The organism is Thalassobaculum fulvum (assembly GCF_014652915.1).
Taxonomy (GTDB): domain Bacteria; phylum Pseudomonadota; class Alphaproteobacteria; order Thalassobaculales; family Thalassobaculaceae; genus Thalassobaculum_A; species Thalassobaculum_A fulvum.
Genome location: NZ_BMZS01000018.1, coordinates 1 through 56,096 on the forward strand (window position 1 = coordinate 1; position 56,096 = coordinate 56,096).

Here is a 56,096-nt window from a genome sequence, read left to right on the forward strand (position 1 = left end):
ACTCTGCCTCCAAATCCAGATCGCGAACAACTCCTCGCCATCTCGAAACGGTGGCCCGCGCATACAGGAATGACGACGAGGGGAGAGTGTCCCGAACGCCAGACCGCACCGCCGATCTTCCTTCGTCATTCCGGCCGAAGCGACACCGTCGCGCAGAGCCGGAACCCACGACGCGACGGACGCCGGCAGCTATACCAGCTCCACCCGATACCGGTAGGCGTCGGTGCGGCAACGGCTGAGCCGCCACTCCACCGGCATGCCGTCGAGATTGCTGGCAAGCCGATCGATCTCCAGCAGCGGCGTGCCGGTCGCGACCTCGAGCAGCTGCGCGTCGCGGGCGTCGGCCGTCACGGCGCGGAGCTGCTCGGCGGCCCGGTAGACGGTGACGCCGAAGCGCTCCTCGTAGAGCGTGTACAGGGTGTTCGGCAGTTCCGCCGGCGCCACCGCCGCCAGCGGCCCGAACAGCCTCCCGGGCAGCACCAGGCGCTCGACCAGCAGCGGCCGGCCGGCAGCCGAGCGGGTCCGGTCGATCACCACCACCGGCGCCCCGGCCGGCAGGCCGAGGCGGGCCGCCTCGGCCCGGTCGGCGCGGCGGCGGCCACAGGCCAGCACCCGACTGCTCGGGGTCGGCCGGTCACCGGCGGCGTCGACCATCCGGAAGAAGTGGAACAGCGACCGCTCCGGGTCGTGCCGGCACACGATGGTGCCCTTGCCCTGGTGGCGGACCAGCAGGTTCTCGGCCACCAGTTCGTCCAACGCCCGGCGCACGGTGCCGGGGCTCACGCCGAAGCTCTCGGCCAGCCGCGGCTCGCTCGGCAGCATGTCGCCGGGTTTCCAGGTCTCGTCGATCAGGTGCCGGATGATCCGCTGCTTCACTTGGCGGTACAGCGGGCCGTGGCCGGGCCGCATCGGCTCGTCGATTAAGTCGGCGGCGGTCAACGCGCGGCGCTCCGTCTGCTGCCAGTGATCACTCGGCCTTGCGAAGATCGGGCTCACCCGATCGAGTCTTGTATAAGACCTACAGGTCCTGTACTCAACGACGACGGTCGCAACGCCGCCCGCCAAGAGCGGCCGACGGCCCCAGGAAACGCTCCCAGAGACCTTTCGACGAGAGCCCCGATGACCAATCACTTCAACGTCCACCACAAGGCCGACACGGTCGGCGTGATCACGGTGGAAGGCGTCGAGGCCGGCCAGGAACTGACCGGCTGGATCATGGAAACCGACGAGACCGTGAAGCTGAAGGCGCTGGATCCGATCCCGATCGGCCACAAAATCGCGCTCGGCGACATCAAGTCCGGCGACACCGTCGTGAAGTACGGCCACGACGTGGGCAAGGCGGTCGCCGACGTCGGCAAGGGCCACCACGTCCACGTCCACAACATGAAGACCAAGCGCTGGTAAGCGGGGAGAGAGTGTCATGGTGGACAAGAGCAAGCTGAGCTTCCAGGGCTACCGCCGCGAGAACGGCCGCGTCGGCATCCGCAACCACGTCGTCATCCTGCCGCTGGACGACCTCTCGAACGCCGCCTGCGAGGCGGTCGCCAACAACATCAAGGGGTGCCTGGCGATCCCGCACGCCTATGGCCGGCTGCAGTTCGGCGCCGATCTGGACCTGCACTTCCGGACCCTGATCGGAACGGGGTGCAACCCGAACGTGGCGGCGGTCATCGTGATCGGGATCGAGCCGGGCTGGACCCAGCGGGTGGTCGACGGCATCGCCGCCACCGGCAAGCCGGTCGAGGGCTTCGCCATCGAGCAGCACGGCGACATCAACACCATCGCCCGTGCCTCGTACCGGGCGAAGCAGTTCCTGCAGGACGCCACCGAGAAGCTGCGCGAGGAGTGCTCGATCGACGAGCTGTGGGTCTCGACCAAGTGCGGCGAGAGCGACACCACCTCGGGCCTCGGCTCCTGCCCGACGGTCGGCAACCTGTACGACAAGCTGGATCCGCTCGGGATCACCTCGTGCTTCGGCGAGACCTCGGAGATCACCGGCGCCGAGATGGTGTGCGCCAGCCGCGCCATCAACGAGGAGGTCGGGAAGAAGTTCCTGGCGACCTGGCAGGCCTACATGGACGAGGTTATCGAGCCGCACAAGACCTCGGACCTGTCGGAAAGCCAGCCGACCAAGGGCAACATCGAGGGCGGGCTGACCACCATCGAGGAGAAGGCGTTCGGCAACCTCGAGAAGATCGGCAAGACCGTGAAGTACATCGACGTGCTGGAGCCGGCCGAGGCGCCGTCCAAGGGCCCGGGTATGTACTTCATGGACACGTCCTCGGCGGCCGCCGAGTGCGTCACCCTGCAGGCCGCGGCCGGCTTCGTGGTGCACCTGTTCCCGACCGGCCAGGGCAACGTCATCGGCAACCCGATCGAGCCGGTCATCAAGCTCAGCGCCAACCCACGCACGGTACGCACCATGGGCGAGCACATCGACCTGGACGTCTCCGGCATCCTGCGCCGCGAGATGACCCTGGACGAGGCCGGCGACGCGCTGATCGACGTGATGATGCGGACCTGCAACGGCCGGTTGACGGCGGCGGAGGCCCTCGGCCATCGTGAGTTCGTGCTCACGAAACTCTACCGGAGCGCCTGAGGCCGCTCCGACAGGACGGCGGAATGACGTATCGGGGGAACGTGGACGGCCTCTTCGAAGGGGTCGTCCACGGTTGGGCGTACGATTCGGACCGGCCCGGCGACCGGGTCGAGGTGACCATCTGGACGGATGGGAAGCAGGTCGCGCGGGCGATCGCCGACCGTCACCGGGACGACCTGCAGGGCCACGGCATCGGCGACGGCCGGCACGGCTTCCGGATCCCGGCGCCGCCCGGCATCCCGAAGTTCCGCCTGTCGGTGCGTTTCGGCGAGTCCGACGAACTGGTGCCCGGCAGCTTCGCCGACAACATCAGCATCGCCCGACGCCTGCAGCTACCGCTGGCCGAGAACCCGCTGATGGAGGACCTGATTGCCGAAGACGGCCTGACGGACCAGCAGGCCGGGCTGGTGCGCGCCTTCGCCCGCGACGGCTTCCTGAAGTTCCGGATCACCGACCCGGCGTTCGATGCGCTGGCCGACGCGGCGATCAGGGACGTCGACTGGAAGCGCTCCAACGGCATCCGCCTGCAGGACGCCTGGACCGACGTCGAGGCGGTGCGCCGGCTGGCCGCCCTGCCCGAGGTCATGGACCTGCTGCAGCTGCTGTACGGCCGCCCGGCGGTACCTTTCCAGACCCTCAGCTTCCGGGTCGGCACCCAGCAGGAGACCCACTCCGACTCGCTCCACTTCTCCAGCCGGCCGAGCCGCTTCATGTGCGGGGTGTGGATCGCGCTGGAGCCGATCGACGAGAACAACGGCGCCCTGCACTACTTCCCCGGCTCGCACAGGCTGCCGATCTTCGAGCTAAACGACCTCGGTCTGCTCGGCGACGAGGCCGAACTGACCCCGAACTACGCGATCTACTGCGACATGCTGCAGGCGATGATCCGGGCGCACGGCCTGACCAAGCAGGTGGCGCTGATGGATCGCGGCGAGGCCATCGTGTGGGCCGCCAACCTGTATCACGGCGGCGACCCGATCCGGGACCCGTCGCGGACCCGCTACAGCCAGGTGACCCACTACTATTTCGAGGGCTGCGGCTACTACGCGCCGCTGAGCTCGGACCCGTACCTGAACCGCTACGTCCGGCCGGACCGCCGCGACGTCCGCACCGGCGAGCCGATCGGCCACTGGTTCGGAACCCGGCCGGTCGACGCCGCCGCCGGCAAGGCAGCCCCACCGGCACCGGCCGGCAGGTCCTGGCTCGGCCGGCTGCTGGGCGGGTGAAGGCGGTCAGACGATCCCGAGGCTGCGCACCAGCATGTAGGTCGCGACCACGAAGATCAGCCCGGCGAACACCGTGCTGAGCGCGCCGCGGTGGGCGGACAGGCCGCGCGCCGAACGGGCACCGATCAGGCCGCCGACGATGCCGCCGGCGATGAACACCGCCGCCAGGCCCCAGTCGAGCAGGCCCGACACGGCGTAGTTGGCCGCCGTGGTCAGGCCGAAGGCGGTGACCGCGACCAGCGACGAGCCGACCGCGTTCAGGATCGGCATGCCGGTGGCCAGCATCAGCCCGGGCACGATCAGGAAGCCGCCGCCGATCCCGAAGAACCCGGAGAGCGCCCCGGCCCCCAGGCCGACGCCGAGCAGCTTCGGCAGGTTGCCGCGGTTCAGCCGGACACCCAGGTCGCCCTCGCCGGCCCGCTTGCGGAGCATCAGCACGCCGACCACCATCATCAGCACCGCGAACAGCGCCAGCAGCTGCTGGCCGTCGACGATCTTGCCGACCGTCGAGCCGGCCAGCGCCCCGGTCGCGCCGGCAGCCGCGAACACGCTGGCGCATGGCCACTTGACGGTACCCTGGCGGGCGTGGGTCGCGAGGTTGGCGGCGGCGTTCGCCGCCACCGCGACCGCGCTGGTCCCGATCGCCAGGTGGGCGTCGCCGATGCCGACCAGATAGACCATCAGCGGCACCGCCAGGATCGAGCCGCCGCCGCCCACCAGGCCGAGCGAGAACCCGACCAGCGAGCCGGAGGCCAGCCCCAGGCCGCCCTGGAGCAAAGTGAGTGTGGTCATGGGGGAAGCCTCCGGGAACCGGCCTGCCGGCGATCGCGATCCGAGGCTCAGGCGTGCCTGGCGGTGGTCGTCACGGCGTAGGTCGAGCGGTTCCAGGGCATGTGCACCAGCACCCGGGCGAGGCCGCAGAACCCGGTGACGCCGGCCGTCAGCAGCCCGGCCCCGACGAACAGCGGGATGGCCAGGAACCAGGGCGACACCAGGATGCCCAACAGGGTGCCGAGGAACGCCATGCCACCGGCGCCGATCTGCACCTGACGCTGCAGCTCGAGCGGCTGGCGGCGGTCGGCGACCACCGGCAGCCCGGCCTTCTTCCAGGCGTCCAGGCCGCCTTCGAGCACGAAGGCCTGGCAGCCGTCGCCGACCCGGGCAGCCAGGCGCTGGCCGTTGCCGAGGGTGCGGGCGCCGCTGCGGCAGTGGAAGATCACCGGCTTGCCCTGCTGCACCGCCAGCTCGGCCTCGTCCAGGCGCGACAGCGGCAGGTTGCGCGCGCCCGGAACCTTCTCGCGGGCATGCTCGTCGGGCTCGCGGATGTCCACGAGGATCGCGCCCTCGTCCATCATGCGGCGGGCGTCGGCGGCGGAAACGGTCGGAAGCGCCATCGGGTCTACTCCTTTGAGGCGGTCGCGTCGGGCTGGCAGAATTCGTCGTGCAGGATGGCGAACAGGCGTTCGAGCCGCGGATCGGCGATCCGGTAGCGCAGGGTCTGGCCCTCGCGCCGGTAGGTGACCAGGCCCTCGGCCCGCATCTTCGCCAGATGCTGCGAGAGCGCCGGCTGCGACAGCGCGACGTCGGCCGCCAGCATGGTCGGCGTGGCCTCGCCCTGCTCGACCAGCCGGCACAGGATCACCAGCCGCCGGGGATTGGCGATCGCCCGCAGCATGCTGGCGACCTCCTCGGCCTTGCGTTCCAGCGTTTCAGGGTCGAACGTCAGCTGCACGGTTGCCATCCAACATTTAAGACATCACTTAATTGTGGTTCGCTGATGTAACTGTCAAGGGTGTCCACGGCGATGCCCGTCCGGAGGTGAAGGAATGACCGGCAAGCCCGTCATACAGGCGTTCTTCGACGAGCCGACCAACACGATAAGCTACCTGGTCGGCGATCCGGCAACCGGCAAGGCCGCGGTGATCGACCCGGTGCTGGACTACGACCACAACTCGGGCGAGGTCGACACCCGGTCGGTCCGGGCGATCCTGGAGTCCGCCGCCAGGGACGGCTGGACCATCGTGTGGGCGCTCGAGACCCACGCCCATGCCGACCACCTGTCGGGCTCCCCCTACATCAAGGCCAAGACCGGCGCCCGGATTGGCATCGGCGAACATATAAAGGATGTGCAGCGGATCTTCCGCCCGGTCTTCAACGCAACCGACCTGAAAACCGACGGGAGCGACTTCGACCACCTGTTCGTCGACGGCGAGCGCTTCCGGATCGGCGAGCTGGAGGCCGAGGTGCTGTACACGCCGGGCCACACCCCGGCCTGCGTGACCTATCTGATCGACGACGCGGCGTTCGTCGGCGACACCCTGTTCATGCCGGACTTCGGCACCGCCCGCGCCGATTTCCCCGGCGGCGACGCCCGCGCCCTGTACCGCTCGATCAAGCGGGTGCTGTCGCTGCCGGCCGAGACCCGGCTGTTCATGTGCCACGACTACAAGGCGCCGGGCCGCACCGAGTACGCCTGGGAGACCACGGTCGCCGCCGAGCGCGCCGCCAACGTGCACGTGCGCGAGGGCGTCAGCGAGGACGAGTTCGTCGAGATGCGCACCAAGCGCGACGCCACCCTGGCGGCGCCGCGCCTGCTGCTGCCGTCGATCCAGGTCAACATCCGGGCCGGCCGGTTCCCGCCGGCCGACGCCAACGGCGTGCACTACCTCACCATCCCGGTGAAGCTGAAGGGCGGGGCCGAGGCCGGCGCATGAGGGACCGGCCGGCACCGGCTCAGCCGGCGCTGGTCCCCTGCTCGACGATCTCGATGGCCCGCGACAGGTCCTGCTGGCCCCGCCCCGCGAACACGCCGTGCTTCAGCACCAGGCGGGCCGCCTGGCAGACCCACATCGGCACCCCCAGCGCCTCGCCCTGCTCGATCGCCAGGTCGACGTCCTTCATCAGGATCTCGAAGGTCGCCCCGAAGTCGAAGCTGCGCGGCACGATCGCCTTCGGGAACACCGACATGGTGGCGAAGTTCCGGCCGGTGCCGTTGTTGAGGACCTGCAGCATGGCGTCGGCCGGGATGCCGCCCCTGTCGGCCATCACCATGGCCTCGGAGGTGGCGACCAGCGACACCGCGAACAGGATGTTGTTGGTCAGCTTCATGACCTGGGCGGCCCCGGGCGCGTCGCCGGCGATCACCACGGTCGGTCCCCAGCACTCGAATACCGGGCGCAGTTCCGCAGCCCGAACCGGGTCGCCGGAGACCATCACCGCCAAGGTGCCGGCGGCCGCCCCGGCCGGGCCGCCGCTGATCGGGGCGTCGATCATGACCACCCCCTTCTCGGCGCAGACCGCGGCCATCTCCCGTACGAACGGCGACCCGACGGTGCAGGTGTTGACGATGGTCTTCAGCCCCCCGCCGGCGAGCAGCCCGTCCGGCCCGGTGACGGCGCGCCGGAACACCGCCAGGGTCGGCAGCGACACCACCACCGTCTCGCACGCCTCGGCCAGCGCCTTCGGCGAGTCGGCGCTCCGGGCCTGGCGCTCCAGCAGCGGCCGCATCGCGTCTTCGCGGACGTCGTGGATCCACACCTCGTGACCGGCGTCGAGCAGCCTGCCCGCCATCGGCCGGCCCATGTTGCCGACGCCCAGATAGCCGAGCCGCATCGGTCTCCTCCCTCGTTTTCGATCGTTGCGCCGCGGCGGACCCGCGGTGCCGACGGTCTTGCGTCCCGGCTACCGGACCGTCACGCCGCTGTCGACCGGGAACACCTGGCCGGTGGTGATCGCCGACTCGTCGGAGGCCAGGTAGACCGCCATCTCGGCGATGTGGATCGGCTGGCCGAGGCCGAGCAGGTGGGTGGCCGCGAGTTCGTCGAGCGCCCGGCCGTCGCCGCCCAGCATCCTCTTGACCCGGTCCGACAGGGTGACGGACGGCGCGATCGCGTTCACCCGGATCCTCTGCGCCGCATACTCGACCGCCATCGACCGGGTCAGGGCACTGACCCCGCCCTTGGCCGCCGTGTAGCAATCGCGCCCCGGCAGGGCCATCAGGGCGACGATCGACGACATGTTGATGACCGATCCGCCGCCGGCCTCGGCGATCCGGGGTATCGCCACCTTCGAGCACAGGAAGGTGCCGAACAGGTCGAGGGTGATCGCGCGCCAGAACTCCTCCTCCGGCGCCTCGGTGACCGGGCCGTCGTTCGGGGTCGAGCCGCCGGCGTTGTTGTGCAGGACGTCGAGCTTGCCGAAGCGCCCGACACAGGCCTCGACCGCGGCCGTCACGCTCGCCTTGTCGGTGACGTCGCAGCGGACGAACGCCGCGTCGCCGCCGTCCCGGGCCCGGCCGCGCGCGGACTCCGCCGCCGCCTCGCCGAGGGCGGCGTCGATCTCGGCGACCACCACCTTCGCGCCCTCCTCGGCGAACCGCTCGGCCGTTGCGCGGCCGATCCCGCCGCCGCCGCCGGTGATGAAGGCGACCTTGCCCGCCAGCCTGCCCATGGTGCGTTTCCTCCCGGATGGTGGCCGTCGTGCACGACCGTGCGGCAACTCTAGCGGACCGCCCGCAACCCGCCACCACGCGGCGCGGCGTCCTTGGGCCTGTCCACGCGATCCAGGGAGACGACGATGGGAATCGAGGTGAGCGGCCTGTCCGGCCTGCTCCTACTGGCGCTCGACGTCTGGGCGACCGTCAGCGTCGTGGAAGCGCCGCGTCGACCGGCGGCAAGGTGCTGTGAATCCGGCTGATTCTAATGCTGCCCGCGCTCGGGCCGATCGTCCGGCTGGCTACCGGGCTGCGGCCGGTCCGGGGCTGACCGGACCGGCCGGGCCGTGGCGCTCAGGCGCCGGTCACTTCGGCTGCGGGACGTAGCGCAGATACGGCTTCTCGGTCCGCCAGCCGCCCGGGAACTTCTCCTTGGCGGCCTCGTCGTTCAGCGACGGCACGATGATGCACTCGCCGCCCTGCTGCCAGTTCACCGGCGTCGCCACCATGTGCTTGGCGGTGAGTTGCAGCGAGTCGACGACCCGCAGCACCTCGTCGAAGTTGCGGCCGGTGCTGGCCGGGTAGGTCAGGGTCAGCTTGATCTTCTTGTCCGGGCCGATCACGAACACCGTGCGGACCGTCAGGCTGTCGAGCGCGTTCGGATGGATCATGCCGTACAGGGTCGAGACCTTGCGGTCCTGGTCGCCGACGATCGGGTAGTTCGGCAGCGTGCCCTGGGTGTCCTGGATGTCCTTGACCCAGACGTGGTGGTCGGACACCGGGTCGACGCTGACCGCCAGGATCTTGACGTTGCGCTTGTCGAACTCCGGCTTCAGCTTCGCCATGTAGCCGAGCTCGGTGGTGCAGACTGGCGTGAAGTCCTTGGGGTGCGAGAACAGAATGCACCAGCTGTCGCCGATCCACTCGTGGAAGTTGATGGTGCCTTCCGTCGTGTCGGCGGTGAAGTCGGGCGCGGTGTCGCCGAGTTGCAGTGCCATGGTTGGTCCTTCCATGCCAGTGGTAGAGCCGCGGGCTCCGTCGGAAATCGCGCGGCAGCCTAGCGCCGATCGCCGCTCGGGGCACCCCCTTCGACCGCCACCGTCTTGTCAGCACCCGACAGCCCCGCTATCGACGGGGTTGCATCCCGTCCGTCGCGATCGGAACCGACCGTGCCCAAATTCGCCCCCGCCCACCTCACCGACCTGATCACCCGCGTGTTCGAGAACAGCCGGGTGGCCCCGGCGACCGCCCGCATCGTCGCCGAGGCGCTGGTCCGGGCCGAGGCCGACGGCATCTCCAGCCACGGCGTCGCCCGCGTGCCGCCCTATGCCGAGCAGGCGATGAACGGCAAGGTCGACGGGTTCGCCGAGCCGAGCATCGCCCGCACCGCCGCCGCCGTGCTCGACGTCGACTCGCGGATCGGCTTCGCGTTCCCGGCGATCCGGCTCGGCCTGGAGGCCGCCGCCGACATCGTCGGCGACACCGGCATCGTCGCCATCGGCATCAAGCACAGCCACCATTTCGGGGTCGCCGGCCACCACGTCGAGGACGCCGCCAACCGGGGGCTGATGGCGCTGGCGTTCTCCAACACCCCGGCGGCGATCGCGCCCTGGGGCGGCGCCCGGGCGCTGTACGGCACCAACCCGATCGCCTTCGCCTGCCCGCGCGCCGACGGCCCGGACGGCGAGAAGCGGCCGCCGCTGGTGATCGACCTGTCGGTGTCGACGGTTGCCCGCGGCAAGGTGGTGCTGGCCGCCAAGGCCGGCGAGACCATCCCCGACGACTGGGCGCTGGACGCCGACGGCCGGCCGACCACCGACCCGAAGGTCGGCCTCGAGGGCTCGATGGCGCCGCTCGGCGGCCGCTCGGCGGGTGCCAAGGGCGCCGCCCTCGGCCTGATGGTCGAGCTGCTGTGCGGCGCGCTGACCGGCTCCAACTTCGGCTACCAGGGCTCGTCGTTCTTCGAGCCGACCGGGGCACCGCCGTCGATCGGCCACCTGATCCTGGTGATGGACCCCAAGGCGTTCGGCGGTGGCGCCGGGACGGTGGCCCGGGCCGAGGAGATGTTCGCGGAGATCCTGAAGGAGCCCGGAACCCGCCTGCCCGGCGACAGCCGGCTGGCGAAGCGAGCGGCGGCCCCGGACGGCATCACCGTTCCCGACGCGCTGGCCGCCGAGCTGGAGGCGCGGGCGGCGGCCGGCTGATCCCCGCCAGCCCGCCGATCCCGCCTGCCCGCCGATCCCGCTTGCCCGCCGATCCCGCTTGCCGACCGTCGTCAGTAGGTGCGTTCGAGGCGCAGCCAGCCGCGCCGGTCGCGCGACGTCAGCACGACGTCGCGCACCGCCCCGCCGGACAGCAGCTTGAGGCGGACCTCGACCCCGGCCGGACCGAGCGCGCGCACCCGGCGCCACAGGGCCTCCAGCCGGCGGACCGGCTCGTCGCCGACCCCGAGGATCACGTCGCCGGGACGGATGCCGGCAGCGTCGGCCGGCCCGCCGGGCGAGACCCGGGCCACCACCAGCGCGCCGTTCGCCGGTTCGGGGTACAGGCCGAGCCAGGGGCTGGCCGGCGCCGTCGACCTCCCGAACGCCAGCAGGTCCGGCAGGATCGGCGGCAACAGGTCGATCGGCACGAACATGTTGCCCGGCGGGCCGACCCCGTCGCCGGCGGCGTCGCCGACGATCAGCGAGCCGATGCCGGCCAGCCGGCCGTCGGCGTCGAACAGGCCGGCACCGCCGAAGTTCGGGATCGGCGGCGTGGTGAACAGCGCGTCCTCGAGCAGGTATTCCCAGCCGCCGGCGAAACTGCGACGCCCGACCACGACCGCCTGGCCGCTGACGCCCGGCGCCGCCACCGTCACGCGCTGACCGGCGGCGAGGCCGTCGGCCGATCCCAGCCTGGCCGGCGCCCCGGCCAGCTTGCCGAGCGCGCGCAGCAGGCCGAAGCCGGTCTCGTGGTCGTAGGCGACGATATCGGCCGGGACGCGGCTTCCGCGACCGTCGACCACCGACACCTGCTCGGCCTCCATGATCAGGTAGCCGATGGTCACCACCAGGCCACCCTGGTCGATGACGACGCCGGCGCCGCGCCGTTCGGTGCCCAGCGACTCCGCGGTCCGCGAGTCGGCCGGCACCCGGGCCTCGACCGTCACCACCGCCTCGACCGGCGAGGCGGCAGGGGCCGGCCCCGCCACCGTCAGGACGACGAGCAGGAACAGGGTGGACAGGAACCGGGACGACGCGGCCATGGCGGTCCTCGAACGGTCTGGTCATCACCAGACATGGTGCCGGGCGGCGTACCGGACCAGTCCCGGCGTGGCGGCAGTTCGCCGACTCTGGTACCTTAGCCCCGGGGAACGACGACAGGAACGGACCATGTCGCGCGGACAGGACTACGTTCGGGCCAAGGCCCAGGAGGCGCTTGACGCAACCGGCGGGAACCGGCACGAGGCGAGCCTCTTGCTAAGGGTGTGGGCCGAGGCGGACGCCAAGCTCTACAAGGCCCTGACCGCGCCGCTGCTGGGCAACCTGGCGGCCCTCGCGATCCAGCGGGTGGCGGCACCGCAGACCCCGGTCGGGCGCCAGCGCGCGCCGATCCGCGAGGCCGAGCTGCTGGCGGCGATCGGCTCGCGCAACAGCCAGTCGATGTCGAGCACCCGCTCGGCCGGCGCGCCGCCGCAGGGCAGCGTCCGGCACAAGCAGGCGGTCACGCTGCTCGCTTCCGCCTATCGCCGGAAACCGGTCGCCTGACCGTTCGCGTCCGACCTCCGCGCAACCAACCCCGAGCCGGTCACTTAGGCCGCGCCACCAGCATGTTCTCGTACAGCTTGGCGATATAGGACGGGTCCGCGCCGATCTGCTGGTTGGTGCGCGACCGGTGCTCGGCGGTCTCGGCCACGCCGGCCGACACCATCACCGGCGCCGCCTCGTCCGGGACGACCGCCAGCCCGGTCTTCTCGAGCCCGGCCAGGATGTCCTGGCTCTGCTTGCGGAACCGCTGGAACGACGCGTCGAACATCGAGGAGTCGCGGCGCGAGCTCGGGTTCGAGGCGCGCGACAGCGCCATCGAGAAGATGTCCAGGATCAGGTTGGCGTTCCGGCTCTCCAGCCAGGCCCCGATCATGGCGGACCAGACGGCGGTGACGTAGGCCCGCGAGCCGGAGCCCATCAGGCCCTTCGACAGGGTCTGGTCGGCCGCCGCCACCATGGCGTCGGTCGGCGTCTGCGGCACGATCATGAATCCGGCCAGCTCGAGCGACTCGATGACGTCCTTGGCGTCCTTCTGGTACTTCTCCCACTCGTTCTCGATCAGGAACGAGCCGAGGATGTCCACCTCGTTGTTCTGGACGTTGTTGAGGAACCTCGCGAACTCCTTCGCGAAGTGCTCGATGATCGAGGGCTGTGGGCGTGGAGCCTGTGTCCTGCCGCGCATGCCGTGTTTCCTCTTCGAGAGCGATCCGCCGGACACCCGTGCGACCCGGCCGCCGCTCCCTCTTCGCTGAGATTGCCTGCGCGCCCAAGCCGGCGGTGGCGGGCGCGCTGTCTGTCCAAGGCACTATAGCCGAAACGCCTTGTTCTTGAAATGCCAAGCCCGGCCAGTGAAGGCAGTGCGTCAGCGCTGCGGTTTCGGGCGCAGGAACCGCGGCGGTGACGGAATCGTGATCCGTTCCTCGCCGCCCGGCAGGTCGCGCCAGTCGCGCGCCGTGCCCTGCAGCAGCCGGGACTTCAGACGCTTGGCCCGCCGGGCCGCGTCGCCGCCGATCCGGCTGCGCTGCCAGCCCGGCAAGGCGTCGAACGCCGCGCTCGCCGTGCGCAGGTCGGCCTGCCGGCCCGAGCGATAGGCCCGGTTGACCTCGCGGGCGACCACGCTCGCCGGGCCGAGCTCGGCCGTGACCGTCTCCGACAGCAACCCCAAGGCCTGCCGGTCCCGCGCATCGATCTCCGTCATGCTCGCCCCGTCCGACGCCTGTCCGACCTCGAATAGATAGTGCAGCCGCCGACCGCTGTCATGCCTCTCGGTCATCGTCGCCCGCTCGCCCGTCCTCGTCCGCTTCCGGCCGGAGCTTGCGGCGGGCCTCGCCGAACGCCTCGACGATGGCGTTCTCGATGATGCCGCCGCGGCCGGTGATGCGGTTCGCCAGTACAGCATACAACGCATCGACGTGCAGACCGACCGCCCGCTGCTGGCGGGCGTCCAGCGCCGTCAGCCCGGTGACGAAGTCGTTCAGCGACTTGCCGATCTGGCTCAGCAGGTCGTAGCCGATGGTGCCCCCGGCCCCCTTGATCTCCAGGGAGGCGTCGTAGATCTGCGCGACCAGGTCGCGCTGGCGCTCCGGTTCCGGCCGGCTCTCGGTCAGCAGCCGGCGCATGGTCACCAGCTTCTCGGCGATGTCCGCGGTGAAGGTGTCGCGCGACTTGTGCACCACCTCCTCGAGCTTGCGAACGACCTCCGGGGTCAGGCGCATGTCGAACCCCTTGCTGAGGTTCACCGCCTTCTTCTTCAGGTCCGCCCGCGGCGGGATGATCTGAGCCCGTTTTGCCACGTCGCCGCCTCAGCCGCCCCCTCAGTCGTCCGACCGTCGCCGGTCGGGACCGGTATACGGCACCTGGCGCCGCCGGCGGTCCGGACCGAAATAGCCATCGGCGTTCACGAACGCCCGCGGCCGGGCGATCACCGCCACCAGCCGGCGGTACAGGCCCTCGACGTTGAACGGCTTGGCGAGGAACTCCGTCACCCCGATGTCGCGGGCCCTGACCACGTAGTCCTCCTCGGAATTGGCGGTCAGCATGATGATCGGTGTCATCCGGTCCAGCGAGTCCGGCGCGGTGCGCACCCATTCGATCAGGGCGAGGCCGCTCTCCTCGCCCAGGTGATGCTCGGTGATGATCACGTCGACCGGGTCGCGCCGCAGCATCTTGCGGGCGCGTTCCACCGTGTCGGCGATGCGGATCGCGGTCACGCCCAGCACGTGCAGGATGTCGCGGATGAGCCGGGCGGTCGGCGGACTCTTGTCGACGATGAGGAAGCTCACCTTGGAGAAGTCGATCTTCTCGGGCATTCCCCCCGGTCCCCCGCCGCGGCTCCGCACGCTGGCCGTGCCGCCTGATAGAAACCGCACCCGACCGTCGGAATCAAGCGGCGCGCGAGCGATGCCGGCTCACGACCGCCGGCGGACCCGCTCGCGCAGCGAGATGTAGATGCCGCTGGCGACCAGGATGGCGATCCCCAGCCAGGTCGGTCCGTCGGGGAAATCGCCGAACCAGTAGTAGCCGACGATCGTCGCCGTCACGATCTCGCCGTAGCCGAACGGCGCGAGCAGCGCCGCCGGGGCCTGCTCGAAGGCACGGATCATCAGGTAGTGGCCGCCGGCCCCGATCGTGCCCATCGCCGCCATCGCCGCCAGCTGGGGCAGGGTCGGCGTGACCCAGACCGCCGGCAGCAGGACGCTGGACACCCCGAGGCAGACCAGCGAGGTGATCGCCAGCGTGACCAGCGGCGGAGCGGCGGCGCTCAGCCGCCGGGTCAGCAGGACGTAGCCGGCGAAGCTGCAGCCGGCCCCGAGCGCCAGCAGCGCCCCCGGCTGCAGCACCGTCAGCCCCGGCCGAAGCACCACCAGCGCGCCGGCGAACCCGACCAGCACCGCCGCCCATCGCCGGACCCCGACCGCCTCGCCCAGGACCAGGGGCGACAGGGCGGTGACGATCAGCGGCGCGATGAACAGCAGGGCCAGCGCATCGGCGATCGGCATGGTCCGGATCGCCCCGAAGAACAGGAAGGTCCCGATCAGGATTCCGAAACCGCGGGCGACCTGCAGCGACAGCCGCGCCGGCCGCAGCAGCGCGTAGGGACTGGTCGCCAGCGCCAGCGGCACGATCAGCAGCGACTGGAACAGAAACCGAGCCCAGACCAGCTGCGCGATCGCGAAGGTGCCGGACATCGACTTGGCGAAGCCGTCCATGATCGGCAGCAGCGCCACCGACGCCAGCATCAACCCGATCCCCAGCAGCGGCCGATCGGGGGGCGGGGCGGCTGGCGGCGGTGAAGCTGGGGCGTTGGACAGCGCGGCGGCGGGTCGGGTCATCGGACCGGGCGATCGTGGTTGCGGTTTGCGACGCCGCCTCCGGCCGGCCTAGCATGGCCGCGTGCTGCGAGGGAGGGTGCGGGTGTCCGGTCTCGAACGCGTGCGGCTGCACGTCAAGAACAATCGTGCCGGCGAGGAAGTGTTCCGGATCACCGAGGACCGGCTGGCCGAGGCCGCGGCCCGGCGGCCGGAGGTGGCGGCCCGGGTCGACGCGCTGGTCGACTTCGACCTCGACCGGTTCGCGGAATCGATGGCCACCGCCCACGCCCTGGTCACCTGGGACCTGCCGACCGTCGACCTGGCACGGCGCGCGCCGGAGCTGCGCTGGATCCACATCATCGGCGCCGGGGTCGAGCACCTCAGGCCGCTCGACTGGCTGCCGCCCGGCGTGACGATGACCAACAACCGCGGCGTGCACGCCGAGAAGACGGCGGAGTCCGCGCTGATGGCGGTGCTGATGCTGAACAACCGGGTCCCGGCCTATGTCAGCGACCAGCGGGCGCGGCGCTGGAACCCGGTGTTCGCCACGCCGGTCGCCGGCAAGACCGTCGCGGTGGTCGGGGTCGGCGAGATGGGGCACGCGGCGGCCCGCGCCTTCGGGCGTGCCGGGCTGCGGGTGCTGGGGGTGCGGCGCGGCGGCCGCCCGCGCCGCCACGTCGACCGGATGGTCGGCCCGGACCGCCTGCACGAGGTGCTGGCCGAGGCCGACTTCGTGCACGTCGCCGCGCCGCTGACCGACGAGACCCGGCACCTGATCGACGGCGCCGCGATGGACGCCATGAAGCCCGGCGCCGGCCTGGTCAACTTCGGGCGCGGCCCGGTGGTCGACGTGGCGGCCCTGGCGGAGCGGCTGCGCGCCGGCCGGCTCGGCGGCGCCGTCCTCGACGTGCACGACCCCGAGCCGCTGCCGCCGGACTCGCCGCTCTGGGACGTGCCGAACCTGATCCTGACGCCGCACGTCTCGTCGGACGACGACGTCAGCTACATCCCGAAGACCCTGGACCTGGTGTTCGACAACCTCGGCCGGCTGCTGGCCGGGCGGCCGCTTCGCAATCGCGTGAGGCCGGCGCTCGGCTACTGACAGGCTGCGACGGCCGCCCGGGCCTCTGCTAGACTCCCCTGGTCGGTGCCAGGGGAAGCCGCTCGGGCTTCGTCGGAGGTGACGGATGCGACCGCTCGGATGGCTCTTGGCCGTGCTGGCCATCGCCGTCTCTTCCAGCTTTCCAGGGGCGCCGGCTCGGGGCCAGTCCGGCCCCGCCCAGTCCGGCCCGATCGCCGTCGACCTCGAGCTGGTCCTGGCCGTCGACGTCTCGCGTTCGATGGACCACGGCGAGCAGGTCCTGCAGCGCGCCGGCTACGTCGCCGCGTTCCGCGACCCGGAGGTGATCCGTGCCATCGGCTCCGGTCCGATCGGGCGGATCGCCGTCACCTATGTCGAATGGGCGGGCGCCGGGCTGCAGCACGTGGTCCTGCCCTGGACCCTGGTCGACGGCCCGGCCGCCGGGCAGCGGATCTCCGAGATCCTGGAGTTCGCGCCCTACGAGGCCCGGCGCCGCACCTCGATCTCCGACGCCCTGCTGTTCTCGGCGGCGCTGTTCCGGAACAGCGGCTATGCCGGGGCGCGCCGGGTCATCGACATCTCCGGCGACGGCCCGAACAACCAGGGCGTCGGCGTCGTACCGGCCCGCGACCGGGTGCTGGAGCAGGGCATCGTGATCAACGGCCTGCCGATCATGCTGAACCGACGCCAGCCCTCCGGCTTCTTCGACGTCGCCGACCTGGACCTGTACTACGAGGACTGCGTCATCGGCGGCTTCGGCGCGTTCACCGTCACCGTCACCGACCCCGGCGAGTTCGTCGCCGCGATCCGCCGCAAGCTGATCCTGGAGATCGCCGGGGCGCAGCCGCGCCTGGTGCCGGCCCAGGCGTCGACGCCGCTGGCGCCGACCGACTGCCTGGTCGGCGAGAAGCTGTGGGACATGTGGATGCAGGGCATGGAATGACGTGATGCCCGAACGTCATCAATGCGTTTCCCGGGCGCCGGCTCGCGCGACGCGGCCGATCGCCTATATTGCAGTGCATCATGCCCAACGATCCTTCGGCCCCGAAACCCGACCACGTCATCCCGCTGACCCGCGAGAACATCCTCTCCGGCCGCATCCGGGAGTGGGTCGCCAAGCACGACGACAGCTTCCGGCCGCTCACCGATTCCGAGCTGCGCCGGACCCGCGAGGCGATGTTCCCGCCGGACGGACGGCCGGACGGGCCGGTCTGGCTGTTCGGCTACGGCTCGCTGATCTGGAACCCGGCCTTCGAATTCGCCGAGAAGCGCCCGGCGACGGTGCACGGCCTGCACCGGCGGTTCTGCCTGCGCACCTTTCTCGGCCGCGGCTCGAAGGACCGGCCCGGGCTGGTGCTGGCGCTCGACCGCGGCGGCTGCTGCCGCGGCGTGGCGTTCCGGATCGCGGCGGAGCGGGTCGAGAGCGAGCTCGACATCGTCTGGCGGCGCGAGATGATCAGCGACGCCTACCGCCCGCGCTGGCTGACCGCGGTCACCCCCGAGGGACCGGTCCGGGCGATCGGGTTCGTCATCAACCGCGGGCACGAGCGCTATACCGGGGCGCTGTCCGAGCAGGCGGTCGCCGAGACCATCGCCCATGCCGCCGGCTTCCTCGGACCGTGCTGCGACTACCTGTTCAACACCGTCGAGCACCTGGACGAGCTCGGCATGCCGGATGCCGGGCTGTCGCGGCTGGCGGACCGGGTCAAGGCGATCCGGGCGGCCGGCTGACGGCGCTCTCGACGGGCGCCACGGTCCGGTCCAATCTGTCCCGGCGATGCCGATACTCACCGCCGATAGCTCGTTTCTGCTGGTCGTCGACTTCCAGGCCCGGCTGATGCCGGCGATCGACCACGGGGCGGATGCGGTCGCCAACGCCCGCCGGCTGCTCGACGCCGCCGCCCTGTTCGCGGTCCCGGTGCTGTTCACCGAGCAGAACCCGGACGGCCTCGGCGCCACCGTTCCGGAGCTGGCCGGCGGCCACCCGGTGTTCCACAAGATGACCTTCGACGCGGTGCGCACGCCCGGCTTCCTCGACCGCATCCCGGCGGACCGCGAGATCGTCGTCGCCGGCTGCGAGACCCATGTCTGCGTGCTGCAGACCGTCCTCGGCCTGCTCGACGCCGGCCGGCGGGTCCAGGTGGTGAGCGACGCCGTCGGCTCGCGCCGGCCGGACAACAAGGCGGCCGGCCTGCACCGCATGGAGCGCCACGGCGCCGGGACCGTCACCACCGAGATGGCGGTGTTCGAATGGCTCGGCAGCGCCGAGCACCCGCGCTTCCGCGAGGCGATCCGGCTGATCAAGTAGCTTCGGGCCGGGGGAGGCCACCGGTGGGTTCCGGCTCGACCGCGCCGAGGGCGGCGCGGCCGTCCGGAATGACGAGGAGAGAGAAGCGTCCTGCCCCCCTTCCCTGCCGTCATTCCGGACCGGATCCCGGACTTGATCCGGGAGCCGGAGCCGGAACCCACGAACCGGCAGGCTACTCGTCGGAATACCGCTCGACCGCGTCGGGATCGAAGCGGAAGCCGAGGCCGGGGCGGTCGGGGATCAGCAGGTCGCCGTCGACCATCTCGAGCTTCTCCTGGAAGATCGGCGCGAACCACGGCATGTGCTCGGCCCACGGCACGTTCGACAGGGCGCCGCACAGCTGCAGGCAGTGCTCGGTGAACAAGTGCGGGCTGACCGGCACGTCGTAGGCCGCCGCCATGTGGGCGACCCGCACCCACTCGGTGACGCCGCCGACCCGCTCCAGGTCGGGCATCAGGATGTCGGCCGACTTGCGCTCCAGCATGTCGCGGAAGCCGTAGCGGCCGTATTCGGTCTCGCCGCTGGCGATCGGGGTGTCGATCTCCGCCGCCACCCGGGCCGACCCCTCCAGGTCGTAGGCCTGCACCGGCTCCTCGAACCAGGTCAGGTCGAACGCCTCCAGGTCGCGGCCGAGCCGGATCGCGTGGGCGACCGACAGGCCCTGGTTGGCGTCGGCCATCAGCTTGACTCGGCCGCCGATCGCCGAACGCACCGCCGCCACCCGCTCGACGTCCTCGCCGATGTCGGGCTTGCCGATCCGCATCTTCACCGCCTTGAAGCCCTGGGCGACGAACTCCCGGGCCTGGGCCTCCAGCTCCGGGATCGTCATCGAGGCCCACAGCCCGCCCGAGGCGTAGGCCGGCACCCGGTCGCGCCGCCGGCCCAGCAGCCGCGACACCGAGGCGCCGAGCGACTGGCCGAGGATGTCCCAGCACGCCCAGTCGATCGCCGCCATGCCGAACAGCGAGACGCCCTTGTGGCCGAGGAAGTTGATCTCGTCCCACATCTCGTCGAACCGGGCGGTGGTGTCGCGCGGGTCCTTGCCGATCGCGCGCTCGCCCAGCAGCCTGACCATCGCCTCCAGCACCGGCACCCGGTGCCGGCCGATCGCCCAGAGGTAGCTTTCGCCGGTGATCCCCTCGTCGGTGTCGAGCCAGACCAGCAGGCCCGACACGCCCTCGATCCGGTGGATCGAGGTCCCGATCGGCTTGTCGAACGGGATATGGATGCGCCGGGTGCGCAGGCCGGTGATCTTCATGGGGTCTCCTCCGGGTCATGCTCTTCCCGGCAGGCTAGACCAGCTGCCCGGGCGGCAGAACCACGACTCTCGGCACGAGTCCGTGCGCCGGCCGCTTGCGGACCGACACCGCGCGGACGGTGTCGACGGGCCCGATGTGCGGGCCCGACATGCGGGCCCCTTGCGACAGACCTATCTGCCCCGCGACTTCGGCCTGCCGATGGATTCCATTATCCGGGTCCCCCGATCGCGACCGACCGCGGCAAGCCGGGGTTGGGCCGCCGCGGCCGCGTCGAACTCGTTTTCGATCCGGAGCTGGCCGGTCCCGTGCGGCGGGAACACCACGGTGCCCACATAGACCACCTCGCCGGGATTCACCGTGAAGCCGTAGCCGCCGATCTCATCGGCAGCGATCGCGCGGTTTCCGCCGTCGCTGAACCGCACGTTGTAGATGACACGGGCCCCGGTGAAGAAATACGCTTGGATGCTGGCGTACCGACCGGCGATCAGGTCGATCGCCTCGTAGGCGGTGCCCTCGTCGCCGGTCTTGAGCTGGGCCATCTTGCCGCTGTAGCCGGGCAGGATCGGCAGGTCGATGTTGCCGGTATCCGGCTCGACGAGGCCGAAGGTGATCTCGACGGACGGCCCGCGCACCTTCGGCTTGAAGACCGACAGGATCGAGTCGTCCGGGGGCGGCCGCCTGGGCTTGCCGTCGCCGATCCGCAGGCCGATGACCGCGGTGCCCCGCGACGGGTCGCTCCCGTTGGCGCCGGACGCCGCGCCACCGCCGGCGCAGCCGCTCAGCAGCAGTCCCCCGGCACCGACCAGAACCGCGCGACGTTCGACCGTGCCACGGAATGCCTGCTTCATGTCCGATCCAAGCCCCGGATGGTTGAGATTCCCTGACGGCCAGAATCCCACGAACCGTGGCGCAACGAAACCCGAACTCGCCCAAGCCGTGCAGCCGATGGCGAGCGGCCCTTGCCCGCACTCGCCCCTAGACCGGCTGTCCGGCCGGCAGGACCATCACTCTCGGCACCAGGACGTGCGCCGGCTGCTCGACCGCGAACACCACGGCGCGGGCCACGTCGTCCGGCAGCAGCGGCTCCGGCACGTTCTGGACCACCTCCGGGCGGACCTCGTGGTCGCGGTGCAGGTCGGTGCGCACCAGGCCGGGCTCGACCACCGAGACCTTCACGCCGTGGCCGGCAAGCTCCATGCGCAGGCCCTCGCACAGCGCCTCGACGGCGTACTTGGTGGCGCAGTAGCCGCCGGCGTTCGGCCGCACCTTGGTGCCGAGCACCGAGCCGGTCATCAGCAGGTGGCCGGAGCCCTGGGCCTTGAACCGCTTGGCCGCGGTGTAGGCGAACCGGAAGGCGGCGTCGACATTGACCCGGATCATCTCCGACAGCGCATCCAGGTCGATCGCCTCGATCGGGCCGGTGTGGATCAGCCCGGCGTTGGCGAACGCGATGTCGACCCGGCCGAACCGCTCGATCGCCAGCGCGAACAGCGCCTCCGGGGTCGCCGGATCGGCGATGTCGCCGGCCAGCACCGCGCAGTCCGGCAGCCGGGCGGCGTGCTGCTCCAGCACCTCGCGGCGGCGCCCGTGCAGCACCAGCTTCACGCCCCTCGCCGACAGCGCCTCGGCCGACGCCAGGCCGATGCCGCTGGTGCCGCCGGTGACGATTGCGACCTTGCCTTCGAGTGTCATCGCTTCACCCCTTCCGCTTCACGATCTCGGCCATCCGGGCCAGCACCGCGGCGTTCGAGCGGATGCCGTTGTGGAAGCACACCAGCTCGAACTTCTCGTTCGGCGAGTGCACCCGGTCGTCCTCCAGCCCGAAGCCGAGCAGGATCGAGTCGATGCCGAGGTACTTCCGGATCGAGCCGACCGCCGGGATCGAGCCGCCGGTGCCGATCAGGTAAGCCTCCTTGCCGAACACCTCGGCCAGGCCCTGGCGGGCAGCGTTCAGGTACGGTGAGTCGGTCGGCACCCGGATCGCCGGCGAGCCGCCGCTGTCGAGATCCACGAAGGTCGCGGTATAGCCGTCCGGCAGCCGGTCGGTGATGAACTTCTTCAGGTTCGCGGACACCGCATGCGGGTCCTGGTCGGGCACCAGCCGGCAGGAGATCTTGGCCATCGCCTCGCGGGCGATCACGGTCTTGGCGCCGTCGCCGACATAGCCGCCGAGGATGCCGTTGACGTCGCAGGTCGGCCGCGCCCACTGGCGCTCGATCGCGGAGTAGCCCTTCTCGCCGCCGTCCGCCGAGACCAGGCCGATGTCCTCCATCGCCTCCCGCTCGTCGTAGCCGAGGGCCTCCCACTGCGCCTTCTCGTTGGCGCCGACCGGCACCACGTCGTCGTAGAACTGCGGGATCTGCACCCGACCGTCTGCGTCGTGCAGCTCGCCGAGGATGCGGGCCAGCAGGTTCAGCGGGTTCACCACCACGCCGCCATACATGCCGGAGTGCAGGTCGCGGCTCGGCCCGCGCACCGTCACCTCCTGGTAGACCAGGCCGCGCAGGCTGTAGGTGATCGCCGGCTGGTCGACGTCCCACATGCCGGTGTCGCAGACGATGCAGGCGTCGGCCTTCAGCTCGGCCGCGTTGGCCTCGACGAACGGGTCGAGCGACGGGCTGCCGCACTCCTCCTCGCCCTCCAGCAGCACGGTGACCCTGCACGGCAGGGTGCCGTGGACGTCGCGCCAGGCCCGGAACGCCTCGACCCAGGTCATGACCTGGCCCTTGTCGTCGACCGCGCCGCGCGCCACGATCCGCTTGCCGCGCTCGGCGTCGACCAGCACCGGCTCGAACGGCCCGCTGTCCCACAGCTCCAGCGGGTCGGCCGGCTGCACGTCGTAGTGGCCGTAGTACAGCAGGTGCGGAACCTCGGGGCCGCCGGGCCCCGGGTGATGCGCCACCACCATCGGGTGGCCGGTCGTCGGCCGCACCGCCGCCTCGAAGCCGAGGCCGGCCAGCTCGTCGGCCATCCACCGGGCGGCGCGCTGGACGTCGTCGGCAAAGGCCGGGTCGGTGGACACGCTGGGAATGCGCAGCAGGTCGAACAGCCGCTCGACGGAACCGTCGAGGTTGGCGTCGACACGCTCCAGCACCTGGGCGACGGGAAGATCGGACATGGGGGACTCCGGGTTGGACCGGAGCCGAGACTAACCAGGAGAAGGCGGGCCCGTCACCCCGCCGCGTCGTACAACGGACGGCTGAGGAGATGCAGGGCCTCGACCGACGTGTCGATCAGCCCGGTCGGCGCCGGCGCAGAGATCGTAGCGACGACCCTCTCGGCAAGGCGGTCCATTCCCGCGACCTTCACCCCGGCATCGCGCAGCGCCCGGGCGACGGCCCCGCTGCAAGGCTCCCGGTAGCCGGTCAGCGCCGACAGCGCCTCGCCGTCCATCTCCGGCACCCGGACGCAGTGCACCCGCCCGGCGATCGGCCGCGCATCGGCGTCGTGATAGGCGCTGCCGGTCATCACGCCCGTCAGCACCAGCGCCGGGGCGACCGGCTGGCGGAACGACATGAAGATGAACAGGTCGTCGTCGGCGTGCCGCAGCATCGTGCCGAGGCCACGCCCCATCCGCATCAGCGGCCCCTCGAGCACCAGGTCCCCGCCCGGCAGGCGTTCCGCATAGACTGCGTACAGGCCTCCGTCCGCCGCCGGCTCGAGGGTCAGTGCCGCGAAGATCATCCGGCCGGCGTGCAGCGAGGACCACGCCATGGAGAACGCCAGGTACTGGCCGGCGAGATAGCCGGGCAGCGCAGCCGCCTCGGGCGGCTGAACCGGCCGCGGTTCGGACCGGCCGCCGGGCGCCGGGCGCGACACGATGGCCGGTGCCGGGCCGTGGCGGGCCTCCACCAGCCGACGGAACTCCTCGAACGAGCAGCTCCGGACGGTCTCGCCGGTCACCGGCAGGTCGAGCACCCGGGCCAGATCCTGAAAGACCGACGGGTCCCTGGGGGTGGCCCTGTCCTGCACCCACTTGTAGGCCCGTTCGGGCTCATAACCGGTTTGCGGGTTCACCTGCTTGAACCGCGCGTGCAGGGCCTTCTGGGTCACGCAACCGGTGACCAGTTGGGTAAGGCGAAGCTTCAGGCCCAGGTCCCGGGTCATCGGAAGTCGTCTTTCGGCATCGGCTCGGAAATTCCGATCGGAAAAGCTGGAAAGCGAGCATCCCCAGCCGCCCGCAATTTGCAAGCCTCTGAGCAACCGGGGGCTCGGCCGCGCCCGGGTCAGGCCCCACAAAGCGGCCGCAAGACGCCGTTTCCGCCCCCGCCCCGATCCATGAAGGCCGCGCCGGGAGCGTCGCTGCGACCGGCGCTTCCCGGAATCTTCGTCTTCTTTGGAAACCGGATTTACGGCCATCCGTCGGTTCGGCAAGCACAATCAGGCAAGAACTGTGAGTTCGAGAGGTCGGTTTCTATGCACCTCCCGTATTTCGACGAAGCATCGAGGGCATGACTTTCCGAATGGAAGGAATTCTCAAGCCGGAAACCGCTGGCTCCCGGAGCAATCGGCCGGCCCTTCGGAGCGTGCCCCCGGGGACACCCCCCGCATGCGCGCATGAGCCCCGGATGCCCGCGGAGACCACGATGACCGCAGCCTTCGTCCCGTCCCGCGCCGCCGCCCTGGTCGCCATCGACGCACGGGTGCCGGCGGCCGACGCGATCGTCGCCGCCCTGGCCGCACCGGCCCGCATCGTGCGGATCGACCCGGAAAGCGACGGCCTGACGCAGCTCGTGGCGGCGGCGCGGGCGGCACCCGGCCGGCAGTTGGCGGTGATCTGCCACGGCGAGCCGGGGGCGCTCAATCTCGGTGCCCGACCGGTGACGGCGGCGACCCTGGCCGACCGGCGGGACGAAGTGGCGGTGCTGGGCGCCGCACTCGCCGGCGCGCCGATCGAGCTGTACGCCTGCCGGGCCGGGGCCGGCCCCGCCGGGCGGGCGCTGGTGGCGCTGCTGGCGGCGGCGACCGGCAGTGCGGTGGCGGCGGCGACCGGCGATGTTGGCGGCACGGCGCTCGGCGGGTCGTGGGTGCTCGACGCCGGCCGTCCGGTGCCTCGGCCCGCCCTCGACGCCGCCGCGCTGGCCGGTCTGCCGGTGTTGCTGATCAACTGGAGCAATGCCGGCACCGGCGACTGGAACACCGGTGCCAACTGGGTCGGCGGCGTGGTGCCGTCCGGCATTCCCAACACCGGCGTGATCGACAATGGCGGCACCGCGCAGATCACCAGCGCCGCCCCCACCTGCAACGACATCACCGTCGGGAGCAGCAACGGCAATTCGGGCACGTTGCAGATCCTCAGCGGCGGCAGCCTGACGACCAACAACAGCAGCGCCACCATTGGCAACTTCGCCGGCAGCACCGGAACCTTGCTGGTCGACGGCACCGGCACCTTCAACTCCGGCTCGTATGCAATCAGCGTCGGCAGCGCAGGGACGGGGACGCTTACGGTCTCGGCGGGCGGCACGGTCACCACGACTTCCGCCAACGGCGTGTTGGTCGGCAGCGTCAGTGGGTCCAGCGGCACCCTCAACATCGGCAGCGGCGGTGCCGCCGGTATCGTCAACGCCACCCGAGTGAACGGAGGGTCCGGCACCGCCACCCTCAACTTCAACCACACCGACGCCGGGTACGTCTTAAGCAAGGACGGCACCGGCACCGGCACCGGCGTTGTCATCACCGGGACGGCGGCGGTCAAACAGATCGGCACCGGCACCACCATCCTGATCGCCAACAACACCTACACCGGCGGCACCACGATCTCGGCCGGCACCCTGCAGGTCGGCAACGGCGGCACCGCCGGCTCGATCACCGGCAATGTCACCAACAACGCCACGCTCGCCTTCAACCGCTCCGACGCGCTGACCTTCTCCGGCGTGGTCTCCGGCACCGGCGCCCTGACCAAGTCCGGGGCCGGCACCCTGACGCTGTCCGGCGCCAACACCTACAGCGGCGGCACCACGGTGTCGGCCGGTACCCTCAAGCTGTCGGGCGGCAGCGCGCTGGCCGACGGCGGCAGCGTGTCGGTATCCGCCGGTGCGACCCTGGACCTCAACGGCACCACCGAGACGGTCGGGACGCTGTCCGGCGCCGGCGGCGTGGCGATCGGGTCCGGGGCCCTGACGGTCGCCCAGGGCGCTGATGCGACCTTCTCCGGCGTCATCTCCGGCACCGGCAGCCTGACGAAGACCGGCACCGGCGTGCTGACCCTGTCGGGCACCAACACGTACACCGGCACCACCACGATCAGCGCGGGGACCGTCCGGCTCGCCGGCGGCAACGCCATCGCCGACAACGCCACCGTCGACGTGGCGACCGGCGCCACGCTCGACCTCAACGGCACGACAGAGACCATCGGTTCGCTGACCGGCTCCGGCACCGTGACCATCGGCGCCGGTGCCGTCACCCTGACCAACGCCGGCGCCAGCTCGTTCACCGGCACGCTGTCCGGCACCGGCACGTTCAGCGTCGCCTCCGGCGTCACCCTCAAGGGCACCGGCACCTACTCCACCCCCGTCGAGATCCTGTCCGGCGGCACCATCGCCCCCGGCAACAGCCCCGGCACCATCTCCACCGGCAATCTGACGCTGGCCAGCGGCTCGACCGCTGCCATGGAGATCAACGGCGCGACCGCCGGCACCGGCCATGACCAGATCAATGTCACCGGCACGGTGACCATCAACAACGCCACCCTGACCACCAGCTTCGGCTACACCTCGTCGCTCGGCGACCGCTACGTCCTGATCAGCAACGACGGCGCCGACGCCGTCACCGGCAGCTTCAACGGCCTCTCGGAGGGCGCCACCTTCAGCGCGGGCGGCCGCTCCTACCGGATCAGCTATGCCGGCAACGACGGCAACGACGTCACCCTGACCGACATCGGCGAGGCCCCGGTTGCCGGCTTCGACGGCGCCGCCGCCGGCGCCGGCCCGGCCTCCGCCCTGCACCTGGTCGGCGGCACCGGCAACGAGACCTTCTTCGGCAGCGCCGGCGCCGACACCGTCTCGGCGCTCGCCGGCGACGACCAGGTCTATGCCGGCGGCGGCGCCGACCTCGCCTACGGCAACCAGGGCAACGACAGCCTGTGGGGCAATGCCGACGCCGACAGCCTGTTCGGCGGCCAGGACGGCGACCTGCTGTACGGCAACCAGGGATCCGACATCCTGTACGGCAACCTCGGTACCGACACGGTCTACGGCGGCCAGGACGCCGACACCGCCTATGGCGGCCAGGGCGACGACATCCTGTACGGCAATCTCGGCGACGACCGGCTGTTCGGCAATCTCGGCGACGACGTGCTGTATGGCGGCCAGGGCGCCGACACGCTGTCGGGCGGCGCCGGCAACGACCTGCTGGTCGGCGGCCTCGGCGCCGACCGCATCGCCGTCGGCTCGGGCGACGGGGTCGACACCGTCAGCGGCTTCTCGACGACCGACGGCGACGTGATCGCGGTGGCGGCAAACGTCAACGGCACCGGCATCGCCTCCGCCGCCGACCTGCTGGGCCGCCTGAGCTCCGACACCGACGGCAATGCCGTCCTCGACCTCGGCTCCGGCAACACCCTCACCCTCATGGGGGTGCGGACCACGGAACTCTCCGCCACCGACTTCCTGGTGGTGTGAAGGCGGCCGGTGCGGCCGCCCACCGTTCCCTCCAGCTCTACGCCCGCGCCTCGCGCACGCCGTGGGTCAGCGGCTGCGGCAGCCGGCTGATCATCTCCTTCGGGACGATCTGCCAGAACTTGCCGACCTCGCGCTGCCAGTCCATCAGCATGCGTTCGGCATAGCGCGACTGGGTCTCCCGGACGTGTTCCGAGACCAGGCGCTTCAGCACGTCCTCCCAGTACTCGGTCTCGATCCGCTGGTAGACCACGCTCTCCGGGTTCACCCGGTGGCCGAAGCTGCCGTCGGCGTCGTACACGAAGGCCATGCCGCCGGTCATGCCGGCCGCGAAGTTGTCGCCGACCGAGCCCAGGATCACCGCGGTGCCGCCGGTCATGTACTCGCAGCCGTTCGAGCCGCAGCCCTCGACCACCGCCTCGGCGCCGGAGTTGCGCACGCAGAACCGTTCGCCGGCCTGGCCGGCGGCGAACAGCTTGCCGGCGGTCGCCCCGTACAGCACGGTGTTGCCGACGATGGTGTTCTCCTGGCTCGCGAACGCCGCCGCCATCTGCGGCCGGACCGCGATGGTGCCGCCGGACAGCCCCTTGCCGACGTAGTCGTTGGCGTCGCCGAACACCTCGATCTTCAGCCCCTGCACCGCGAACGCGCCGAGGCTCTGGCCGGCCGAACCGCGCAGCCGGACGGTGATGTGGCCCGGCTGCAGCCCGGTCATGCCGTACTTGCGCACGAGCTTGGAGCTGAGCTTGGTGCCGATCGCCCGCTGGGTGTTGGCGATGTTGTAGGTGAACTGCATCTTCTCGCCGAGCTCGAACACCGGCTTGGCGTCCTTGATGATCTGGGCGTCCAGGGTCTCCGGGACCTCGTTGCGGCCCTCGACCGTGTTGTAGACCGGGAACCCGCCGGAGTCGGCGCGCACCAGGATCGGGTTGAGGTCGAGGTCGTCGAGCGACGGGTCGCCGCGGCTGACCTGGGCCAGCAGGTCGGTGCGGCCGATGATCTCCCGCAGCGACCGGACGCCGAGCTCGGCCAGGATCTCGCGCACCTCCTCGGCGACGAACGAGAACAGGTTCACCACCTTCTCCGGCGTCCCTTCGAACTTGGCGCGCAGCGCCTCGTCCTGGGTGCACACGCCGACCGGGCAGGTGTTGGAGTGGCACTGCCGGACCATGATGCAGCCCATGGCCACCAGCGAGGCGGTGCCGAGGCCGTATTCCTCGGCGCCCAGCATGGCGGCGATCACCACGTCGCGGCCGGTCTTGATGCCGCCGTCGGTGCGCAGGGTCACGCTGTGCCGCAGCCGGTTCAGGGTCAGCACCTGGTGCACCTCGGACAGCCCCATCTCCCAGGGGATGCCGGCGTACTTGATCGAGGTCTGCGGGCTCGCGCCGGTGCCGCCGCCGTGGCCGGAGATCAGGATGGTGTCGGCCTTCGCCTTGGCGACGCCGGCGGCGATCGTGCCGATGCCGGTCGACGCCACCAGCTTCACGCAGACCCGGGCCTCCGGGTTGATCTGCTTGAGGTCGTAGATCAGCTGGGCGAGGTCCTCGATCGAGTAGATGTCGTGGTGCGGCGGCGGCGAGATCAGGGTCACGCCGGGCGTGGCGTGGCGCAGCCGCGCGATCAGGCCGTTGACCTTGATGCCGGGCAGCTGGCCGCCCTCGCCGGGCTTGGCGCCCTGGGCGATCTTGATCTCGATCTCGCGGCAGTTGTTCAGGTACTCGGCGGTCACGCCGAAGCGGCCCGACGCCACCTGCTTGATCGCCGACGAGGCGTTGTCGCCGTTCGGCCGCGGCCGGAACCGTGCCGGGTCCTCACCGCCCTCGCCGGAGTCGGACTTCGCGCCGATCCGGTTCATGGCGATCGACAGGGTCTCGTGCGCCTCCGGGCTGAGCGCGCCGAGCGAGATGCCGGGCGCAATCAGCCGGCGCCGGATGTCGGTGATAGACTCGACGTCGTCGAGCGGAACCGGCGCATCCTTGGCCTTGAAGCGCAGCAGGTCGCGCAGGTTGACCGGCGGCTGGGCGTACACGCCCTCGGCGTAGCGCTTGTAGAGGTGGTAGCTGTCGCTCTCCACCGCGCGCTGCAGGGCGTGGATCATCGGGCCGTCGAAAGCGTGCCGCTCGCCGTTCCGGCGGTAGCGGTACACGCCGCCGACCGGCAGCGGCACCACCGCCTCGTCATAGGCCTTGGCGTGCATCCGCAGGACCTTCTGCTGGATGCCGGAAAGGCCGAGGCCGGAGATCCGCGAGTTCATGCCCGGGAAGAACCGGGCGACCAGCGCGCGGCTGAGCCCGACGGCCTCGAAGTTGTAGCCGCCGCGATACGACGACAGGACCGAGATGCCCATCTTGGACATGATCTTCAGCAGGCCGTCCTGGATCGCCTTCTTGTACTTGCCGAGCGCGTCCTCGAGGCTTAGCTCGCCGAACAGCCCGCGGGCCTGGCGGTCGGCGATCGCCTCCTGCGCCAGGTACGGGTTCACGGTGGTCGCCCCCACCCCGATCAGCACCGCGAAATAGTGAACGTCCAGGCACTCGCCGCAGCGCACGTTGACCGAGGTGAAGGTGCGGAGCTGCTGGCGCACCAGGTGGCTGTGCACCGCGCCGGCGGCCAGGATCATCGGCAGGCCGACCCGGTCCGCCGAGGTCGCCATGTCGGACAGGATGACGTGGGTGCAGCCGCCGCGGACCGCGTCCTCCGCCTCCCGCTGGATCCGCTCGATCGCCTCCTCCAGGGCGCTCGGACCGCCGTCGCCCGGGAAGGTGCAGTCGATCTCCGCCGCCGTGTCACCCATGTAGTCGCGCATGGCGTGGAACTCGGCGTTGGTCAGCACCGGGCTCTCGAGCAGCAGGTGGTCGCACTGCTCGGAATCCTCGTCGAGGATGTTGCCGAGGTTGCCGAGCCGGGTCCGCAGGGTCATCACCCGGCGCTCGCGCAGGCTGTCGATCGGCGGGTTGGTGACCTGGCTGAAGTTCTGCCGGAAGAAGTGGTGCAGGCCGCGGTACTTGTCCGACAGCACCGCGATCGGGGTGTCGTCGCCCATCGAGCCGACTGCTTCCTTGCCGGTCTCGGCCATCGGCTGGAGGATCAGTTCCATGTCCTCGAGGGTCCAGCCGGCGACCACCTGGCGGCGCCGCAGCTCCTCGCGCGAGAACTGCGGCTTCTCCTCGTGGTCCGGATGGATGATGTCGTCGATGACCGTGCTTTCCCTGATCCACTCGCCGTAGGGCTTGCGGGCCGCCAGCAGGTCCTTGAGCTCGCCGTCGTGGTACATCCGGCCCTCGACCAGGTCGACGCCGATCATCTCGCCGGGATCGAGCCGGCCCTTCTCCAGGACGTTCGCCTCGTCGACCCGCACCATGCCGGTCTCCGAGCCGGCGATCAGCAGGCCGTTGTTGGTGACCGTGTAGCGCATCGGCCGCAGGCCGTTGCGGTCCATGCCGCCGAGCACCCAGCGTCCGCCATAGGCGGCGATCGCCGCCGGGCCGTCCCACGGCTCCATGACCGCGTTGGCGTAGGCGTACATGTCGCGCCAGGCCTGCGGGGTCAGGCCGTCCTCGGTCCAGGCCTCGGGGATGCACATGGTCTTGACCATGGGCAGCTCGCGCCCGGCCCGCACCATCAGCTCGAACACCGCGTCGAGCGCCGCGGAGTCCGAGGAACCGGCCTGCACCACCGGCTTCAGATCCTCGATCTGGTCGCCGAAGACCTCGTGCGCCATCCGGGTCTCGTGGCTGGCCATCCAGTTGATGTTGCCGCGGACCGTGTTGATCTCGCCGTTGTGTGCCAGCACCCGGAACGGCTGGGCCAGCCGCCAGGTCGGGAAGGTGTTGGTCGAGTAGCGCTGGTGATAGATCGCGAAGTTCGAGACGAAGCGCTCGTCGGTGAGGTCCGGATAGAACGACGCCACCTGTTCGGCCAGGAACATGCCCTTGTAGATGATCGACCGGCACGACAGCGAGCACAGGTAGAAGTCGGTGATGTGCTCGGCCAGGGCCGCCTTCTCGATGCGGCGCCGGATGATGTAGAGGTCGCGCTCGAACTCCGCCTCCGACTTGCCGGTCGGGGCCGAGAACATGATCTGCTCGATCTCGGGGCGGGTGGCGTTCGCCTTCTCGCCGATCACCTCGATGTCGACCGGCACCTGGCGCCAGCCGTAGACGAAGCAGCCGAACTTCAGGATCTCGGACTCGACGATGATCCGGCAGCGTTCCTGGGCCGCCAGGTCGGTGCGCGGCAGGAACACCATGCCGACCGCCATGCGCCCCTCGTTCAGGGTATGGCCGGTGTGCTCGATGTGCTCCTGGAAGAAGTCGAGCGGGATCTGCAGGTGGATGCCGGCGCCGTCGCCGGTCTTGCCGTCGGCGTCGACCGCCCCGCGGTGCCAGATCGCCTGCAGCGCGGCGATCGCCGAGGTCACCACCTCGCGGCGCGGCTTGCCGTCGATCGAGGCGACGAAGCCGACGCCGCAGGATTCGTGCTCCAGCGCCGGGTCGTAGGCATGCGCCGCCTGCAGCCGGGTGGCGTTCGCCCGCCAGGCCTGCACGAACTGCTCACCGGACTCACGGATCTCGGTCATGGCGCGGTTCCTTCTCTGACCTCTGGTGCGGGCGGGCTCAGGCGGCGTCGCGGGCGTCGCCCGCGGCCTTGGCCGAAAGGTAGTCGTGGATGCGGTCGGCGGCGTCGCGGCCGTCGCGCACCGCCCACACAACCAGCGAGGCGCCGCGCACGATGTCGCCGGCGGCGAACACCCCGTCGAGGTTGGTCATCATGGTTCGGAAGTCGATCCGCACGGTGCCCCAGCGGCTGACCTCGAGTTCCTTGACGCCGAACAGCGCCGGCAGGTCCTCGGGGTCGAAGCCGAGCGCGGTGATCGCCATGTCGCAGTCGACCACGTAGCTGGAATCCTCGATCACCTGCGGGGTCTGGCGGCCGGTGGCGTCCGGCACGCCGAGCCGAATGCGCTGGCAGCGCACGCCGGTGACGCGGCCGTCGCCGACGAACGCCTCCGGCGCCGACAGCCACTGGAAGTCGACGCCCTCGTCCTCGGCGTTGGCGACCTCGCGCTGCGAGCCCGGCATGTTGGCGCGGTCGCGCCGGTACAGGCAGGCGACGGATGCCGCCCCCTGGCGCACGGCGGTGCGCACGCAGTCCATCGCGGTGTCGCCGCCGCCGATCACCACCACGCGCTTGCCGTTGGCGTTCAGGGTGCCGTCGTCGAACGCCGGCACGTCGTCGCCCAGGCCCTTGCGGTTCGACGCCGTCAGGTAGTCGAGCGCCGGAAAGATGCCGTCGAGGCCGACCCCCGGGCACTTGATGTCGCGCGCCTTGTAGACGCCGGTGGCGATCAGCACCGCGTCGTGGCGGGCCCGCAGGTCGTCGAGCGAGACGGTGGTGCCGATGTCGGTGTTCGGGTGGTAGACGACCCCGCCGTCGGCCAGCAGGGCGCTGCGGCGCTCCACCACCTCCTTCTCCAGCTTGAAGTTCGGGATGCCGTAGATCAGCAGGCCGCCCATGCGGTCGTAGCGGTCGTAGACGTGGACCTGGTAGCCGCGCTTGCGCAGCTGCTCGGCGGCCGCCAGCCCGGCCGGTCCGCCGCCGATCACCGCCACCGACTGCTCGCGCTCGCGCGGCGGCACCACCGGCTTGACCCAGCCGTTCGCGAAGGCGGTCTCGGTGATGTACTTCTCGACCGAGCCGATGGTCACCGACTCGAAGCCCTTCTCGATGACGCAGTTGCCTTCGCACAGCCGGTCCTGCGGGCAGATCCGCCCGCAGATCTCCGGGAAGTTGTTGGTCGCGCTGGAGACCTCGTAGGCCTCCTCCAGGCGCCCCTCGGCGGTCAGCATCAGCCAGTCGGGGATGTTGTTGTGCAGCGGGCAGTGGACCTGGCAGAACGGCACGCCGCATTGCGAGCACCGGCCGGCCTGCTGCTGCGCGCCGGCGGCGTCGAACTCCTCGTAGATCTCGCCGAAATCGGTCGCGCGCTCCTCGGCCGGACGCTTGGTCGGCATGCGCTTGGCGGTGCCCACGAACTTCAGCATGCGGTCGGTCGTCACGGCAGTCCTCCCTGGTCCCGACCGTTCCTTGGAGCCGAGCGGCGGTCGGGGACCGCCTCTATACACAAACCGTCGCCTCGGCGGAAGCATGATTGCGAATATTAGGTCAATTATGTTGACTAATTCCGTCCCGACACCGCTCCCGTTCCGGCCCGTCGCAATGGCGCCCTCACCGGGTCACGCATATTAGTATCGTATTGCGACGATTTTACCGCCTGTCCTGTACGATGCCGAATGACTAATGTTTCCGGCCGTCTACCGGGGAGTCGCGGCGACCCCCACGACCGGGAGCGTCTCTCGTGACTGTCGAACAGCTGATCGTCCTGGCCGTCGTCCAGGGCATCACCGAGTTTCTGCCGATCAGTTCCTCGGCCCACCTGATCCTGGTGCCCTACGTCACCGGCGCCGCCGACCAGGGGCCCCTGATAGACGTGGCGGTGCATGTCGGCACTCTCGGTGCCGTCATCCTGTATCTCTGGCGCGACGTGATCCGCATGCTGGCGGGGCTGGGACGGGCGCTGCGCGGACGTGCCGACCCCGGGGCCCGGCTGGCGCTGCAGCTGGTGGTCGGCACCCTGCCGCTGGTGGCCGCCGGCTACCTGGACTCGCGCTATCTCGGCGACACTCTGCGGTCGGTCGAGGTGATCGCCTGGGCCACGCTCGGCTTCGGCATCCTGCTGTGGGTGGTCGACCGTTCCGGCATGACGGTCCGCCGGATCGAGCACCTGGGCTACGGCGGCGCCCTGTTCATCGGCTTCTCGCAGGTCCTGGCGCTGATCCCGGGCACCAGCCGCTCCGGCATCACCATGACCGCCGCCCGCCTGCTCGGCTTCGAGCGGGCCGAGGCCGCACGGTTCTCGATGCTGCTCGCGATCCCCGCGATCGTCGCGGCCGGCTCGCTCGCCGGCTACGACCTGTACAAGACCGGCGACGCGCAGTTGACCGCCGACGCCTTCGTCGCCGGCGGACTGGCGCTGATCACCGCCCTGATCGCGATCGTCGCGATGATGGGCTGGCTGCGACGCGCCAGCTTCCTGCCGTTCGTGCTGTACCGGATCGCCCTCGGCGGCGCGCTGCTGGCCTGGATCTATATGGGCTGACCGGCGCTTCCGGGTCGGACCGGGCGCGGCGGGACCGGTCGAGGCCGAAGGTCAGGCGTGGGCCCGGCCGCCGGCATAGCGGCCGCCGAGCCGGAACGCGTCCAGGTAGGTCGGCAGCACGATCTCCAGCGGGGTCGGGTCGACGCCGAGGTCGGCGAGCGTCGACGCGCCCGGCGCCACCACGTTGTCCCGCTTCAGCAGCTCGATCTGGTCGCGGGTCAGCGGCGGCACCGGCAGCAGTTCCAGGACCGCCGCCTGCAGCGACGCCAGCCAGAACGGCACCGTCACCAGCGGCCGACGGCGGCGGATCTCCACCAGCATCAGCTCCAGCAGCTGCCGGAACGTATAGGTCGACGGGCCGCCGAGCTCGTAGGTCTTGCCGGCGGCCTCCGGGCGCTGCAGCGCGGCGATCGCCGCATCCGCGACGTCGTCGACATAGACCGGCTGGAACTTGTTGGCGCCGCCGCCGATCAGCGGCAGGAACGGCATCACCTGCGCCATCGCGGCGAACCGGTTGAAGAACGAATCGTTGGCCCCGAACACGATCGACGGGCGCAGGACGGTGGCGGCCGGGAACGCCGCACGCACCGCCGCCTCGCCGGCCGCCTTGCTGCGGGCGTAGGCCGAGCGGCTGTCGGCGTCGGCGCCGATCGCCGAGACGTGGACCAGGGCCCGGACGCCGGCGTCGGCGGCGGCCTTGGCGATGGTGCCCGGCGCGGTTGCCTGGACCGCGTCGAAGGTGTTGCGGCCGGACTGGTACAGGATGCCGACCAGGTTGATCACCATGTCGGCGCCGGCGACCGCGCGCGCCACCGCCGCCGGGTCGGTGACGTCGGCGCGCATCGGCGTGACCTGCCCGACGGCGCCCATCGGCTTCAGGAACTTCGCCTGCTCGGCGTCGCGGCACACCGCGTTGACCCGCACGCCCCGGGCGGCGAGTTCCCGCACGATGTTGCGCCCGATGAAACCCGAGGCTCCGAACACGGTGGCGAGCTGGCCCTGCATGGCACCTTCCTCTCCGGCGGTGAGCGTGACGCAACGGCTTATAGTACAGCCGGGCGGTCGAGGGGGAGGAGGAATTCGCCAGTTTTGGACCGACGACGAAAACCCTTTGACAGCGGCGTGGGCCGCCACTAAATGTGCGCTCCCGTGACGGCGCCGACGGCGCCTCCGCAGCCTGCCCAGGTGGCGGAATTGGTAGACGCGCTAGCTTCAGGTGCTAGTGACCGTACGGTCGTGGAAGTTCGAGTCTTCTCCTGGGCACCATTCTCTCCCCGATAGGGTCGCGGCATGACGGTGACGCTTCACCAGGGCGACCTGCCCGACGGACTCGACCTCGGCCCCGTCGTGGCCGTCGACAGCGAGACCATGGGGCTGCGCCCGGTGCGCGACCGGCTGTGCGTGGTGCAGCTCTCGGCCGGCGACGGCAACGCCCACCTGGTGCAGTTCGCGCCCGGTTCCTACGACGCCCCGAACCTGCGCCGCCTGCTGGCCGATCCGGCGGTCCTCAAGCTGTTCCACTTCGCGCGCTTCGACGTCGCCGTGATGAAGGCGTTTCTCGGCGTCGACACCGCACCGATCTATTGTACCAAGATCGCCTCCAAGCTGGTCCGGACCTACACCGACCGGCACGGCCTCAAGGACCTGTGCCGCGAGCTGCTGGGGGTCGAACTCTCCAAGCAGCAGCAGTCGTCGGACTGGGGAGCGGCCGAGCTGTCGGCCGAGCAGCAGGCCTACGCCGCCTCCGACGTGCTGCACCTGCACGCCCTGAAGGACAAGCTGGACGCCATGCTGGCCCGCGAGGGCCGGGCCGCGATCGCCGCCGACTGCTTCCGGTTCCTCGGCACCCGCGCCGCCCTCGACCTGATCGGCTATGCCGAAGAGGACATTTTCGCGCACTGACGTTCCGGCAGCCGGCTCCCGACACCACCTGACCGGACGGAATGCCGCGCCGGCTACCCGCCGGCGCAGCGACGCGGTATAAGCTCAAGCGAATGATTCAGCGAGCCAATCAGCGAGTCCAGGCGACCGTGGCGACCACAGATCCGAGCGTCACCGCCCCCGCCGAGCGCCGGCAGCGCCCGGCGGCCCGGCGATCGTTCGCCACCGCCCGGTCGAGCCGCCTGGTGGCGGCGATGAAGATGCTGCTGCCGGCGATCGCGCTGTGCCTGATCGCGCTGGTGGTGGTCTGGCCGCAGCTCCTGCAGGACCCGATCGACACGATCGGCGGCAAGCGGATCTCGTCGTCCGACGCCGACACCCTGCGGGTCGCCAATCCGCGCTTCGTCGGCGTCGACGAGAAGGACCGCCCGTACGAGATCATCGCCGCCTCGGCCCGCCAGGAGAGCGAGTCCGCCGACGCCGTCTATCTGGACAGGCCGCAGGCCGACATGATGACCGAGAGCGGCGCCTGGATCACCTTGACCGCCGGCAGCGGCGTGTGGCACAAGCGCGTCGAGACGGTCGACCTCGGCGGCGGCGTCGCCGTGTACCACGAAGCCGGCCACCAGCTCGCGTCCGACACCGCCCGCGTCAACTTCGGCGACGGCTCGGCGACCAGCGACACACCGACCACCGGCCAGAGCCCGACCGGCAACGTCACCGGCGAGGGCTTCCGGCTGTACGACCGCGGCGCCCGCGTGGTGTTCACCGGCAAGGCCAGGGCGGTGCTGTACGGCTCCGGGACCGGCGGATGACGGCCGGTCCGGGAGTGTCCTTCATGTCCGTTCGCCGCGCCGCCCTGCTGGCGGCGCTCCTGCTCGCGGCGGCGGCCGGGCCGGCGGCCGCCCAGCTGCTGCAGGGCACGGGCGACGGCAACGTCCCGGTCACCGTCGAGGCCGACCAGGGCATCGAGTGGATCCGCGATTCCAAGGTCTACGTGGCGCGCGGCAACGCCAAGGCGACCCGCGGCGACACCGAGGTGACCGCCGACAGCCTGACCGCCCACTACCGCGAGAAGCCGGACGGCACCTCGGAGATCTTCCGGATCGTGGCCGAGGGCAACGTGGTGATCGCCACCCCGCGCGAGCGCGCCACCGGCGACAAGGCGGTCTACGTGCTGGACAAGGCCCTGGTCAGGCTGACCGGCCGCGACCTGCAGTTCCGCAACGCCCAGGACCTGATCACCGCGCGCGAGAGCCTGGAGTACTGGCAGGAGAAGCACGTCGCGGTGGCCCGCGGCGACGCCACCGCCATTCGCGACAACCAGCGGATCCGGGCCGACCTGATGACCGCGTTCTTCGCGGAGGACAAGCAGGGCAAGACCGCCCTCCAGCGCGTCGAGGCCGACGGCAATGTGGTGATCACCACGCCGCAGGAGGTCGCCCGCGGCAACGAAGGGGTCTATAATGCGCTCAAGGGGACGGCCACGCTGAACGGGAACGTGCGGATCACGCGCGGCAAGAATCAGCTCAACGGCGAGCGTGCGGTGGTCAACCTCAACACCGGCATCAGCCGCCTGTTGCCCGGCGGCAAGGACGGCGGCCGGGTCAAGGGGTTGTTCACCCCGGGCACGACGCCGAATTGACCGGCGCCGGAGTGACCGGCACCGGGAACGAACGGAGAGGAGCGCTCGACGCATGACCGGTCGCGAGGAGGATGCCACGGCCACGCCGGGTCCGCGCCCGCGCCTGGTGAAGACCTCCGACGGCCGGACGCCGGACGGGCTGGCGGCCCGCAACATCGGCAAGCGCTTCAAGAAGCGGCCGGTGCTGCGCGACGTGTCGGTCAACGTGCGGCGCGGCGAGGCGGTCGGCCTGCTGGGCCCGAACGGCGCCGGCAAGACCACCTGCTTCTATGTCATCACCGGCCTGATCTCGGCGGATTCCGGCTCGGTCACCCTGGACGGGCACGACATCACCGACCTGCCGATGTATCGCCGCGCCCGGCTCGGCATCGGCTACCTGCCGCAGGAGGCCTCGATCTTCCGCGGCCTGACCGTCGAGCAGAACATCCGGGCGGTGCTGGAGGTGGTGGAATCGAACGCCAACCGGCGCGACGCCATGCTGGACGACCTGCTGGCCGAGTTCTCGATCAGCCACCTGCGGCGCACCCCCGCCCTGGCCCTGTCGGGCGGCGAGCGCCGGCGCGTCGAGATCGCCCGCGCGCTGGCCTCGCAGCCGCACTTCATCCTGCTCGACGAGCCGCTGGCCGGCATCGACCCGATCGCGGTCTCGGAGATCCGCGACCTGATCTCGCACCTGACCGATCGCGGCCTCGGGGTGCTGATCACCGACCACAACGTCCGGGAGACGCTCGACATCGTGGACCGCGCCTACATCCTCCATGACGGCATGGTGCTGATGGAAGGGGCGCCGGATGACATCGTCGCGCACCGCGACGTCCGGCGCTTCTACCTCGGAGAGCGGTTCAGCCTCTGACGGATGTAGCCGATGGCGCTTTCGCAACGGCTCGATCTTCGCCACTCGCAATCCCTGGTCCTGACGCCACAGCTGCAGCAGGCGATCAAGCTGCTGCAGCTCAACAACCTGGAGCTGACCGAGTACGTCGAGGGCGAGCTCGCCCAGAACCCGCTGCTCGAGCGGGACGACGGCGAGGGCCCGGCCACCCTGGAAGCGGTCGAGCGCGACAACCTGCTGCGTCACGAGAGCGAGGAACCGGCCGAGCGGGTGCGCGACACCGCCGAGCGGGCCGCCAACGAGACCCTGCCGAACGCCGCCGAGGACCCCAGCGACGTCGACTACGACAACAACTGGGGCAGCGCCGGCATCGAGGAGAGCGACGGCGTGGCGGCGATGGGCGCCGGTGCCGGCGAGCTGGCCGGCTGGCGGAGCACCGGCGGACACGGCGGCGACGGCGACGAGTTCGGCCTCGAGCACACCCTGTCCGAGACCAAGACCCTGCGCGACCACCTGCTGGACCAGATGGCGATCGAGATCGCCGACCCGGCCGACCGGCTGATCGCCGCCCACCTGATCGACATGGTCGACGCCGCCGGCTACCTGTCCGGGCCGGTCGAGCCGCTGGCCGAGCAGCTCGGCTGTTCGCCGGACGACGTCGAGCGGGTGCTGGAACGCCTGCAGCGCCTGGACCCGGCCGGGGTGTTCGCCCGCGACCTCAAGGAATGCCTGGCGCTGCAGCTGCGCGACCGCAACCGCTACGACCCGTGCATGGAGGCGCTGCTCGCCAACCTGCCGATGCTGGCCCAGCGCGACTTCGCCGGGCTGCGGCGCGTGTGCGGCGTCGACGACGAGGACCTCGGCGAGATGATCGCCGAGATCAAGTCGCTGAACCCGAAGCCGGGGGAGGCGTTCGAGCCGCCGCTGGACCAGCCGGTGGTACCGGACGTGATCGTGCGGCGCGGCCCCGACGGCGGCTGGGCGATCGAGCTGAACACCGACACCCTGCCGCGGGTGCTGGTCAACAACGCCTATTTTTCCGAGGTCTCGGGCCGGACCGCCAAGGACAAGAAGGCCAAGGAGTACCTGTCGGACTGCCTGCAGTCGGCGAACTGGCTGGTCCGCTCGCTGCACCAGCGCGCCACCACCATCCTGAAGGTGGCGACCGAGATCGTGCGCCAGCAGGGCGGCTTCCTGGAGCACGGGGTCCAGCACCTTCGGCCGCTGGTGCTGCGCGACATCGCCGACGCCATCGGCATGCACGAGAGCACGGTCAGCCGGGTGACCAGCAACAAGTTCGTGGCGACCCCGCGCGGCATCTTCGAGCTGAAGTACTTCTTCACCGCGGCGATCGCGTCGGCCGGCGGCGGCGAGGCGCATTCCGCGGAGGCGGTGCGCGACCGCATCAAGCGGCTGATCGACGCCGAGCCCCCTTCCGCGGTACTGTCCGACGACCGCATCGTCGAGCTGCTGCGGGCCGACGGCGTGGATATCGCGCGCCGGACGGTCGCCAAGTACCGGGAAGCGTTGCGAATCCCGTCCAGCGTCCAGCGGCGCCGCGAGAAGGCGATGCTGGTGGCCCTTCCGGCACGCGGCTGAAGCCGTGCCGGGGACGCATGGCCGACCAGGGAGGGTGGCATTTATCGCGACTTGACGCCGGTGCCCCGCACGACTAGGTTCCGCGGCCTCGCGCGCGGGATCCCGAAAAGGGGCGCGCGGCCGTCTCCAACGGGGAGAGAGCCTCTTTCGACCGGGTCGCGTCGACCCCATGTCGGAATGTGGGACAACCACACGGACAGAGCGATGAAGATTTCGGTCCAGGGCAAGCAGCTCGACGTGGGCGATGCGCTGCGCGAGCGCATCGAGACGACGGTCGAGCAGATCGCCGCCAAGTACTTCGCCAACCCGATCGACGCGACGGTGACGCTGTCGCGCGAGGGCTCGGAGCTCCAAGCCGACATCAACGTGCACATCGGCAAGGGCATCTCCGTGACCTCCGAGGGCAGCAGCAACGACGCCCACACCGCTTTCGACGCCGCCGCCGAGCGCATCGACAAGCAGCTTCGGCGCTACAAGCGGCGCCTGCGCGACCACCACCGCGGCCACAACGGCGAGGCGGTTCCGGCGGCCCAGTACGTGCTGGCGGCCGAGGCCGAGGAGGGCCCGGAGCCGGAAGGCGGCGACGGCTGGGAGCCGGTCGTGGTCGCCGAGATGGAGACCAACATCGAGATGCTCACGGTCGGCGAGGCCGTGATGCGCATGGATCTGGCCAGCGCGCCGGCTTTGATGTTCCGGAACCGGGCGCATGGCGGGCTGAACATGGTCTACCGCCGGCCGGACGGAAACGTCGGCTGGGTCGACCCGCCGAGCCCCTCCCAGAGCTGACGACGACACGACACCGCCGGCGTCGGGACGCGCCGGACGGCGAAAGGACGATTGCAGCGATGGATATCACGGACTTGATCTCAAGCGACGCGATCATTCCCACGCTCCGGGCGCCGAGCAAGAAGCAGGCGCTCCAGGAGTTGGCCCGCAAGGCGAGCGAGCTGACCGGCATCGAGTCGCGGGAGATCTTCGACGTCCTGCTGGAGCGCGAGCGGCTCGGCACGACCGGCGTCGGCCACGGCATCGCCATCCCGCACGGCAAGCTGGCCAAGCTCGACCGCCTGTACGGCGTGTTCGCCCGCATGGAGCAGCCGATCGACTTCGACTCGATCGACGACGAGCCGGTGGACCTGCTGTTCCTGCTGCTGGCGCCGGAGAGCGCCGGGGCCGACCACCTGAAGGCGCTGGCCCGGGTGTCGCGGCTGCTGCGCGACCGTACGGTGTGCAACAAGCTGCGCGGCTGCGAGAGCCGCGACGCGATCTACGCCCTGTTCACCGACACCACCGCCAGCCACGCCGCCTGAGGCGGCTGTCCGCGGAAGCCCGTCGCTTCGTGGGTCCCGGCTCTCCGCGACTGCATCGCTACGGCCGGGATGACGTCCAGTTGGGGGACGCCGCCCTTTCGCACATCGCGCCGAATCATGATGTCGCCGCCAGCGGCCAATCCGCGATCATCACCTTTCCTGACGTCATCCCGGACGGACGCGCGCCAGCGTGGCCGATCCGGGACCCACGAGGCGACGGACGGAGGATGAGCAGCCGCCGCCACCCTCAGTGGACGCTGACCGGCTCCAGGTCGTTCTGGCGGATGGCGAGGCGGGCGAGTTCCAGGCTCGGGAAAACCGTGACGCCGGTCCCGTCGGCGGTGTGCACCGCGAACCGCATCTCGTGCTCGATCTCGACCGGCTTGACGTAGGCGATCTGGTTGACGCCCAGGGCGGCCAACGCTTCCGGGCTGATCCGGCGGATACTGTCGTTCATCGTCACCTCCTCTGCCCGGTCCCTCAGACCCGGAGCATTCGGTACGTCTGGATATGGGCCCCGCACCGGCGGCAGCCCGCGGGATGTCGGCCGGGGGATGTCACTCGGTTTCCGGCGTGACGTCGATGGTCCGGCTCTTGGCCTTCTTGTCCGCCCCGCGGATCTCGATGGTGTGGACCTTGGTCTCCGGGACCGGGCGGACCAGGTCGATGTGCAGCAGGCCGTTGTCGAGTTCGGCGCCCTCGACCCGGATGCCCTCGGCGAGCACGAAGGTGCGCAGGAACTGGCGCGCCGCGATTCCGCGGTGCAGGTAGATGCGGCTGTCGTCGTCGGCCTGCCGGCCGCGCACCACCAGCTGGTTGTCCTCGATCTGCACGCTCAGGTCGTCCATCGAGAACCCGGCCACCGCAAGGGTGATCCGCAGGCCGTTCTCGGAGGTCTGCTCGATGTTGTAGGGCGGGTAGCCGTCCGCCTGGGCCTTCTGCACCCGGTCCAGGGCGCGCTCGAAATGATCGAAGCCCAGCAGCAGCGGCGAATTGAACAGTGACATACGCGACATCGGCGTCTCCTCACGCGAGCGAGAACCCCAACACTCGACCCGCGGCGTGCGGCGCCGAATGCGGACCGCTCCGCGAGGCCGCGGTCCGCACGCCGTAGAATTTGGTGAGGCGGCGGCGCCCGGTCAAGAGAGCGTTGCGGCAGGCCCCCGCAGGCCGCGCTACCGCGCCGCGTGCCGCCGCAGGCGCCCGACGTCCAGCGGCTCCGCCAGCCCCTCGCTGCCGCGTCGGCCGATATGGATCGCCGCCACCGCCAGCCCGGCGCCGGTGTCGACCAGGATCGGCGCCCCGGAATCGCCGCCGATGGCCTCGCAGTCGTGCCGCCACAGGCCTTCCGGCGACCAGCCGAGGAACCGGCAGGCCGGGTCGACCGTGAGCACATGCCCCTTGTCGCCGCTGTAGCCGGCCTCGAACAGCGCCGTCCCGGGCTGGGTGCCGGGGGCCGCGATCGGCACCGGCTCGACCTTCGCCCGGCCGTCCAGGCGGACCAGCACCGCCTCGTCGCCGACCGGTTCGTAGCCGACCGCCTGGCGGTGTTCCAGGTAGCCGCCGCGGCTGTATCCGGGCAGGAAGTGCACGAGGTCGGGCGCCACCCATTCCTCACCGCGGAAGCCGCGCAGGCAGTGCCGCGCGGTCAGGGCGAGGTCAGGCGCGACCAGCGTGGCCGTGCAGTGCCGCCGGATCCGGAACCCGGCGACGTTCAGGCGACCGACCGACCGCCACGGCGCCGCATCCGGCGCCACCGCCACCCGACCGTCGGCGCCGGCGCCGGCGGCGTCGGCCCCGAACGAGAGCGCCGCCGCCAGCACGAGGCCGAGCGGGATCGTCAGGAACCGGGCGAGGCGGCGGAAGTCCATCCGACCTATGTACGGCGCCCGGGCGGGTTCGGCCAGGGGGAGGCGGCGTCGGCCGCCCCGTCACACCTCGGCGCCGGGATAGTCCGGGTCGAGGATGAACGGGTACGGCCCCGGGTAGCGTTCGACATAGACCTGGTGGGTCACCACGCCGACACCCTCGATCCAGGCATGGGTCAGGAAGGCCGGCGGCTCCAGCACGAACAGGCCGTCGGCGCCGGGATCGAGGCGGTATTCGACCTGATGGGCGACCGACGGCGCGATCTGCGCGACCGTGCCGGCCCAGCGCGCCTGGATCGGGCGGTGGTGGTGGCCGCACAGCACGCGCTCGACCTGCGGGTTGGCCGCGACGATCGCCCGCAGCTCCTCGGCGCCGTCGAGCAGCCGGATGCTGTCCATGTGCTCGATGCCGCACGGGAACGGCGGGTGGTGCAGCGCCAGCAGGGTCGGCCGGTCGGCGGCCTCCGCCAGGGTCGCGCGCAGCCGGGCCAGCCGGCGCTCGCACAGCGCCCCATGGCCGTGGCCGGGCACCACGCTGTCGACGCCGACCAGGCGCATCGGGCCGATATCGGCCGCGAAGTCGACGAACCCGGGATCGTCGCCGAGCGTCGGCCAGCCGGCGAACACCTCGCGAAGCGGGCCGCGGCGGTCGTGGTTGCCGGGGATCAGGTAGACCGGCATCGCCAGCGTCTCGAGCATGCGGCGCAGCAGCTCGTACTCCTCGGCAAGACCGCAATCGGTCAGGTCGCCGGACAGGATCACGGCGTCCGGCTGCGGGTCGAGCGAGCGCAGGGTGGCGAGCGCGCGGGCCAGCATGGTGTTGACCTCGACCACGCGGTAGGCCGGCACGCCGGACGGCCGGACGTGCAGGTCGGTGAGTTGGGCGATCAGCATGGGGGAACCCCGGATCAGGAGGTGGGGAATGACGAACGGTCCGCCGGCCGTGCCGGCGGACCGTCCGGACGGTCGGGCCGTCAGTTCGGCAGGTTCAGCGCGGTCTGCTCGACGTACGGGCGCATGATGTCGTCGGCCTTGGCCTGGGCCGCCTTCAGGGCCTCGGCCGGCTTCTTCTTGCCGGCGATCACCGCCTGGACCTCGTCCTCCAGCGCCTTGCGGACCGCCACCGTGTTGTAGGTGGCGAACCAGGACTGGGCGTACTGCAGCTGGTCGAGGGCGACCTTGGCGTCCGGGTTCTCGGCGATGAAGGTCTTCATCTCCGGCAGCTCGTAGGCGCCCTTGTTCGGCGCGAAGTAGCCGGTGAAGCGGCTCCAGTGGCCGGAGATCTCGGGGCTGGTCAGCCACTTGATCAGGGTCCAGGACGCCTGCCTGCGCTCGTCCGACAGGCCCTTCGGCATGATCAGCGAGGCGCCGCCGATGGCGACCGCGTTGCGCAGGTTGCGCGGCACGAAGGCGACGCCGTAGTTGTCCTTCATGTTCTGCCGGATGAACGACAGCGAGCCGGTCGACAGCACCACCATCGATGCCTGGCCGGCGAAGAACGCGGTCGACACCGCCTTGCCGTCGGTCACGCCGTCCGGCATCACCTTGTACTTGTGGGCCATGTTGTCGACCAGGGTCAGGGCGCCCAGCATCGACGGGGTGTCGTAGAACACCTCGCCGCCGAACTCCGGGTTGTAGTACAGGCCGCCGTTCGACATGGTCAGCGCGGTCATGACCCAGCCGAGATAGTCGTAGTTGCCCGGCAGCATCAGGCCGTAGCGCTTGACGGTGTCGCCGTCGCGCACCGTCAGCTTCTTGGCGGCGTCGACCCACTCGGCCCAGGTCTTCGGCGGGTTGTTCGGATCGAGCCCGGCCGCCTTGAAGTGGTCGGCGTTGAAGTACAGCAGCGGCGTCGAGTTGTGGAACGGCGCCGCCCACACCTTGCCGGCGAACCGGGCGTTGCCGTGCAGGGCCGGCCAGAACTTGCCCATGAAGGCGTCCGGGGTCTGGCCGTCGGCCTGGATCAGCGGGTCGAGCGGCTGGATCTCGCCGTTGATCTGGTATTCGAGCACGAAGTTCGCGCTCATGATCACCGCCGCCGGCGGCCGGCCGGCCTTGATGGCGGCCCGGGTCTTGATGTTGGTCTCGTCGTAGGAGCCGGTGTAGACCGCGGTCGCCTTGATGTCCGGATGCTCGGCGTTGAACCGATCCATCAGGTTCTTCATCTCCTTGGCGAGCTTGCCCTCCACCGGGACCGGGAAGAACATCTCGATGTCGGTGGCGGCGAGCGCCGCCCCCGAGCCGATACCGAGCGTCAGCGCCGCGGCGAGCGCGGCGGATGCGATACGGGACATCGCCGTAGCCTCCTATTTGACCCCTGAGAACAGGAACGAGTTGACGAACTGGCGCTGGAACAGCGCGAACGCCGCCAGCAGAGGAGCGGCCACCAGGAAGGTGCCGGCCGCTATCACGCCCCATTGCGAGGCGCTTTCGGCCCCCATGGTGAACGAGGCGAGACCGATGGTGAGGGTCTGGTTGTCCGGCGTGGAGACGACCATCAGCGGCCACAGGAACTCGTTCCAGTGGCTGACCACCGACACGATCCCGAACGCCACCATGCCGGGCCGGGCCAGCGGCACCAGCACCCGCCAGACCAGCTGCCACCAGGTGGCGCCGTCGACGATCGCCGCCTCCTCGAAGTCCTTCGGGATGGTCCGGAAGGTCTGGCGCATCAGGAACACGCCGAACGCCGAGGCGAAGTACGGCGCCATCACCCCGAGCAGGCTGTCGTACAGGCCGAGCCGGGTGATCGTGACCAGGTTGGGAACGATCAGGATCGGCGGCACCAGCATGAGCTGGAGCAGGAAGCCGTAGAACACCAGTTCCTTGGCCCGAAACCGCAGCCGCGCGAAGGCGTAGCCGGCGAGCGTCACGGTGGTGAGCTGGACCGCCAGGGTGCCCAGGCAGACCAGGACGGTGTTCAGGTACAGCAGCGGGAAATCGGCGGAATCCAGCGCCTCGGCGAAGTTGTCGAGGGTCGGCACGAAGTCCGGCCACAGCGACGCCATGTCGAGCCCGCCGAAGTTCTGCGGCCGGAACGCCGCGATCGCCATCCACAGCAGCGGCGTCGACCACACCAGCACCACTGCCGACAGGGCGGCCAGGGCCAGCAGCGCCGTCGGGTTCGCGTGCCGGGTCATGTCAGGCCTCGCCATCTCAGGCCTCGTAGTGGATGCCGCGCTCGAGCGTGCGCAGCGACAGCAAGGACAGCGCCAGCAGGCCGGCGACCGACAGCACGGTGGCGGCGGCGGCCTTGCCGTAGTCGTAGTTCTCGTGGGCCTGCTGGTAGATGTAGAACAGCAGCAGGTTGGTGGAGTCGGACGGCCCGCCCTTGGTCAGCACCACCACGTGGTCGACCTGGGTGATCACGTTGACCAGGGCGATCACCAGCACGAACGCCAGGGTCGGCCCGAGCAGTGGCAGGGTGATCCGTCGGAACCGGCCCCAGGCCCCCGCCCCCTCCAGGCGCGCCGCCTCGTACAGGTCGAGCGGGATCGCCTGCAGCCCGGCCAGGAAGAACAGCATGTAGTAGCCGGCGTTCTTCCAGACCGTCAGGCCGATCAGCGACCACAGCGCGATGTCCGGGTCGCCCAGCCAGTTGGTGCTGCCGGCGCCGAGACGGGCCAGGTAGTAGTCGAGCAGCCCGATGCCCGGCAGGAACACGAACAGGAACAGCGCGGCGGCGGCGACCAGCGGCAGCAGCACCGGGAAGAACACCACGGTGCGCAGCCCGGCGTTGAAGCGGGTGGCGTCCTGCAGGCCGACCGCCAGCGCCAGGGCGATCGCGATCGACGGCACGATGGTGCCGAGCGCGTAGACCAGGTTGTTGAGCAGGGCGCGGCCGAAGCTGGCGTCGGCCAGCAGCCGCTCGAAGTTGCCGAGGCCGTAGCCGACGGTGTCGGAGCCGAAGGTCTCGATGGTCAGCGCCTGGCCGATCACCTGGCCGATCGGCCAGTAGGTGAAGGCCGCCAGGAACACCAGCGACGGCGCCAGCAGCAGGGCGGCACGGCCAAGCTGCGACCGACGGCCGGCCGACCGTCGCGCAAGCACGGTCGGCAACCCGACCCGGGCCTCGATCTCCGCCACCACTCGCGCTTCCTCCGGCACCGGTTCCCGAACCGGGCGGAAGGTGGCGGCGATCGGTTACCGGCGTGTGTCGGTTCGCCGGCGGATCCGTGAAGCTTCGGCGACGGATCGGCGGCAAGGCCCGTCGCGCCGTGGGTTCCGGCTCTGTCTCGCCTGTGGCGATCCAGGCCGGAATGACGACTAGAGAGAAGAACGGCCACCCCAACCCTGTCGTCATTCCGGAGAGGCGCGCTCCGAGCGCGGCTCATCCGGAACCCACCCGCCGCCGCTCTCATCAAACCGTCACGCAAACCGGCTATGGGACCCCGATCGCCGCAACGGAGGCAGGCCATGGCCCAGATCGAGCTCACCGACGTCCGCAAGTCTTTCGACACCACCGAGGTGATCCACGGCGTCGACCTGTCGGTGGCCCATGGCCGGTTCGCCGTGGTGGTCGGCCCGTCCGGCTGCGGCAAGTCCACGCTGCTGCGGATGGTGGCCGGGCTGGAGGACGTGACGGCCGGCAGCATCCGGATCGGCGGTCGCGACGTCACCGGCGTCGAGCCGAAGGACCGCAATGTCGCCATGGTGTTCCAGAACTACGCGCTGTACCCGCACCTGACGGTGGCCCGGAACATCGCCTTCGGGCTGGAGCTGCGCGGCACGCCGAAGGACGAGATCCGCCGCCGGGTCGAGCGCGCCGCCGACATCCTGCACCTGGGCGGGCTGCTGGAGCGCAAGCCGCGGCAGCTGTCCGGCGGCCAGCGCCAGCGGGTCGCCATGGGCCGGGCGATCGTGCGCGAGCCGGACGTGTTCCTGTTCGACGAGCCGCTGTCCAACCTCGACGCCAAGCTGCGCGTCACCATGCGGCTGGAGATCAAGCGGCTGCACGAGGAGCTCGGCGCCACCTCGCTGTACGTCACCCACGACCAGGTCGAGGCGATGACCATGGGCGACGTGCTGGTGGTGATGAACGGCGGCTATGTCGAGCAGATCGGCGCCCCGCTCGAGGTCTACGAACGGCCGGCCTCGACCTTCGTCGCCTCGTTCATCGGCTCGCCGCCGATGAATTTCCTGGCCGCCGAGGTGGCCGGGCGCGAGGCCCGGTTCGGCGACAAGCGCCTGGCGCTGGCCGGCCACGACGCGCCGTCCGGCCGCGCGACCCTCGGCATCCGGCCCGAGCACCTGGTCGTCGACCCGGAGACCGCCTGCCTGCACCTGTCGGTCCGCATGGTCGAGCCGCAGGGGGCCGAGACCATCGTGCACGGCGTCGCCCTCGACAGTCCCTTCACGGTCCGGCTGCCCGGCATCCACCACATCCGCCCGCACGAGACCCTGCCGCTGGCCGCCCGGAGCGAGCATCTGCACCTGTTCGACGCCGAGCACGGCCGCCGGATCGGGTGACGGTCGAAGCCTCCCTTCACACGGTCCCCGAACATGGGACAATGCCCGCCGGGGAGGCCGGGCAACGACCGAACGAGAAACCCATCCCGCCCTGCCGTACTCGACCGATCACGCGCTGGCCTGAGGGCGGGAGACGCATCGCATGAACGGAATTCGACGCCTGCTGGTCGCCAACCGCGGCGAGATCGCCCTGCGCATCATCCGGACCGCGGCCGACGCCGGCATCGAGAGCGTGGCGATCCACCCCGAGGACGACGACGCCGCGCTGCACGTGCTGCGGGCCGACCGGGCGGAGAAGCTGCCCGGCCGCGGCGCCCGCGCCTATCTCGACATTGCCGCCGTGGTCGAAGCCGCCCGCCGCGCCGGCTGCGACGCCGTGCATCCGGGCTACGGCTTCCTGAGCGAGAACCCGGCATTCGCGGGCGCCGTCGAGGCGGCGGGGCTGCGCTTCGTCGGCCCGGCGCCGCGATCGCTGGCGCTGTACGGCGACAAGCTCCTCGCCCGCGCGCTGGCCGTCCGGTGCGGTGTGCCGGTCCTGCCAGGCACGCCCGTCCCCGTGGACGCCGCGGCGGCTGCTTCGTTCCTGGCGGGGCTGCCGGACGGGGCGTCGATGGTGATCAAGGCGGTGGCCGGCGGCGGCGGCCGCGGCATGCGCGTGGTGCATCAGGCCGCCGAGGTCGCTGCCGCGGTCGAGGCGGCGCGGCGCGAGGCCGCGGCGGCGTTCGGTGTGGCCGAAATCTATGCCGAGCGTTTCATCGGCGCCGCCCGGCACGTCGAGGTGCAGGTGCTCGGCGATGGCCGCGGCGGCGTGGCGACGCTGGGCGAGCGCGACTGCACCCTGCAGCGCCGGCACCAGAAGCTGATCGAGGTCGCACCGGCGCCGTTCCTGTCCGACGATCTCCGCCGGCGCCTGGCCGGCTACGCCGCCGCCATGGCCGAGGCCGGCGCCTACCGCAGCCTCGGCACCTTCGAGTTCCTGCTGGACACCGCGACCGGCGAGGTCTTCTTCATCGAGGCCAACCCGCGCATCCAGGTCGAGCACACGGTCACCGAGGCGATCTGGGACGTCGACCTGGTCGCCCAGCAGCTGCGGATCGCCGGGGGCGCGAGGCTGGCCGACCTGGACCTGCCGGACCGGCCGCGCGGCACCGCCATCCAGGCCCGCGTGAACATGGAGCGGATCGAGGCGGACGGCACGATCGTCCCGGCCGGCGGCACGCTGTCGGCCTACGACCCGCCGGCCGGCCCGGGGATCCGGGTCGACGGCTTCGGCTATGCCGGCTACCGCACCTCGTCGGCCTACGACTCGCTGCTCGCCAAGGTGATCGCGCGCGGCACCGACTGGCCGGCGGCGCTGGCCCGCACCGGTCGCGCGCTCGCCGAGTTCCGGATCGCCGGCTGCGACACCAATTTGGAATGGCTGCGGGCCCTGCTCGCCCAGCCGGAGCTGCGGGACTACGCGGTCTCGACCCGCTTCATCGAGGGCCGCTACCCGATCCTGGCGGAGACCGCGCAGGGCCTCTCGCGCCCGGCTTTCGGGGCGACCGCGTCAGGGCCCGCCGAACAGGCGTCGACGACGGCGGTGCCGGCGGGCGAGCAGGCCGTCGGCGCGCCGATGCAGGCCACGGTGGTCGCCCTGCAGGTCGCGGAGGGCGAGCCGGTCGCCCGCGGCCAGGTCGTCGCCGTGCTGGAAGCCATGAAGATGGAGCACACCGTCGAGGCCCCGGTCGCGGGCCGTGTCGGCACGCTGCTGGCCGAGCCCGGCCGGACCCTGCTGGCCGGCGAGCCGATCCTGTCGATCGAGCTTGGCGACGGACCCGAGGCGGCGGCCGTCGTCGAGGCCGAGATCGACCTGGACGCCATCCGTCCCGACCTGCAGGAGGTGTTCGACCGCCGCGACCTCGGGCGCGACGCCGCCCGGCCCGAGGCGGTGGCCAAGCGCCACGCCCGCGGCCAGCGCACGGCGCGCGAGAACCTGGCGTCGCTGGTCGACGACGGCAGCTTCAACGAGTACGGCGAGTTCGCGGTCGCCGCCCAGAGCCGCCGCCGCGACCCGGACGACCTGATCCGCAACACCTCGGGCGACGGCATCCTGACCGGCACCGGCCGGGTCAACGGCGCGCTGTTCGGCGAGGCGGCGGCGCGCTGCGCCTTCGCGATCGGCGACTACACCGTGCTGGCCGGCACCCAGGGCCAGCGCCACCACCGCAAGCTCGACCGGATCTTCACCCTCGCCGGCAAGCACGAGATCCCGCTGGTGCTGCTGGCCGAGGGCGGCGGTGGCCGGCCCGGCGACACCGACCGGGTCACCGTCTCGGGGCTCGACGGCCCGAGCTTCGCAGCGTTCGCCGCCCTGTCGGGCAAGGTGCCGGTGGTCGGCGTGGTCGCCGGCCGCTGCTTCGCCGGCAACGCGGCGCTGCTGGGCTGCTGCGACGTCATCATCGCGACCGAGGACAGCAACATCGGCATGGCCGGCCCGGCGATGATCGAGGGCGGCGGGCTCGGCGTGTACCGGCCCGAGGACATCGGCCCGATCGACGTGCAGGCCGCCAACGGCGTGGTCGACGTCCGGGTCCGGGACGAGGCCGAGGCCTGCGCGGTCGCCAAGAAATACCTCGGCTACTTCCAGGGGCCGCTGGCCGACTGGACCGCGCCCGACCAGCGCCTGCTGCGCCGGGTGGTGCCGGAGAACCGCTTGCGCGTCTACGAGATCCGCGACGTGATCGGCACCATGGCCGACGACGGCTCGGTGCTAGAGCTGCGGGCCGGCTGGGCGCCCGGCATGGTGACGGCGCTGATCCGCATCGAGGGCCGGCCGTTCGGCCTAATCGCCAACAACCCCAAGCACCTGGGCGGCGCGATCGACGCCGACGCCGCCGACAAGGCCTCGCGCTTCATGCAGCTGTGCGAGGCCCACGGCCTGCCGTTGATCTCGCTGTGCGACACCCCCGGCTTCATGGTCGGCCCGGAGGCCGAGAAGACCGCGCTGGTCCGCCACGTCTGCCGGATGTTCGTGACCGGGGCGGCGCTGACGGTCCCGCTGTTCGCGGTGGTGCTGCGCAAGGGCTACGGGCTCGGCGCGATGGCGATGGTCGCCGGCGGCTTCAAGGAAGCGGCGATGACAGTGTCCTGGCCGAGCGGCGAGTTCGGCGGCATGGGCCTGGAGGGCGCCGTGCATCTGGGCTACCGCAAGGAGCTCGAGGCCGCCGGGGGGCCAGCGGAGAAGCAGGCTCTGTTCGACAGGCTGCTCGCGGACCTCTACGCTCAGGGCAAGGCCGTCGCCTACGCGTCCGCCACCGAGATTGACGCGGTCATCGACCCGATGGAGACCCGAGGCCACATCATGCGGGCCGCCGGCGTCGTCCCGGTCCGCCACGGCGCCGGGCGCGGTTTCGTGGATGCGTGGTAGGCGACTGGAGGACGCCCGATTGGTCCGGTTGACGAGCGTCGGCCAGGCGGTCTCGTACGTTCTCCAGGCCCTGAAGCGCGGCGATGCCGACCGCGCCTGCGGGGTCGCCGACCGGCTGGTGCGGCTCGCTCCGGGGGCCGCGGCGGCCTGGGACGTCTTCGCCTTCGCCTTCCACGACCGGCAGCCGGACCGCGCCCTCGCCGCCGCCAGGCGGGCGCTGGCGCTCGATCCGACCTGCACCCTGGCGGCCCAGGCGCTCGCCCTGCACGAGGCGCCGGCGGATCCGCAGCGGGCGGTCTGCCGTCTGGCCAGAGGCCTGGTCGCCCGGCCGGCCATGGTCACGCTGTGGATCCTGCTGACCAGGATCCTGTGGCCGCTCCCGATGCGGAGCCCGTTCGCGGCACCGGAGCGCCGGGCGGTGCTGCTGGATCCCGGCGTCGCGGACGGGTGGCTGGGGGTCGGGCACTGGAACCAGGCGGCGGGAGAGCGCGACACTGCCGTGCACGCCTATCTGCGCGCCGGGATCCTCGCTCCGGATTCGGTCCTGCCGCTGTATCACCTCGGCATGGCGGCCCCGGACCGGGTTCCCGAGCACGCCGTCCGGGCTGTGAAGCACCGCTTCGCCGGCGGGGCGATGGACGGCTTCGCGGCCGAGCTGGCGGCCTTCGCGCTCGCCAACCACTACGATGCGATCGGTGACGAGGATGCCGCCTTCGGCTGGCTGCAGACGGGCAACGGCGAGCGGCGCAAGCGCGTGCCGCCCGAGATGGACCTGAACCGGGCGGTCCTGCAGGCGACCCTGGAGGCGAGCCCTCCGCGACGCCGCGCGACGGCGGTCGCCGCCGGCGGGGCCGCGGCGCCGATCTTCATCATCGGGCTCCCCGGTTCCGGCACGACGCTGGTGGAGAGCATGCTGTCCATGCACTCCGAGGTCGCGAGCGGCGGCGAGCTGCCGTTCGTCGACCGGTTGGCGAAGTCGCTGGCCGGCTTCCCGACCGGCCATCTCGATCTCGACGACGACCGGCTGGACGATATGGCGGCCCGGTACGTCGCCTCGGTCCGGGAGACCGTCGACCTGCCGGGCTGCTTCTTCACCGACAAGATGCCGAACAACTTCATGCATGTCGGCCTGATCAGGAGCCTGTTTCCGGCAGCCCCGATCATCCATCTCGCGCGCGACCCGATGGCGGTCGGCTGGTCGCAGTTCCGGCGCCGCTTCGAGACCGGCCAGACCTACTCGAGCAGCCTCGAGGACATCGCCGAGTTCATCGCCATCCACGATCGCTACATGGCGCATTGGAACCGGCTCTGGCCCGGCGGCGTGCTCGACGTCCGCTACGAGGCCCTGATCGCCGACCCGGAGGCCGGGATCCGCCGGATGCTGGATCATGCGGGCCTGCCCTGGGACCCGGCCTGCCTGGACTATGCCCGCGCCGATCACCGTGTCGCCACGGCGAGCGCCACGGCCGTCCGCGGCGGTCTTGACAAGCGCAGGATCGAGGACTGGCGCCGCTACGCCCGGCACCTGGAGCCGCTGCGCCGGGCCCTGCTGAGGCACGGCGTCCCCATCGGCGAATAATGCGTGCGCCGATCGCCGCGGCCCGCTGATATAGGCCGGCCGCACCCGTGCGACGCCTTCGCCCTCTGACCCGGAGCCCCCAATGGTCGCCCACACCCGCATCCGCCGGTTCAACACCGCCGACACCTACCCCGAGCAGAAGCTCGACAACGACCTCTGCCAGGTGGTGGTGGCGCGCGGCGCCATGGTGTTCGTGCGCGGCCAGATCGGCCAGGACCTGGACAGCTCCGAGAGCGTGGCGGTCGGCGACGCCGCCGGCCAGGCCGAGCAGGCGATGGCCAACGTCGCCATGCTGCTGAAGGAGGCCGGCGCCGAGCTCGAGCACATCACCAAGATCACCATCTACCTGGTCGACCCGCGCTACCGCGAGGCGGTGTACCGGGTGGTCGGCAGGTGGCTGAAGGGGGTGTACCCGGTATCGACCGGCATCGTGGTGTCCGCCCTGGCGCGCCCGGAATGGCTGGTCGAGATCGACGTGATCGCGGTGATCCCGGACTGAGGGGGGCAAGCCCTCGGGCGACGAGGCGACCTGTGGGTCCCGGATCGGTTCGCCCGCTCGCGCGGCCGTCCCGTCCGGGATGAGGTGGTTTGGGAGCCGTTCTTCTCAGTCCTCCTCCCGGCCGCAGCGCAGCGAAGAGCCGGGACCCACGAAGCGACGGGCGTCGACCGCCCTCACCCCGTCTGCATCGGCAGCTCCGGGTCGGTCACCCACTCGCCGAGCGAGTTGTCGTACAGCGCCACGTTGCGGTGGCCGAGCCGGGTCAGCCAGAACGTCGTGACGCTGGCGGCGATGCCGCCGCCGCAATACGGCACCACCCGCTCGGCCTGGAGCGCGCCGACCGCCCGCATCGCCGCCTCGATCTCGGCCTGCGGAATGAAGGCATTGGTCAAGGGGTCCAGCAGGTCGCGCGAGGCGACGTTGACCGAGCCGGCGATCCGGCCCGGCCGGCCGTAATGGGTGCCGCCGGTCCCGGCGTGCTGTTCCGGGGTCAGGGCGTTGACCACGCAGTGCCCGGCCGCAAGTGCCTCCAGCACGCCTTCGCGGTCGACCACCAAGTGCGGGCGCGGCTTCGGGGTCAGGGTGGCGGCCGGGTGGCGCTCGGCGCCGGCTTCGACCGGCCGGCCCTCGGCCGTCCACTTCTTCAGCCCGCCGTCCAGCACGGCGGCGTTGTCGTGGCCGGCGACCTGCAGCATCCACCAGAACCGGGTCGCCCAGCTCGGGTTGTCGGCGGCGTACAGCACCACCGCGGTGTCGTCGCCGATGCCGTGGGCGCCGAACGCCGCGGCCAGCCGCTCCGGGGCCGGCATGGTGAAGCGGAAGCGGCCGGACGGGTCGGAGAACTCCGGACCGGTGATGTCCAGGAACCCGGCCCCCGGGATATGGCCGGCCTCGTAGCTGGCGCGGCCGCTCTCGGCGCGCAGCGCGGTCTTCGGGTCCGGCACCAGGAAGCAGGTGGTGTCGAATACCCTGAGGCCGGGTGCGGTCAGATTGTCCGCCAGCCAGCCGGTCGAGACCAGGCTGTCGGGCAGGGCGATCGGGCTTGATCCTGTCATGGCTGCGTGCTCCCCTTGTCGTTCCCCAAGGCGCCGGCCACCTCGTTGGCACCGGTGCCGAGCATATCCGGAATCCACTGTATGCCGCCCGTCGCCCAATGGCGTGCCGCCCTGGCGGCGGTGCCGCCGAACGTCCAGGGAATGTTCTGGGTCGCCCTGTCCGGGCTGATCTTCTCGAGCTTCATGGCCCTGGTCCGTTATGTGGGC

General features: G+C 70.9%; 53 protein-coding genes and 1 tRNA gene (1 of these 54 running past the window's edge). 25 read left to right on the forward strand and 29 right to left on the reverse strand.

The features are described from left to right. Window positions 1–189 precede the first annotated feature (189 nt). Complete coding sequence (locus IE246_RS27375; RefSeq protein WP_229837540.1) at window positions 190–939, reverse strand: GntR family transcriptional regulator; 750 nt, start codon at window positions 937–939, stop codon at window positions 190–192. Window positions 940–1,119: 180 nt separating this feature from the next. Between IE246_RS27375 and IE246_RS27380 the strand changes: the two genes are divergently transcribed. The 3 genes from IE246_RS27380 to IE246_RS27390 are packed head-to-tail and all read left to right on the forward strand — an operon-like array spanning window position 1,120 to window position 3,825. Beyond that, window positions 1,120–1,404 carry a UxaA family hydrolase gene (locus IE246_RS27380; RefSeq protein ID WP_189995802.1) on the forward strand — a complete coding sequence of 95 codons (285 nt, stop codon included), beginning with the start codon at window positions 1,120–1,122 and terminating at the stop codon, window positions 1,402–1,404. Window positions 1,405–1,420: 16 nt separating this feature from the next. Then, entirely contained in the window at window positions 1,421–2,599 is a 1,179-nt protein-coding gene (locus IE246_RS27385; protein WP_189995804.1) for a UxaA family hydrolase, read from the forward strand. A 23-nt stretch (window positions 2,600–2,622) separates the two neighbouring features. After that, complete coding sequence (locus IE246_RS27390) at window positions 2,623–3,825, forward strand: phytanoyl-CoA dioxygenase family protein (protein WP_189995806.1); 1,203 nt, start codon at window positions 2,623–2,625, stop codon at window positions 3,823–3,825. 6 nt (window positions 3,826–3,831) lie between these two features. Here IE246_RS27390 and IE246_RS27395 read toward each other — a convergent pair whose 3' ends face one another. The 3 genes from IE246_RS27395 to IE246_RS27405 are packed head-to-tail and all read right to left on the reverse strand — an operon-like array spanning window position 3,832 to window position 5,557. Next, entirely contained in the window at window positions 3,832–4,617 is a 786-nt protein-coding gene (locus tag IE246_RS27395; protein ID WP_189995807.1) for a sulfite exporter TauE/SafE family protein, read from the reverse strand. Window positions 4,618–4,664: 47 nt separating this feature from the next. Continuing rightward, window positions 4,665–5,219 carry a rhodanese family protein gene (locus IE246_RS27400; RefSeq protein WP_189995808.1) on the reverse strand — a complete coding sequence of 185 codons (555 nt, stop codon included), beginning with the start codon at window positions 5,217–5,219 and terminating at the stop codon, window positions 4,665–4,667. 5 nt (window positions 5,220–5,224) lie between these two features. After that, a complete protein-coding gene (locus IE246_RS27405; RefSeq protein WP_229837541.1) occupies window positions 5,225–5,557 on the reverse strand; it encodes an ArsR/SmtB family transcription factor in 333 nt (110 codons plus the stop codon). 94 nt (window positions 5,558–5,651) lie between these two features. Here IE246_RS27405 and IE246_RS27410 point away from each other — a divergent pair, with 94 nt between their 5' ends. Next, window positions 5,652–6,539, forward strand: a complete 888-nt coding sequence (locus tag IE246_RS27410; protein ID WP_189995810.1) for an MBL fold metallo-hydrolase — start codon at window positions 5,652–5,654, stop codon at window positions 6,537–6,539. Window positions 6,540–6,558: 19 nt separating this feature from the next. On the opposite strand, the gene IE246_RS27415 is transcribed toward IE246_RS27410, so the two are convergent. The 3 genes from IE246_RS27415 to IE246_RS27425 all read right to left on the reverse strand — a co-directional run bounded on the left by IE246_RS27415 (window position 6,559) and on the right by IE246_RS27425 (window position 9,255). Further along, window positions 6,559–7,437, reverse strand: a complete 879-nt coding sequence (locus IE246_RS27415; protein ID WP_189995811.1) for an NAD(P)-dependent oxidoreductase — start codon at window positions 7,435–7,437, stop codon at window positions 6,559–6,561. Between the two features lie 69 nt (window positions 7,438–7,506). Continuing rightward, the gene (locus IE246_RS27420) at window positions 7,507–8,274 is read right to left on the reverse strand and encodes an SDR family NAD(P)-dependent oxidoreductase (RefSeq protein WP_189995812.1); all 768 of its coding nucleotides are present in this window, start codon (window positions 8,272–8,274) and stop codon (window positions 7,507–7,509) included. Window positions 8,275–8,622: 348 nt separating this feature from the next. Continuing rightward, on the reverse strand, window positions 8,623–9,255 hold the full coding sequence (locus IE246_RS27425) for a peroxiredoxin (protein WP_189995814.1): 633 nt from the start codon (window positions 9,253–9,255) through the stop codon (window positions 8,623–8,625). 171 nt (window positions 9,256–9,426) lie between these two features. On the opposite strand from IE246_RS27425, the gene IE246_RS27430 reads away from it, so the two are divergent. Continuing rightward, entirely contained in the window at window positions 9,427–10,461 is a 1,035-nt protein-coding gene (locus IE246_RS27430; protein WP_189995816.1) for an Ldh family oxidoreductase, read from the forward strand. Between the two features lie 71 nt (window positions 10,462–10,532). Here the strand turns inward: IE246_RS27430 and IE246_RS27435 are convergent, their stop codons facing one another. Further along, window positions 10,533–11,504: a S1C family serine protease gene (locus tag IE246_RS27435; RefSeq protein ID WP_189995818.1), complete on the reverse strand. Its 972-nt coding sequence runs from the start codon at window positions 11,502–11,504 to the stop codon at window positions 10,533–10,535. A gap of 127 nt (window positions 11,505–11,631) precedes the next feature. Here IE246_RS27435 and IE246_RS27440 point away from each other — a divergent pair, with 127 nt between their 5' ends. Next, complete coding sequence (locus tag IE246_RS27440; protein WP_189995821.1) at window positions 11,632–12,006, forward strand: hypothetical protein; 375 nt, start codon at window positions 11,632–11,634, stop codon at window positions 12,004–12,006. A gap of 40 nt (window positions 12,007–12,046) precedes the next feature. Here IE246_RS27440 and IE246_RS27445 read toward each other — a convergent pair whose 3' ends face one another. The 5 genes from IE246_RS27445 to IE246_RS27465 form a co-directional block, all read right to left on the reverse strand. Beyond that, window positions 12,047–12,688: a hypothetical protein gene (locus IE246_RS27445; protein ID WP_189995822.1), complete on the reverse strand. Its 642-nt coding sequence runs from the start codon at window positions 12,686–12,688 to the stop codon at window positions 12,047–12,049. Between the two features lie 180 nt (window positions 12,689–12,868). Beyond that, entirely contained in the window at window positions 12,869–13,204 is a 336-nt protein-coding gene (locus IE246_RS27450) for a hypothetical protein (protein WP_189995824.1), read from the reverse strand. Window positions 13,205–13,262: 58 nt separating this feature from the next. Further along, window positions 13,263–13,799 carry a transcriptional regulator gene (locus tag IE246_RS27455; RefSeq protein WP_189995826.1) on the reverse strand — a complete coding sequence of 179 codons (537 nt, stop codon included), beginning with the start codon at window positions 13,797–13,799 and terminating at the stop codon, window positions 13,263–13,265. Between the two features lie 21 nt (window positions 13,800–13,820). Continuing rightward, on the reverse strand, window positions 13,821–14,315 hold the full coding sequence (locus tag IE246_RS27460; RefSeq protein ID WP_189995828.1) for a response regulator: 495 nt from the start codon (window positions 14,313–14,315) through the stop codon (window positions 13,821–13,823). Between the two features lie 99 nt (window positions 14,316–14,414). Next, complete coding sequence (locus IE246_RS27465; protein ID WP_189995830.1) at window positions 14,415–15,338, reverse strand: DMT family transporter; 924 nt, start codon at window positions 15,336–15,338, stop codon at window positions 14,415–14,417. 82 nt (window positions 15,339–15,420) lie between these two features. Between IE246_RS27465 and IE246_RS27470 the strand changes: the two genes are divergently transcribed. The 4 genes from IE246_RS27470 to IE246_RS27485 all read left to right on the forward strand — a co-directional run bounded on the left by IE246_RS27470 (window position 15,421) and on the right by IE246_RS27485 (window position 18,706). After that, window positions 15,421–16,419 carry a D-2-hydroxyacid dehydrogenase gene (locus IE246_RS27470; protein WP_189995832.1) on the forward strand — a complete coding sequence of 333 codons (999 nt, stop codon included), beginning with the start codon at window positions 15,421–15,423 and terminating at the stop codon, window positions 16,417–16,419. Window positions 16,420–16,504: 85 nt separating this feature from the next. Further along, window positions 16,505–17,341 carry a DUF1194 domain-containing protein gene (locus tag IE246_RS27475; RefSeq protein ID WP_189995834.1) on the forward strand — a complete coding sequence of 279 codons (837 nt, stop codon included), beginning with the start codon at window positions 16,505–16,507 and terminating at the stop codon, window positions 17,339–17,341. A gap of 80 nt (window positions 17,342–17,421) precedes the next feature. Then, entirely contained in the window at window positions 17,422–18,129 is a 708-nt protein-coding gene (locus IE246_RS27480) for a gamma-glutamylcyclotransferase (RefSeq protein ID WP_189995836.1), read from the forward strand. A gap of 46 nt (window positions 18,130–18,175) precedes the next feature. Then, window positions 18,176–18,706 (forward strand): isochorismatase family protein, encoded by a 531-nt coding sequence (locus tag IE246_RS27485; RefSeq protein WP_189995838.1) that lies wholly within the window; start codon window positions 18,176–18,178, stop codon window positions 18,704–18,706. Window positions 18,707–18,878: 172 nt separating this feature from the next. Here the strand turns inward: IE246_RS27485 and IE246_RS27490 are convergent, their stop codons facing one another. The 5 genes from IE246_RS27490 to IE246_RS27510 form a co-directional block, all read right to left on the reverse strand. Continuing rightward, on the reverse strand, window positions 18,879–19,964 hold the full coding sequence (locus tag IE246_RS27490; RefSeq protein WP_189995840.1) for a mandelate racemase/muconate lactonizing enzyme family protein: 1,086 nt from the start codon (window positions 19,962–19,964) through the stop codon (window positions 18,879–18,881). A gap of 171 nt (window positions 19,965–20,135) precedes the next feature. Continuing rightward, window positions 20,136–20,813 (reverse strand): hypothetical protein, encoded by a 678-nt coding sequence (locus IE246_RS27495; protein ID WP_189995842.1) that lies wholly within the window; start codon window positions 20,811–20,813, stop codon window positions 20,136–20,138. A gap of 127 nt (window positions 20,814–20,940) precedes the next feature. After that, the gene (locus tag IE246_RS27500; protein WP_189995844.1) at window positions 20,941–21,657 is read right to left on the reverse strand and encodes an SDR family oxidoreductase; all 717 of its coding nucleotides are present in this window, start codon (window positions 21,655–21,657) and stop codon (window positions 20,941–20,943) included. A 4-nt stretch (window positions 21,658–21,661) separates the two neighbouring features. Further along, a complete protein-coding gene (locus tag IE246_RS27505; RefSeq protein WP_189995846.1) occupies window positions 21,662–23,083 on the reverse strand; it encodes a dipeptidase in 1,422 nt (473 codons plus the stop codon). 53 nt (window positions 23,084–23,136) lie between these two features. Then, window positions 23,137–24,072 carry a hypothetical protein gene (locus IE246_RS27510; protein ID WP_189995848.1) on the reverse strand — a complete coding sequence of 312 codons (936 nt, stop codon included), beginning with the start codon at window positions 24,070–24,072 and terminating at the stop codon, window positions 23,137–23,139. Window positions 24,073–24,551: 479 nt separating this feature from the next. Here IE246_RS27510 and IE246_RS27515 point away from each other — a divergent pair, with 479 nt between their 5' ends. After that, window positions 24,552–27,584 (forward strand): DUF4347 domain-containing protein, encoded by a 3,033-nt coding sequence (locus IE246_RS27515; protein ID WP_189995850.1) that lies wholly within the window; start codon window positions 24,552–24,554, stop codon window positions 27,582–27,584. A 37-nt stretch (window positions 27,585–27,621) separates the two neighbouring features. Here the strand turns inward: IE246_RS27515 and gltB are convergent, their stop codons facing one another. Further along, the gene (gltB, locus tag IE246_RS27520; RefSeq protein WP_189995852.1) at window positions 27,622–32,163 is read right to left on the reverse strand and encodes a glutamate synthase large subunit; all 4,542 of its coding nucleotides are present in this window, start codon (window positions 32,161–32,163) and stop codon (window positions 27,622–27,624) included. A 37-nt stretch (window positions 32,164–32,200) separates the two neighbouring features. Next, window positions 32,201–33,643 carry an NAD(P)-dependent oxidoreductase gene (locus IE246_RS27525; RefSeq protein WP_444545915.1) on the reverse strand — a complete coding sequence of 481 codons (1,443 nt, stop codon included), beginning with the start codon at window positions 33,641–33,643 and terminating at the stop codon, window positions 32,201–32,203. A 299-nt stretch (window positions 33,644–33,942) separates the two neighbouring features. Here IE246_RS27525 and IE246_RS27530 point away from each other — a divergent pair, with 299 nt between their 5' ends. Then, window positions 33,943–34,743 carry an undecaprenyl-diphosphate phosphatase gene (locus tag IE246_RS27530; protein WP_189995854.1) on the forward strand — a complete coding sequence of 267 codons (801 nt, stop codon included), beginning with the start codon at window positions 33,943–33,945 and terminating at the stop codon, window positions 34,741–34,743. Window positions 34,744–34,794: 51 nt separating this feature from the next. On the opposite strand, the gene IE246_RS27535 is transcribed toward IE246_RS27530, so the two are convergent. Further along, window positions 34,795–35,748: a complex I NDUFA9 subunit family protein gene (locus tag IE246_RS27535; protein ID WP_189995856.1), complete on the reverse strand. Its 954-nt coding sequence runs from the start codon at window positions 35,746–35,748 to the stop codon at window positions 34,795–34,797. Window positions 35,749–35,922: 174 nt separating this feature from the next. Between IE246_RS27535 and IE246_RS27540 the strand changes: the two genes are divergently transcribed. From IE246_RS27540 to ptsN, 8 genes are all read left to right on the forward strand, one after another. Beyond that, a tRNA-Leu gene (locus IE246_RS27540) sits at window positions 35,923–36,009 on the forward strand. 24 nt (window positions 36,010–36,033) lie between these two features. Then, window positions 36,034–36,645 carry a ribonuclease D gene (locus IE246_RS27545; protein WP_189995858.1) on the forward strand — a complete coding sequence of 204 codons (612 nt, stop codon included), beginning with the start codon at window positions 36,034–36,036 and terminating at the stop codon, window positions 36,643–36,645. A gap of 128 nt (window positions 36,646–36,773) precedes the next feature. Then, the gene (lptC, locus tag IE246_RS27550) at window positions 36,774–37,439 is read left to right on the forward strand and encodes an LPS export ABC transporter periplasmic protein LptC (protein ID WP_189995859.1); all 666 of its coding nucleotides are present in this window, start codon (window positions 36,774–36,776) and stop codon (window positions 37,437–37,439) included. Window positions 37,440–37,462: 23 nt separating this feature from the next. Next, window positions 37,463–38,269, forward strand: a complete 807-nt coding sequence (locus tag IE246_RS27555; protein WP_189995862.1) for an LptA/OstA family protein — start codon at window positions 37,463–37,465, stop codon at window positions 38,267–38,269. Between the two features lie 52 nt (window positions 38,270–38,321). Further along, window positions 38,322–39,122, forward strand: coding sequence for an LPS export ABC transporter ATP-binding protein (lptB, locus tag IE246_RS27560; protein WP_189995864.1), 801 nt, complete (start codon window positions 38,322–38,324; stop codon window positions 39,120–39,122). 12 nt (window positions 39,123–39,134) lie between these two features. Next, complete coding sequence (gene rpoN / locus IE246_RS27565; RefSeq protein WP_189995866.1) at window positions 39,135–40,700, forward strand: RNA polymerase factor sigma-54; 1,566 nt, start codon at window positions 39,135–39,137, stop codon at window positions 40,698–40,700. Window positions 40,701–40,904: 204 nt separating this feature from the next. Next, window positions 40,905–41,486, forward strand: a complete 582-nt coding sequence (hpf, locus tag IE246_RS27570; RefSeq protein ID WP_189995868.1) for a ribosome hibernation-promoting factor, HPF/YfiA family — start codon at window positions 40,905–40,907, stop codon at window positions 41,484–41,486. A gap of 59 nt (window positions 41,487–41,545) precedes the next feature. Next, a complete protein-coding gene (gene ptsN, locus IE246_RS27575) occupies window positions 41,546–42,010 on the forward strand; it encodes a PTS IIA-like nitrogen regulatory protein PtsN (RefSeq protein ID WP_189995870.1) in 465 nt (154 codons plus the stop codon). 247 nt (window positions 42,011–42,257) lie between these two features. Here the strand turns inward: ptsN and IE246_RS27580 are convergent, their stop codons facing one another. From IE246_RS27580 to IE246_RS27610, 7 genes are all read right to left on the reverse strand, one after another. Then, entirely contained in the window at window positions 42,258–42,467 is a 210-nt protein-coding gene (locus IE246_RS27580) for a DUF1150 family protein (RefSeq protein WP_189995872.1), read from the reverse strand. Window positions 42,468–42,567: 100 nt separating this feature from the next. Continuing rightward, window positions 42,568–43,026 (reverse strand): Hsp20 family protein, encoded by a 459-nt coding sequence (locus tag IE246_RS27585; protein WP_189995874.1) that lies wholly within the window; start codon window positions 43,024–43,026, stop codon window positions 42,568–42,570. Window positions 43,027–43,185: 159 nt separating this feature from the next. Then, window positions 43,186–43,881 (reverse strand): trypsin-like serine peptidase, encoded by a 696-nt coding sequence (locus IE246_RS27590; RefSeq protein ID WP_189995875.1) that lies wholly within the window; start codon window positions 43,879–43,881, stop codon window positions 43,186–43,188. Window positions 43,882–43,941: 60 nt separating this feature from the next. Beyond that, window positions 43,942–44,772: a phosphodiesterase gene (locus tag IE246_RS27595; protein WP_189995877.1), complete on the reverse strand. Its 831-nt coding sequence runs from the start codon at window positions 44,770–44,772 to the stop codon at window positions 43,942–43,944. A gap of 80 nt (window positions 44,773–44,852) precedes the next feature. Then, window positions 44,853–46,172: an ABC transporter substrate-binding protein gene (locus IE246_RS27600; protein WP_189995879.1), complete on the reverse strand. Its 1,320-nt coding sequence runs from the start codon at window positions 46,170–46,172 to the stop codon at window positions 44,853–44,855. Between the two features lie 12 nt (window positions 46,173–46,184). Further along, window positions 46,185–47,018: a carbohydrate ABC transporter permease gene (locus tag IE246_RS27605; RefSeq protein WP_189995881.1), complete on the reverse strand. Its 834-nt coding sequence runs from the start codon at window positions 47,016–47,018 to the stop codon at window positions 46,185–46,187. Window positions 47,019–47,034: 16 nt separating this feature from the next. Then, window positions 47,035–47,964 (reverse strand): carbohydrate ABC transporter permease, encoded by a 930-nt coding sequence (locus IE246_RS27610; RefSeq protein WP_229837542.1) that lies wholly within the window; start codon window positions 47,962–47,964, stop codon window positions 47,035–47,037. Window positions 47,965–48,294: 330 nt separating this feature from the next. Between IE246_RS27610 and IE246_RS27615 the strand changes: the two genes are divergently transcribed. From IE246_RS27615 to IE246_RS27630, 4 genes are all read left to right on the forward strand, one after another. Further along, complete coding sequence (locus tag IE246_RS27615) at window positions 48,295–49,347, forward strand: ABC transporter ATP-binding protein (protein ID WP_189995883.1); 1,053 nt, start codon at window positions 48,295–48,297, stop codon at window positions 49,345–49,347. Between the two features lie 142 nt (window positions 49,348–49,489). Beyond that, the gene (locus tag IE246_RS27620) at window positions 49,490–52,756 is read left to right on the forward strand and encodes an acetyl-CoA carboxylase family protein (RefSeq protein WP_189995885.1); all 3,267 of its coding nucleotides are present in this window, start codon (window positions 49,490–49,492) and stop codon (window positions 52,754–52,756) included. Window positions 52,757–52,775: 19 nt separating this feature from the next. Beyond that, window positions 52,776–54,335, forward strand: a complete 1,560-nt coding sequence (locus IE246_RS27625; RefSeq protein WP_189995887.1) for a sulfotransferase — start codon at window positions 52,776–52,778, stop codon at window positions 54,333–54,335. A gap of 82 nt (window positions 54,336–54,417) precedes the next feature. After that, window positions 54,418–54,834, forward strand: a complete 417-nt coding sequence (locus IE246_RS27630) for a RidA family protein (RefSeq protein WP_189995889.1) — start codon at window positions 54,418–54,420, stop codon at window positions 54,832–54,834. 173 nt (window positions 54,835–55,007) lie between these two features. Here IE246_RS27630 and IE246_RS27635 read toward each other — a convergent pair whose 3' ends face one another. Then, window positions 55,008–55,889, reverse strand: a complete 882-nt coding sequence (locus IE246_RS27635) for a sulfurtransferase (protein ID WP_189995890.1) — start codon at window positions 55,887–55,889, stop codon at window positions 55,008–55,010. A gap of 81 nt (window positions 55,890–55,970) precedes the next feature. On the opposite strand from IE246_RS27635, the gene IE246_RS27640 reads away from it, so the two are divergent. Continuing rightward, window positions 55,971–56,096, forward strand: partial view of a DMT family transporter gene (locus IE246_RS27640; RefSeq protein WP_229837543.1) — the beginning only. It continues 819 nt past the right edge of the window; 126 of the gene's 945 nt are visible here — the first part of the coding sequence; its start codon is at window positions 55,971–55,973; the stop codon falls past the right edge of the window.

Excerpts from the sequence above, each read along its gene's own strand:
- IE246_RS27475 (WP_189995834.1), top strand. The coding sequence starts at position 16,505 with ATGCGACCGCTCGGATGGCTCTTGGCCGTGCTGGCCATCGCCGTCTCT.
- IE246_RS27510 (WP_189995848.1), bottom strand. The coding sequence starts at position 24,072 with ATGACCCGGGACCTGGGCCTGAAGCTTCGCCTTACCCAACTGGTCACC.
- hpf (WP_189995868.1), top strand. The coding sequence starts at position 40,905 with ATGAAGATTTCGGTCCAGGGCAAGCAGCTCGACGTGGGCGATGCGCTG.
- IE246_RS27380 (WP_189995802.1), top strand. The coding sequence starts at position 1,120 with ATGACCAATCACTTCAACGTCCACCACAAGGCCGACACGGTCGGCGTG.
- IE246_RS27580 (WP_189995872.1), bottom strand. The coding sequence starts at position 42,467 with ATGAACGACAGTATCCGCCGGATCAGCCCGGAAGCGTTGGCCGCCCTG.
- IE246_RS27480 (WP_189995836.1), top strand. The coding sequence starts at position 17,422 with ATGCCCAACGATCCTTCGGCCCCGAAACCCGACCACGTCATCCCGCTG.
- IE246_RS27635 (WP_189995890.1), bottom strand. The coding sequence starts at position 55,889 with ATGACAGGATCAAGCCCGATCGCCCTGCCCGACAGCCTGGTCTCGACC.
- IE246_RS27415 (WP_189995811.1), bottom strand. The coding sequence starts at position 7,437 with ATGCGGCTCGGCTATCTGGGCGTCGGCAACATGGGCCGGCCGATGGCG.
- gltB (WP_189995852.1), bottom strand. The coding sequence starts at position 32,163 with ATGACCGAGATCCGTGAGTCCGGTGAGCAGTTCGTGCAGGCCTGGCGG.
- IE246_RS27395 (WP_189995807.1), bottom strand. The coding sequence starts at position 4,617 with ATGACCACACTCACTTTGCTCCAGGGCGGCCTGGGGCTGGCCTCCGGC.
- IE246_RS27410 (WP_189995810.1), top strand. The coding sequence starts at position 5,652 with ATGACCGGCAAGCCCGTCATACAGGCGTTCTTCGACGAGCCGACCAAC.
- IE246_RS27460 (WP_189995828.1), bottom strand. The coding sequence starts at position 14,315 with ATGCCCGAGAAGATCGACTTCTCCAAGGTGAGCTTCCTCATCGTCGAC.
- IE246_RS27450 (WP_189995824.1), bottom strand. The coding sequence starts at position 13,204 with ATGACGGAGATCGATGCGCGGGACCGGCAGGCCTTGGGGTTGCTGTCG.
- IE246_RS27440 (WP_189995821.1), top strand. The coding sequence starts at position 11,632 with ATGTCGCGCGGACAGGACTACGTTCGGGCCAAGGCCCAGGAGGCGCTT.
- IE246_RS27400 (WP_189995808.1), bottom strand. The coding sequence starts at position 5,219 with ATGGCGCTTCCGACCGTTTCCGCCGCCGACGCCCGCCGCATGATGGAC.
- IE246_RS27385 (WP_189995804.1), top strand. The coding sequence starts at position 1,421 with ATGGTGGACAAGAGCAAGCTGAGCTTCCAGGGCTACCGCCGCGAGAAC.
- rpoN (WP_189995866.1), top strand. The coding sequence starts at position 39,135 with ATGGCGCTTTCGCAACGGCTCGATCTTCGCCACTCGCAATCCCTGGTC.
- IE246_RS27545 (WP_189995858.1), top strand. The coding sequence starts at position 36,034 with ATGACGGTGACGCTTCACCAGGGCGACCTGCCCGACGGACTCGACCTC.
- IE246_RS27630 (WP_189995889.1), top strand. The coding sequence starts at position 54,418 with ATGGTCGCCCACACCCGCATCCGCCGGTTCAACACCGCCGACACCTAC.
- ptsN (WP_189995870.1), top strand. The coding sequence starts at position 41,546 with ATGGATATCACGGACTTGATCTCAAGCGACGCGATCATTCCCACGCTC.
- IE246_RS27515 (WP_189995850.1), top strand. The coding sequence starts at position 24,552 with ATGACCGCAGCCTTCGTCCCGTCCCGCGCCGCCGCCCTGGTCGCCATC.
- IE246_RS27590 (WP_189995875.1), bottom strand. The coding sequence starts at position 43,881 with ATGGACTTCCGCCGCCTCGCCCGGTTCCTGACGATCCCGCTCGGCCTC.
- IE246_RS27585 (WP_189995874.1), bottom strand. The coding sequence starts at position 43,026 with ATGTCGCGTATGTCACTGTTCAATTCGCCGCTGCTGCTGGGCTTCGAT.
- IE246_RS27495 (WP_189995842.1), bottom strand. The coding sequence starts at position 20,813 with ATGAAGCAGGCATTCCGTGGCACGGTCGAACGTCGCGCGGTTCTGGTC.
- IE246_RS27485 (WP_189995838.1), top strand. The coding sequence starts at position 18,176 with ATGCCGATACTCACCGCCGATAGCTCGTTTCTGCTGGTCGTCGACTTC.
- IE246_RS27445 (WP_189995822.1), bottom strand. The coding sequence starts at position 12,688 with ATGCGCGGCAGGACACAGGCTCCACGCCCACAGCCCTCGATCATCGAG.
- IE246_RS27535 (WP_189995856.1), bottom strand. The coding sequence starts at position 35,748 with ATGCAGGGCCAGCTCGCCACCGTGTTCGGAGCCTCGGGTTTCATCGGG.
- IE246_RS27490 (WP_189995840.1), bottom strand. The coding sequence starts at position 19,964 with ATGAAGATCACCGGCCTGCGCACCCGGCGCATCCATATCCCGTTCGAC.
- IE246_RS27390 (WP_189995806.1), top strand. The coding sequence starts at position 2,623 with ATGACGTATCGGGGGAACGTGGACGGCCTCTTCGAAGGGGTCGTCCAC.
- IE246_RS27505 (WP_189995846.1), bottom strand. The coding sequence starts at position 23,083 with ATGTCCGATCTTCCCGTCGCCCAGGTGCTGGAGCGTGTCGACGCCAAC.
- IE246_RS27435 (WP_189995818.1), bottom strand. The coding sequence starts at position 11,504 with ATGGCCGCGTCGTCCCGGTTCCTGTCCACCCTGTTCCTGCTCGTCGTC.
- IE246_RS27595 (WP_189995877.1), bottom strand. The coding sequence starts at position 44,772 with ATGCTGATCGCCCAACTCACCGACCTGCACGTCCGGCCGTCCGGCGTG.
- IE246_RS27620 (WP_189995885.1), top strand. The coding sequence starts at position 49,490 with ATGAACGGAATTCGACGCCTGCTGGTCGCCAACCGCGGCGAGATCGCC.
- lptB (WP_189995864.1), top strand. The coding sequence starts at position 38,322 with ATGACCGGTCGCGAGGAGGATGCCACGGCCACGCCGGGTCCGCGCCCG.
- IE246_RS27420 (WP_189995812.1), bottom strand. The coding sequence starts at position 8,274 with ATGGGCAGGCTGGCGGGCAAGGTCGCCTTCATCACCGGCGGCGGCGGC.
- IE246_RS27605 (WP_189995881.1), bottom strand. The coding sequence starts at position 47,018 with ATGACCCGGCACGCGAACCCGACGGCGCTGCTGGCCCTGGCCGCCCTG.
- IE246_RS27500 (WP_189995844.1), bottom strand. The coding sequence starts at position 21,657 with ATGACACTCGAAGGCAAGGTCGCAATCGTCACCGGCGGCACCAGCGGC.
- IE246_RS27555 (WP_189995862.1), top strand. The coding sequence starts at position 37,463 with ATGTCCGTTCGCCGCGCCGCCCTGCTGGCGGCGCTCCTGCTCGCGGCG.
- IE246_RS27465 (WP_189995830.1), bottom strand. The coding sequence starts at position 15,338 with ATGACCCGACCCGCCGCCGCGCTGTCCAACGCCCCAGCTTCACCGCCG.
- IE246_RS27425 (WP_189995814.1), bottom strand. The coding sequence starts at position 9,255 with ATGGCACTGCAACTCGGCGACACCGCGCCCGACTTCACCGCCGACACG.
- IE246_RS27615 (WP_189995883.1), top strand. The coding sequence starts at position 48,295 with ATGGCCCAGATCGAGCTCACCGACGTCCGCAAGTCTTTCGACACCACC.
- IE246_RS27600 (WP_189995879.1), bottom strand. The coding sequence starts at position 46,172 with ATGTCCCGTATCGCATCCGCCGCGCTCGCCGCGGCGCTGACGCTCGGT.